Source organism: Hallella bergensis DSM 17361, assembly GCF_000160535.1.
GTDB lineage: Bacteria > Bacteroidota > Bacteroidia > Bacteroidales > Bacteroidaceae > Prevotella > Prevotella bergensis.
Genome location: NZ_GG704783.1, coordinates 89,486 through 147,156 on the forward strand (window position 1 = coordinate 89,486; position 57,671 = coordinate 147,156).

At 46.3% G+C, this 57,671-nt stretch carries 55 protein-coding genes and 3 tRNA genes (1 of these 58 cut by a window edge); 10 read left to right on the forward strand and 48 right to left on the reverse strand.

Going from position 1 to position 57,671, the window contains the following annotated elements:
• The 27 genes from HMPREF0645_RS13875 to HMPREF0645_RS10825 all read right to left on the reverse strand — a co-directional run.
• On the reverse strand, positions 1–1,749 hold a 1,749-nt coding region (locus HMPREF0645_RS13875; protein ID WP_007175025.1), incomplete at its 3' end, for a BspA family leucine-rich repeat surface protein.
• Between the two features lie 36 nt (positions 1,750–1,785).
• Complete coding sequence (locus tag HMPREF0645_RS10705; protein WP_245544027.1) at positions 1,786–6,588, reverse strand: coiled-coil domain-containing protein; 4,803 nt, start codon at positions 6,586–6,588, stop codon at positions 1,786–1,788.
• Between the two features lie 153 nt (positions 6,589–6,741).
• The gene (locus HMPREF0645_RS10710; RefSeq protein ID WP_007175027.1) at positions 6,742–7,161 is read right to left on the reverse strand and encodes a hypothetical protein; all 420 of its coding nucleotides are present in this window, start codon (positions 7,159–7,161) and stop codon (positions 6,742–6,744) included.
• Positions 7,158–11,834, reverse strand: a complete 4,677-nt coding sequence (locus HMPREF0645_RS10715) for a tape measure protein (protein ID WP_007175028.1) — start codon at positions 11,832–11,834, stop codon at positions 7,158–7,160. The genes HMPREF0645_RS10710 and HMPREF0645_RS10715 overlap by 4 nt, the downstream gene beginning before the upstream one ends.
• Positions 11,835–12,031: 197 nt before the next feature.
• On the reverse strand, positions 12,032–12,418 hold the full coding sequence (locus HMPREF0645_RS10720; protein ID WP_007175030.1) for a hypothetical protein: 387 nt from the start codon (positions 12,416–12,418) through the stop codon (positions 12,032–12,034).
• Positions 12,419–12,488: 70 nt separating this feature from the next.
• Positions 12,489–13,019: a hypothetical protein gene (locus HMPREF0645_RS10725; protein ID WP_007175031.1), complete on the reverse strand. Its 531-nt coding sequence runs from the start codon at positions 13,017–13,019 to the stop codon at positions 12,489–12,491.
• 2 nt (positions 13,020–13,021) lie between these two features.
• Positions 13,022–13,438, reverse strand: coding sequence for a hypothetical protein (locus tag HMPREF0645_RS10730; protein ID WP_007175032.1), 417 nt, complete (start codon positions 13,436–13,438; stop codon positions 13,022–13,024).
• The gene (locus HMPREF0645_RS10735) at positions 13,435–13,731 is read right to left on the reverse strand and encodes a hypothetical protein (protein ID WP_007175033.1); all 297 of its coding nucleotides are present in this window, start codon (positions 13,729–13,731) and stop codon (positions 13,435–13,437) included. The genes HMPREF0645_RS10730 and HMPREF0645_RS10735 overlap by 4 nt, the downstream gene beginning before the upstream one ends.
• The gene (locus tag HMPREF0645_RS10740) at positions 13,722–14,045 is read right to left on the reverse strand and encodes a hypothetical protein (RefSeq protein WP_007175034.1); all 324 of its coding nucleotides are present in this window, start codon (positions 14,043–14,045) and stop codon (positions 13,722–13,724) included. The genes HMPREF0645_RS10735 and HMPREF0645_RS10740 overlap by 10 nt, the downstream gene beginning before the upstream one ends.
• Positions 14,042–14,359, reverse strand: a complete 318-nt coding sequence (locus tag HMPREF0645_RS14375) for a DUF6706 family protein (RefSeq protein WP_007175035.1) — start codon at positions 14,357–14,359, stop codon at positions 14,042–14,044. The genes HMPREF0645_RS10740 and HMPREF0645_RS14375 overlap by 4 nt, the downstream gene beginning before the upstream one ends.
• Positions 14,359–15,480 carry a hypothetical protein gene (locus HMPREF0645_RS10750; protein ID WP_007175036.1) on the reverse strand — a complete coding sequence of 374 codons (1,122 nt, stop codon included), beginning with the start codon at positions 15,478–15,480 and terminating at the stop codon, positions 14,359–14,361. Before HMPREF0645_RS10750 ends, HMPREF0645_RS14375 begins: the two co-directional genes overlap by 1 nt.
• 15 nt (positions 15,481–15,495) lie before the next feature.
• Positions 15,496–16,089 carry a hypothetical protein gene (locus HMPREF0645_RS10755; protein WP_007175037.1) on the reverse strand — a complete coding sequence of 198 codons (594 nt, stop codon included), beginning with the start codon at positions 16,087–16,089 and terminating at the stop codon, positions 15,496–15,498.
• Between the two features lie 6 nt (positions 16,090–16,095).
• Positions 16,096–16,758, reverse strand: coding sequence for a hypothetical protein (locus tag HMPREF0645_RS10760; RefSeq protein ID WP_007175038.1), 663 nt, complete (start codon positions 16,756–16,758; stop codon positions 16,096–16,098).
• A gap of 171 nt (positions 16,759–16,929) precedes the next feature.
• Positions 16,930–18,447, reverse strand: coding sequence for a phage portal protein (locus HMPREF0645_RS10765; RefSeq protein WP_007175039.1), 1,518 nt, complete (start codon positions 18,445–18,447; stop codon positions 16,930–16,932).
• Positions 18,448–18,451: 4 nt separating this feature from the next.
• Positions 18,452–18,589, reverse strand: a complete 138-nt coding sequence (locus HMPREF0645_RS13690) for a hypothetical protein (protein ID WP_007175040.1) — start codon at positions 18,587–18,589, stop codon at positions 18,452–18,454.
• A gap of 146 nt (positions 18,590–18,735) precedes the next feature.
• Positions 18,736–18,885 (reverse strand): hypothetical protein, encoded by a 150-nt coding sequence (locus tag HMPREF0645_RS14000; protein ID WP_156777919.1) that lies wholly within the window; start codon positions 18,883–18,885, stop codon positions 18,736–18,738.
• A gap of 13 nt (positions 18,886–18,898) precedes the next feature.
• Entirely contained in the window at positions 18,899–20,170 is a 1,272-nt protein-coding gene (locus HMPREF0645_RS10770) for a PBSX family phage terminase large subunit (protein ID WP_007175042.1), read from the reverse strand.
• Positions 20,154–20,696, reverse strand: a complete 543-nt coding sequence (locus HMPREF0645_RS10775) for a hypothetical protein (protein ID WP_007175043.1) — start codon at positions 20,694–20,696, stop codon at positions 20,154–20,156. Before HMPREF0645_RS10775 ends, HMPREF0645_RS10770 begins: the two co-directional genes overlap by 17 nt.
• 192 nt (positions 20,697–20,888) lie before the next feature.
• Entirely contained in the window at positions 20,889–21,677 is a 789-nt protein-coding gene (locus tag HMPREF0645_RS10780; protein ID WP_007175044.1) for a ParB N-terminal domain-containing protein, read from the reverse strand.
• Positions 21,634–22,341, reverse strand: a complete 708-nt coding sequence (locus HMPREF0645_RS10785; RefSeq protein ID WP_007175045.1) for a phosphoadenosine phosphosulfate reductase domain-containing protein — start codon at positions 22,339–22,341, stop codon at positions 21,634–21,636. Before HMPREF0645_RS10785 ends, HMPREF0645_RS10780 begins: the two co-directional genes overlap by 44 nt.
• Before the next feature lie 178 nt (positions 22,342–22,519).
• On the reverse strand, positions 22,520–22,909 hold the full coding sequence (locus HMPREF0645_RS10790) for a hypothetical protein (RefSeq protein ID WP_007175046.1): 390 nt from the start codon (positions 22,907–22,909) through the stop codon (positions 22,520–22,522).
• 59 nt (positions 22,910–22,968) lie between these two features.
• A tRNA-Val gene (locus HMPREF0645_RS10795) sits at positions 22,969–23,041 on the reverse strand.
• 117 nt (positions 23,042–23,158) lie between these two features.
• Positions 23,159–23,410, reverse strand: a complete 252-nt coding sequence (locus HMPREF0645_RS10800; protein WP_007175047.1) for a hypothetical protein — start codon at positions 23,408–23,410, stop codon at positions 23,159–23,161.
• 39 nt (positions 23,411–23,449) lie between these two features.
• Positions 23,450–23,833, reverse strand: a complete 384-nt coding sequence (locus HMPREF0645_RS10805) for a hypothetical protein (protein WP_007175048.1) — start codon at positions 23,831–23,833, stop codon at positions 23,450–23,452.
• Positions 23,834–23,841: 8 nt separating this feature from the next.
• On the reverse strand, positions 23,842–24,651 hold the full coding sequence (locus tag HMPREF0645_RS13015; protein WP_007175049.1) for a phage antirepressor KilAC domain-containing protein: 810 nt from the start codon (positions 24,649–24,651) through the stop codon (positions 23,842–23,844).
• Between the two features lie 455 nt (positions 24,652–25,106).
• The gene (locus tag HMPREF0645_RS10820) at positions 25,107–25,439 is read right to left on the reverse strand and encodes an SH3 beta-barrel fold-containing protein (protein ID WP_007175050.1); all 333 of its coding nucleotides are present in this window, start codon (positions 25,437–25,439) and stop codon (positions 25,107–25,109) included.
• Between the two features lie 12 nt (positions 25,440–25,451).
• Positions 25,452–25,679, reverse strand: a complete 228-nt coding sequence (locus HMPREF0645_RS10825; RefSeq protein ID WP_156777921.1) for a hypothetical protein — start codon at positions 25,677–25,679, stop codon at positions 25,452–25,454.
• Positions 25,680–25,981: 302 nt separating this feature from the next.
• On the opposite strand from HMPREF0645_RS10825, the gene HMPREF0645_RS10830 reads away from it, so the two are divergent.
• The 3 genes from HMPREF0645_RS10830 to HMPREF0645_RS10840 all read left to right on the forward strand — a co-directional run bounded on the left by HMPREF0645_RS10830 (position 25,982) and on the right by HMPREF0645_RS10840 (position 27,897).
• The gene (locus HMPREF0645_RS10830; protein ID WP_007175052.1) at positions 25,982–26,299 is read left to right on the forward strand and encodes a helix-turn-helix domain-containing protein; all 318 of its coding nucleotides are present in this window, start codon (positions 25,982–25,984) and stop codon (positions 26,297–26,299) included.
• A gap of 62 nt (positions 26,300–26,361) precedes the next feature.
• On the forward strand, positions 26,362–27,063 hold the full coding sequence (locus tag HMPREF0645_RS10835) for a hypothetical protein (RefSeq protein ID WP_007175053.1): 702 nt from the start codon (positions 26,362–26,364) through the stop codon (positions 27,061–27,063).
• Positions 27,064–27,501: 438 nt separating this feature from the next.
• Positions 27,502–27,897, forward strand: a complete 396-nt coding sequence (locus HMPREF0645_RS10840; protein WP_245544028.1) for a hypothetical protein — start codon at positions 27,502–27,504, stop codon at positions 27,895–27,897.
• A gap of 51 nt (positions 27,898–27,948) precedes the next feature.
• On the opposite strand, the gene HMPREF0645_RS10845 is transcribed toward HMPREF0645_RS10840, so the two are convergent.
• The 5 genes from HMPREF0645_RS10845 to HMPREF0645_RS10865 all read right to left on the reverse strand — a co-directional run bounded on the left by HMPREF0645_RS10845 (position 27,949) and on the right by HMPREF0645_RS10865 (position 30,768).
• The gene (locus HMPREF0645_RS10845; RefSeq protein WP_007175056.1) at positions 27,949–28,353 is read right to left on the reverse strand and encodes a hypothetical protein; all 405 of its coding nucleotides are present in this window, start codon (positions 28,351–28,353) and stop codon (positions 27,949–27,951) included.
• A gap of 228 nt (positions 28,354–28,581) precedes the next feature.
• Positions 28,582–29,787 (reverse strand): tyrosine-type recombinase/integrase, encoded by a 1,206-nt coding sequence (locus tag HMPREF0645_RS10850; RefSeq protein ID WP_007175057.1) that lies wholly within the window; start codon positions 29,785–29,787, stop codon positions 28,582–28,584.
• Between the two features lie 236 nt (positions 29,788–30,023).
• Positions 30,024–30,097: transfer RNA gene (locus HMPREF0645_RS10855), tRNA-Ile, on the reverse strand.
• Positions 30,098–30,413: 316 nt separating this feature from the next.
• Complete coding sequence (gene rpsT / locus HMPREF0645_RS10860) at positions 30,414–30,668, reverse strand: 30S ribosomal protein S20 (RefSeq protein WP_044123610.1); 255 nt, start codon at positions 30,666–30,668, stop codon at positions 30,414–30,416.
• A gap of 28 nt (positions 30,669–30,696) precedes the next feature.
• Positions 30,697–30,768: transfer RNA gene (locus HMPREF0645_RS10865), tRNA-Glu, on the reverse strand.
• Between the two features lie 107 nt (positions 30,769–30,875).
• Between HMPREF0645_RS10865 and recO the strand changes: the two genes are divergently transcribed.
• Positions 30,876–31,598: a DNA repair protein RecO gene (gene recO, locus HMPREF0645_RS10870; protein WP_007175059.1), complete on the forward strand. Its 723-nt coding sequence runs from the start codon at positions 30,876–30,878 to the stop codon at positions 31,596–31,598.
• Between the two features lie 462 nt (positions 31,599–32,060).
• On the opposite strand, the gene HMPREF0645_RS10875 is transcribed toward recO, so the two are convergent.
• The 15 genes from HMPREF0645_RS10875 to HMPREF0645_RS10945 form a co-directional block, all read right to left on the reverse strand.
• Complete coding sequence (locus HMPREF0645_RS10875) at positions 32,061–32,240, reverse strand: hypothetical protein (RefSeq protein WP_007175060.1); 180 nt, start codon at positions 32,238–32,240, stop codon at positions 32,061–32,063.
• A 43-nt stretch (positions 32,241–32,283) separates the two neighbouring features.
• Positions 32,284–32,739: a GatB/YqeY domain-containing protein gene (locus HMPREF0645_RS10880; protein ID WP_007175061.1), complete on the reverse strand. Its 456-nt coding sequence runs from the start codon at positions 32,737–32,739 to the stop codon at positions 32,284–32,286.
• A 53-nt stretch (positions 32,740–32,792) separates the two neighbouring features.
• Positions 32,793–34,136, reverse strand: a complete 1,344-nt coding sequence (gene ftsZ / locus HMPREF0645_RS10885; RefSeq protein ID WP_044123586.1) for a cell division protein FtsZ — start codon at positions 34,134–34,136, stop codon at positions 32,793–32,795.
• Positions 34,137–34,160: 24 nt separating this feature from the next.
• Positions 34,161–35,603 carry a cell division protein FtsA gene (gene ftsA / locus HMPREF0645_RS10890; protein WP_007175063.1) on the reverse strand — a complete coding sequence of 481 codons (1,443 nt, stop codon included), beginning with the start codon at positions 35,601–35,603 and terminating at the stop codon, positions 34,161–34,163.
• Between the two features lie 17 nt (positions 35,604–35,620).
• On the reverse strand, positions 35,621–36,412 hold the full coding sequence (locus HMPREF0645_RS10895) for a cell division protein FtsQ/DivIB (protein ID WP_007175064.1): 792 nt from the start codon (positions 36,410–36,412) through the stop codon (positions 35,621–35,623).
• A 96-nt stretch (positions 36,413–36,508) separates the two neighbouring features.
• Positions 36,509–37,888 carry a UDP-N-acetylmuramate--L-alanine ligase gene (gene murC / locus HMPREF0645_RS10900; protein ID WP_007175065.1) on the reverse strand — a complete coding sequence of 460 codons (1,380 nt, stop codon included), beginning with the start codon at positions 37,886–37,888 and terminating at the stop codon, positions 36,509–36,511.
• A 16-nt stretch (positions 37,889–37,904) separates the two neighbouring features.
• A complete protein-coding gene (murG, locus tag HMPREF0645_RS10905) occupies positions 37,905–39,017 on the reverse strand; it encodes an undecaprenyldiphospho-muramoylpentapeptide beta-N-acetylglucosaminyltransferase (RefSeq protein WP_007175066.1) in 1,113 nt (370 codons plus the stop codon).
• A 107-nt stretch (positions 39,018–39,124) separates the two neighbouring features.
• On the reverse strand, positions 39,125–40,396 hold the full coding sequence (locus HMPREF0645_RS10910) for an FtsW/RodA/SpoVE family cell cycle protein (RefSeq protein WP_007175067.1): 1,272 nt from the start codon (positions 40,394–40,396) through the stop codon (positions 39,125–39,127).
• Positions 40,397–40,462: 66 nt separating this feature from the next.
• On the reverse strand, positions 40,463–41,794 hold the full coding sequence (murD, locus tag HMPREF0645_RS10915; protein ID WP_044123587.1) for a UDP-N-acetylmuramoyl-L-alanine--D-glutamate ligase: 1,332 nt from the start codon (positions 41,792–41,794) through the stop codon (positions 40,463–40,465).
• Positions 41,795–41,898: 104 nt separating this feature from the next.
• On the reverse strand, positions 41,899–43,167 hold the full coding sequence (locus HMPREF0645_RS10920; RefSeq protein ID WP_007175069.1) for a phospho-N-acetylmuramoyl-pentapeptide-transferase: 1,269 nt from the start codon (positions 43,165–43,167) through the stop codon (positions 41,899–41,901).
• A 24-nt stretch (positions 43,168–43,191) separates the two neighbouring features.
• Positions 43,192–44,646, reverse strand: a complete 1,455-nt coding sequence (locus tag HMPREF0645_RS10925; RefSeq protein WP_007175070.1) for a UDP-N-acetylmuramoyl-L-alanyl-D-glutamate--2,6-diaminopimelate ligase — start codon at positions 44,644–44,646, stop codon at positions 43,192–43,194.
• Positions 44,647–44,685: 39 nt separating this feature from the next.
• Positions 44,686–46,854: a penicillin-binding transpeptidase domain-containing protein gene (locus tag HMPREF0645_RS10930; RefSeq protein WP_007175071.1), complete on the reverse strand. Its 2,169-nt coding sequence runs from the start codon at positions 46,852–46,854 to the stop codon at positions 44,686–44,688.
• 6 nt (positions 46,855–46,860) lie between these two features.
• Positions 46,861–47,358 (reverse strand): FtsL-like putative cell division protein, encoded by a 498-nt coding sequence (locus tag HMPREF0645_RS10935; RefSeq protein WP_007175072.1) that lies wholly within the window; start codon positions 47,356–47,358, stop codon positions 46,861–46,863.
• Positions 47,355–48,281: a 16S rRNA (cytosine(1402)-N(4))-methyltransferase RsmH gene (gene rsmH, locus HMPREF0645_RS10940; RefSeq protein WP_044123611.1), complete on the reverse strand. Its 927-nt coding sequence runs from the start codon at positions 48,279–48,281 to the stop codon at positions 47,355–47,357. The genes HMPREF0645_RS10935 and rsmH overlap by 4 nt, the downstream gene beginning before the upstream one ends.
• An 83-nt stretch (positions 48,282–48,364) precedes the next feature.
• Positions 48,365–48,835 carry a division/cell wall cluster transcriptional repressor MraZ gene (locus tag HMPREF0645_RS10945; protein WP_007175074.1) on the reverse strand — a complete coding sequence of 157 codons (471 nt, stop codon included), beginning with the start codon at positions 48,833–48,835 and terminating at the stop codon, positions 48,365–48,367.
• An 860-nt stretch (positions 48,836–49,695) separates the two neighbouring features.
• Here HMPREF0645_RS10945 and HMPREF0645_RS10950 point away from each other — a divergent pair.
• The gene (locus HMPREF0645_RS10950) at positions 49,696–50,550 is read left to right on the forward strand and encodes a lyso-glycine lipid O-acyltransferase GlsA (RefSeq protein WP_007175075.1); all 855 of its coding nucleotides are present in this window, start codon (positions 49,696–49,698) and stop codon (positions 50,548–50,550) included.
• A gap of 18 nt (positions 50,551–50,568) precedes the next feature.
• Positions 50,569–51,549, forward strand: a complete 981-nt coding sequence (locus HMPREF0645_RS10955; protein WP_044123612.1) for a glycine N(alpha)-acyltransferase GlsB — start codon at positions 50,569–50,571, stop codon at positions 51,547–51,549.
• 24 nt (positions 51,550–51,573) lie between these two features.
• On the opposite strand, the gene dgt is transcribed toward HMPREF0645_RS10955, so the two are convergent.
• Positions 51,574–52,911: a dGTP triphosphohydrolase gene (dgt, locus tag HMPREF0645_RS10960; protein ID WP_007175077.1), complete on the reverse strand. Its 1,338-nt coding sequence runs from the start codon at positions 52,909–52,911 to the stop codon at positions 51,574–51,576.
• A gap of 141 nt (positions 52,912–53,052) precedes the next feature.
• On the opposite strand from dgt, the gene dut reads away from it, so the two are divergent.
• The 4 genes in view from dut to HMPREF0645_RS10980 are tightly spaced (at most 10 nt apart) and all read left to right on the forward strand, a layout consistent with a single transcriptional unit that may run on beyond the window.
• Positions 53,053–53,490 carry a dUTP diphosphatase gene (dut, locus tag HMPREF0645_RS10965; RefSeq protein ID WP_007175078.1) on the forward strand — a complete coding sequence of 146 codons (438 nt, stop codon included), beginning with the start codon at positions 53,053–53,055 and terminating at the stop codon, positions 53,488–53,490.
• 10 nt (positions 53,491–53,500) lie between these two features.
• Positions 53,501–55,291 carry a tetratricopeptide repeat protein gene (locus tag HMPREF0645_RS10970; RefSeq protein ID WP_007175079.1) on the forward strand — a complete coding sequence of 597 codons (1,791 nt, stop codon included), beginning with the start codon at positions 53,501–53,503 and terminating at the stop codon, positions 55,289–55,291.
• A complete protein-coding gene (gene lolB1 / locus HMPREF0645_RS10975) occupies positions 55,288–56,178 on the forward strand; it encodes a lipoprotein insertase outer membrane protein LolB1 (RefSeq protein ID WP_007175080.1) in 891 nt (296 codons plus the stop codon). The genes HMPREF0645_RS10970 and lolB1 overlap by 4 nt, the downstream gene beginning before the upstream one ends.
• Positions 56,175–57,671, forward strand: partial view of a murein hydrolase activator EnvC family protein gene (locus HMPREF0645_RS10980; RefSeq protein ID WP_007175081.1) — the 5' portion only. It continues 240 nt past the right edge of the window; the window shows 1,497 of its 1,737 coding nt (coding positions 1–1,497); its start codon is at positions 56,175–56,177; its stop codon lies off the right edge, out of view. Before lolB1 ends, HMPREF0645_RS10980 begins: the two co-directional genes overlap by 4 nt.

The following is a 57,671-nucleotide window of genomic DNA, read 5'->3' on the forward strand; positions in this document are numbered from 1 at the left end:
ACAGCTACCGAACATGTAAAAACCATTCGTCAGTGCCGACAAATTCCAGTTAGAGGTGTCAAGAGATACCAAGTTTGAATAGCCATTAAATTTTAGACTTGCGTCCGTGCATAGCGTCATATCCCAGTTCCTTACATCCAAGTGGCGAACATATTTATTTCCTGCCCAATCGTTCTCGCGTGTCGCCCCACTGAAATTGCCTTTGACAACACGCTTGCCAAGATAATAATAGGTAATGGCATTCTTTGTCAGATTTCCCTCTGCCGGGCCGCTCTTTATCTCACCGTCGGTAGCATCCAGCCACACATCCTGCGTTGGGTCTTTCGGTGCATTTTTAATCGCTTCGATCGCCCTTACCTCACGCTCGTACTCGTTTTCCTTGATGTACTTTTGTGCATTGACGTACTCAAGCGTGGACATGATTTCCTTGTCCGTCTCCACACGCTTTGTTTCGGCTTCTACTCTGAGCTGTTCTGCGCTTGCTCTCTTTGTTTCCGCTTCAACCCTTAGCTTTTCAGCATCTGTGCGTGACTGTTCACTAACCAACCTTTCGTTCTCCTTTTCAGACCGTGCATTCTCTGCCTGCACTCTTTCACGTTCAGCTTGCTGTCGTTTCGTCTCGCTGGCCGTCCGCAGCTGCTCATCCTTTACTCTTGCATCTTCCGCCTGCTGACGTGATGTTTCTTGCTGTACCCTTAGGCGTTCAGCCTCTTTCCGCTGCTCTTCCGTGGCATTCCGCTGCTGTTCGGCTTTTATTCTTGCATCTTCATTTCCTTTCCTTGCTTTTTCCGAATTAACCCTTTCAATCTCGGCTTTCTTGCGCTCTTCTTCGGCAGTCTGTCGCTGTGTTTCCGCCTGTGTGCGTCCCTCTTCCCATTTGAAACGCGCATTTTCTGAACCAAACCTTTCCCGCTCATTTTCTCTACGTTGGTTCTCAGCTGTCTGTCGTGCCTGTTCCGTGCTGTTGCGTCGCTGTTCAGCATTTAATCGTTCTACCTCTGCGCTCGCACGATAGTTTTCAGCGGTAAATCTATTCAATTCCGCCTGTTGACGTTTTTCCTCGCTATTCTGTCGCTGCTGCTCATTCTTCACCCGCTCATCCTCGGCAGTATTCACGCTGTCTTGTTTCCGCTGCCGTTCTGTTTCCGCCTTAGCTCTTTCTGTTTCAGCGTTAGCACGCAGTTTCTCAGCTTCCGTCATTTCATCCAGCGTTCCCTTAATATTCTCTTTCAGATGACCAATCTCCGTAAAGGTGGCGTAATACTCGTCAATCGTACCCTTGTAGCCGTGTGCCTTAGCCAACTGGTAGGCATCAACCAAAGCAACAGGGATATTTGCTTTCACCACCGCACCGTCAAAGCGTGTGTTGTCCTTCACTAATACCACCGTACCCTCGGCAATCGCCACGTTCAACCTTTTGCCGTCTGCATAGTTCGGGTCAGGCGTGTTCACCTTGACTTCCGCACGCAGTCCCCCCGGTGGCAAGCCATGTCCATCCATGAAGCACCTTATCTTGTTGCCGTCCACCGCACACCGCTCGCACACGCCTGCCGTGCGCCCAACCGTGTAGCGGCTCGCCATGACCATGAAGTCTATCCTGAAGTCCTCATCACCCAATTGGTACGGCTTATCTCCAGCCAGCAGCTCCACCACTAACTCGAAGTCCTCCTTGTAGTTGATTCTTACTATTCCTTTTGCGCTCGAGGTATTTTCCTCTGTTCCGCAGCCACACATTTCGTTTGAGTTCATATTTTTTAGTTTTTAGTTCACAAGTTGACGATTTTCTTATCTAATTGTCAAAAATCCTTTTACAACTCCTATATATTTAGCTCTCATGTCTCCAGACAGACTCGTCAGCTCCATTGGAACGAGCGGCACGAGCGCAACAAGTGTTGTCGTACCATTGTCTGTAGCCATTTCCACACCTTCAATTGGCACACCAATCGCCCTAAACATAGCTCCAGGCTCTATTTCCACACGGACATTTAACGTTTTGTTCGGATGTGTTGTTTTTCCTGCAGCAAGCGTTGAATAAAACCATATCGTTTCAGTGGTGTAATTGTAGATATTTAATACAGCACCGTTAAGTTCGGAAGCGAGAACATATCTACCATTGATATTATCGCCCTTAGTGATATACCACGACAGTGACGGACTTGTCATTAACAAGTCAAACGACTTCTGCTCCACAAACGGCTGCGCTATCTTCTGTGCGGTGATACTTTCAGCGGATATGAGTTTTGCGTTGATGTGTCCGTTCTCATCCAACAAGAACGTCCATTCGCCCTTGTTGTTCTGCACCATGAAGTTGTCGGTGGTAGCTATCATTTTCCTGTTCTTGATGTCCAAGCCACTCGCTAACAGTGCTTCTACCGTTCCGTCATACTCGCACCACGGTGTGGCCTTGTCACTCTCCTCCAGCTTGGGACGGCAGAGCCACATCAGGCTCTCGTCTGTGCCAGAGTGTGCAAATAGTACCGTAAGCAACGTTTTATCATTGGTTTTGAAAGTCCAGTGCCTGCGCTCCCATTGATTTATCTCGCCCAGATAATATTGGTTGTCGCTGCCCTCCATAAACGCTAATCCCTGTGAGCTTTCCGTCTCGATTACGCCGACATAAATCTGATTGACATCTTCTTTGTTAGGCTTAAACTTCACCCATGCACTCATCGTGTAGACCGTGTTTGGCTTTACCTTTATTTTCTCCCACTTAATATTTGTCCAACGAGCGACACCGTCTTTTGATTTGAACATCAGGGCATCAGAGCCAGCCACACCACCACCTTTGAGATGTTGGAAATATTCTTTACTATCCACCTTTATCTCTTCCATTTTTACGCCCAAATGCTTCTCGATGGCCACCTTGCACTCATTAACCCTATTCCTTGCAGTGTTTATCTCATTGTTGCAATCGTTTATCTGCTTCTGTAGGTCATTGCGCTTTGCCGTGTCATTGGTAGGAGTAGCATCCAACTGCCGTTGTAAATCTTCCTTTTTAGCTGTCTTTTGCTTAATAATATTACCATTGTCATAGGCAAGCTGTATCTTATTCTGCACCTCCGACAAATCAAGGTCGCTGCCCCACAGCAAGTTAGGACGTGTTCCATTATTCACGGTAAGACTAATTGCGTCTGACTTCATATTTAGCTGTGTGTACTGCTCATTCAGATCTCCAACCGTGGCTTTGGTCTGGTTGAGGTCCCGCTCAACAGAGTTTATTTTACCATTAGCAGCTTCAATCTGACTGGTAATTGTTCCATTCACCGTGTCAATATCGAACACCACGCTTGGCTTAAATGTGATAGGCACGATACGCTGGTCTACGATATTACTGCCTTTTGTCAGCGTGACAACGTATGTTTCGATGTTCTCCTCTTTGTATGGAATATTTTTTTTATCCAAGACATACGCACCGTCCGTTAACACGAATGTTTCAGTAATACCAACCACAGACAGCGTTATGCCCTCATCTCCGAGAGCTAATTCTTGAGTAACTTCACCAACAGTTTTCTGTACTTTATACTTTAACAGCAATCTTACAAGTTTGTCTCCATTCTCCGCCTTGTATGCCACGGCTGCTTCCTGTATCGGTATCAGCTTGTAGCTCACGGCATCCTTGCCGGGCTTCCCGTCCATCGCCTCCGCATAGATGGTGTCTTGCGCCAGCGTGACGTCGGAGTCATTCCTAACGACACGAGCCACAAGGTAACGCCTATAGCCATAGTTCGCCGTAAGGTAGTTCACACCGGGCTGCACACGAATCTCCATACCCATGTCGTCACTAAATAGCAGCAGGTCGGCACCGGCGGCAGAAAGGGCGGCACCATCTACCTCCTCGGCCTTGTCGCCCACGATGCGCACAACCTTCAGACTGAAAGTCTCACCTTGTTTTCCAGTGATATTGCGAATGGAAAACGATACGTTCCACATCTCCATGTTACTGTCAGATGCCAGCCCTTTCATGTAGTCCTCGATAGATTCCTCTCCTCCGTTATCACTCTGCACCTTGAAGTTGCCTGTCACCTGACTTCCATTTGCGGCAAACCAAGTGCGCTTGTACTTGGACAGTTCGTAGTTTTTCACACCCGTGTACTGCACCCAGTAGGGCGCCTCGAGGTCAGGGTCAAAGCTATTGTAGGCACACGTCATGATAACACTCTGCCTTTCCTTATTGTCAGGGTTTCCTATCTGAACGAGGTCGTCACCCACCTGTGGTATGTCAACGGTATTTTTGGAATGGTCAGTCTTGGACAGCACTATCTTCAGGCACTTTTCCTCCTTGCCGTTAATCGTGTGTGTCACCACCTCTTTGGGTGCATCCGTCACCTTGCGCCAATAGAAGTGATTACCTTTTCCACCCTTGAGGATATTCATGCCGTTGGAGCACATCATCTGGTCGGACACCTCGCACCTCTGCAACAGCTTCACACCGTCCTGCTCTGCTCGTTGGTAACACACATATCCGTCGGTGTCGGTTGCTTCCTCCACCGCATCTATATGGAAAGTACCAGCGGAGTGCACCGTCATACCACCTGCTGCCTTGGCCTTCTGAATCTCCAACTGGAAGAATGTGGCCTTTTCCGTTACCCTGAGGTTCCTCGTTACGATATCACCCGTGTTGATGATGTTGCCATTGTTCACGATGCCCTTGAAGTAGGAGACGGCTTGCGCCACCAAGCCCTTTAAGAACGTAATCAGACCCCGTGCGGTGTCGTCTTGCAGCTTGGAGAGGAAATGCTTGCCTGTGTAGTTGCGGATAATATCAGACACCTGCCTTTCATTCAGTCCACCGCCACTGAAATTGCCAGAAAGAATGTTTTTCACATCTTCCTTTAGCTGTGTGATGTTTCCCTTGACAGCTTGGTTACCCACGGTTATCTCCTGTATGATAGGATAGTCGAGCTTCGTGACCAATTTGATGACGCGGGTTGAAAGCTGATAGCCTTGCCCGTCGTCATAAGTCACTTGCTGCCCGATGTAGAGATTGGGATTCTTCTTCTCGAACTCCACGGCGTTGGACGGTGCGGTATAGTTGTTGTTATCCCGTGTCCTGCGTTCGATCTCCTTTATCGTCCGTGTGGCGAGCTCTTCCTGCGCAAGTGTTGTCTCGTACTCACCCATGACGATGTTGAACAGGATAACGATATTACAGGTAAGGTCGGGCAGTCTGTTTCCTCGTGGTATTAGTCCGTCCTCCTCGTTGGAGGGAATGATAACGTCCCCACTTTGATACTTGATAATCTCGTAGTCACCTTTTTGAACGGAGACACCACTGTCACCTGTTGTGCTGTTGGCAGGAATGTCTCGGCTTTTTTCATGATAGGCAAACTCAAATCCATCCTGACCGTTGGGCTGACCGACCAGAGCCTGCGTGAGCGCGTCGTATTGGTTGTTCGTCGTGTGCGTATTGACCTTGAACGTCCCCATGAGCGAGTGCCCCTGCAAGACTTGTTTCTTCGGGTCGAGTTCATAATCGTACCAGTAGTGCGTGACCGGCTTCCCCTGCTCATCCTTGTCGGTGGTCGTATTGACGGGTGTCCTGGTAGCGTCTTTCTCTGTCGTGCAGTAGGCAAGTCGCATATACCAAATTGTGAAAACCTTGTCTTTCATGTACTCTCCCGTATCGCCGTTCTTGACGTACTGCGTGCGCTTACGTATGTTGTAAGCGTAGAGGTTGATATGCGGATATACGTCATCAAAGGACAGGGCGAGGGTCTGCCTGACGGCATTGGAGGCATCAAAAGCTGGTTTGGGAATGATTTTACCGTCTGTGCCAATGTAGATGCAGCCATCTGGGTAATTATCCGTGTTCAGGCACAGTCGTGCGAGTGTAGCTACGTTCCCCGTTCCCACCTGAGCCTTGCTGGACATGTTCTTCGTTGAGCCTTGCGGATAGAAGCAGTTGTAGTAAGCCTCCTTGGAAGCCGTCACTGACGCAACCTGCAAGTTGCCATGCACCTTCAGCAGTGGCACGTCCTCGCCGAGATTGACAGATACCTGACCGAAGTATAGTGTGCGGTGCTCCCATGACAGGTGCCCCTCGCAGCTGTTTGACTTGCATGCCTGTGCGATGAGGGAAATAACAGATAGAATATCATTGGAGGACACGGAGAAGTTCACCGAGCCGTCCACTGTTCCGCAGAGGGTATAGGTGAATTTGTCAGTTTCTGTAGTGAACCCGAATGCTTCGTTGATAGCATCGCATACGTGCTGTAATGCCGTAGCGGTAAGTCCGTCAAACGACCAATCCTGCTGCTTGACAGGTGTCCCGCTCTGGTCTGTGGTTGAATAAAGGAACGGCACACGGGAGAGAATCATCAACGGGTGGTGGAACTCTGGCGCATACTTGAACTGCTTGCTGTCTTCTGATGGGGTGTAAGTATCAAGCAGGCGGTATTTCAGCCCGTCGTTAAACGGAATGATATATGCTCCTGCGGGGAGGGTGACTTTCTTGTCACTGTTCCATGACAGCCTGACAAGATTTGTCTTGCCAAGCTCTTCCTCGTGCTCACCTCCCTCTGTGAGGATGGCGTCGAGTAGTTTTGTGCCGTTGATGTTGTAGATGGTCATATCATCAAAGTTCGTCAATTTATAACATTGTATGAAGTTTATTTAAATCTGAAATGTGACAATAGGTGAAATGTCATAAAAAACCATGTACAGAAGGGTGTGGTCAAATTATGGAAACCATGCCTATTCTGAAAATAGAATTGACAGTCATTAATAGTTACCCTGTTCTTATTATTTTCTATTCCTTGGATTTGGCTCCATGAATTTCACGCCAACCTTGCAGAATGTCCGCTCCACGTTTTGTGCATACATGCCAGTAGTGTCTTTGAACTTAAGGTGGAAAACTTTTGCGCTGTTTTTTGGAACAGATAGAACTACGTCACCTTTGCTCAATTCTTCGTAAAACAAATCCTTTTTACTAATAAAGTCCGCTTGATTGTCACCCATGATTGTAAACGTGAGTGTCAACGTACGTTCGTTCATTTTAGGAATTGACTTACAATATTCTATACCGTCCTTCGTGCGGTCATTGTTTGTGATATAATCTTTCAGCCCAGCCTTATCGCCAAGGGCGTCCAGAAATTTATCTCCCATATTGACACCAAACTCTTTATAAGCATCTTTCCCGTTGATAAATAATTCTCCTATCATAGTTTATCCTTTATTAACCTGTTCATGCTGTTTATATTTTCATCTATCTGCGTGAGACACTTTGCCGAGACACCAGTATTTTCGTTTATCTCTTTTAATTCCATGTATGAGTTGGCAAGGATAGTCCTCGTCTCGTCGGCTATTGAAACAGTGTCTTTTCCTATCAAAGAGATACCAGAGAGTGACAAATCAATGGAGCTTAGCTTCTGCGACAGTAAAATATCCTTTATTTGGTCTCTTGATATGTTTCCTGCTGTGATAAGTGCAATAAGGTTTGTAGCCTGCTCGTAGGATATTTGCGACAATCCATTTGTGGTGGCTTTCTGGTCTATGGATACACCAGTATAGCCTACACTCTTGGCAATGTTGTCACGCATAACTGCGAGTTCGTCACGTTTGGCATTCCATTCCTCTGCATAGCTATTCCAATCCGTTTGAGACATAGTGCCACCCTTGACTTTGTTTGCCCACTTCTCCTGAAACTGTTTTAACCAACTGTCGAACTCGTCATTCAGTACGTTAGTGTTGATTAGGGATTTAAACAACATATTCTCAAACGCTTTGCTGAAATCACTTGCGTCGGAATCCATATCCATTAATGTATCAAGGAAACTATCCCTTAAACTACTGAATGATGTTTGCGTGAGGTTATTTTGTATCTGCTCTGTCAGTTCTGCGGCCTTTCCTGCTTGATCCACAACATCATCCCAATACTTGGACTTGTCATATTTACCAACAGTGGTAATGTAGTTCCACAGATCTGGAGCAAAGTCCTTAATAGCCTTGAGTTGTTCAGGGGTGAGATTGTAAATGGACTTCAAGCCGGATATGGTAGACATATCTACACCAGCTGCCTTAAATGCAAGTTGAGCGTCCCTGTTATAAGAAGCTATCTTCCTGTCGTCAGCATATTTAGCGTTAGAGTGATGGCTTCCGTGATATCCCATTTGCATCTTTAGAATCTCCATCTGATTCTTATTGATTTCCTCCTGCGCTTTCAACGCCGTATTGTAAGCATTTACAGCCTTGGCACCTGCCGAGCTGCCTATCATTTTGGAAAGGTTATCTATGCGAGAGGCAAGAACTTCGTTCGACTTAGTTAATCGTTCTGTAGTCTCAGCTACCCGTTTTCGGTTTCCCTCGCCGATACCCAATGCGGAGCCAAAGGATTTGATGGCAGAGACGCTATTAAGAACAGCGCCGACATAATTACCAGTTGCGAAGTCAGCAGCCGCTCCTGCTGCACTATTAACTCCGTCAAGCCCTTTTGCTATTTTATCGCCTGCCTTGCCAAGACCGACAGAATCTAATAAATCTGGTATTTGGTCAATACCTTTTTTATCAATGAACTCTTGTACACCGCTGAACCAGTCGGAAACCGCTTGGGCTTGCTTTCGCTTTGCAGCGTCTTCTGCCTGCTTAGCCTTGTTCGTTGCATTGGCCGTTTTCTTCCTTGCCTCTGTGAGTTTCCCCTCTGCAACTGCCAGCTTTTGCAGGAGCGGAACCAGGTCCTTAAACTTTTCGTCCGCGAGGTCAATCTTTCCGTTTAAGGAGGCGGTGGAAATATCTTTTATATCAAGATTTACGCCTTTTGATGCGAGTTCTTTTTGAACATTTGATTGAGCAGAAAATACATCAAGATTAGCCTTAACTTCCTCACTTCTTGCAATATTTAATCTTTCCTGTGCATCAGCTGCTTCTTTTAGCAATCTGTTGTGCTCACGAGTTCTTTCTCCGATGAAATCCCAAATACCCTGCTGCTTTCCAAGTTCATCGTCAATAGTATTTATTTTATCGGAGATAACCTGCATCTGGTCAATAGGAAGGTCTCCCGTGTTGAGCAAATCCTGTAATTGTTTACGCAAACCTTGTAGGTATTGCTTGGTATGCCCCTGTAAATCAGAAAATACGCCATTCCAGTCGATAGAACTTTGCAAGTCGTCATTCTTTATTTTTTCTATCTCCTTATCACGTTGCATTTCAAGAATAGCCTTTTCACCGACAGAACTTGCCTTTCGGATTCTGTCTTCATATTCCTGTGTAATAGCGAGTTTCTTTTCCTCAAACGTACCATACTCCTTCAGGTAGCCATTGAGGGATTCTGTCTGCTTCCTTTGGTACTCCTTATCTTCGTTGGCGTGCTTCTTGAGGGTGTCGGAACGCATCTTGTCGAATTTGTCCTGCTCATCCTGTGTCAGCGTTACAGATGATGCGTTGAACTTCTTCCCTTTGTTCTTTGGGTCTGCCTCGAATATCTGCTTGGCGTCACTGATTTTCTTTTGCAAGAAGTCACGTTTGTACTTTTCCAAGTCGTCAAGCTCTTTCTTATGGTTGAGTTCTCGCTGCTTCTTTTCTTTCTCATAACCATTTTGCAAGGAATCTATGTACGCCTGTGATGATTTATCAGCAAGTTCTCTCTCTGCGTCTGAACGCTCACGGGCGAGTTTGTCGTAGTCTATTTGTTTGGAAGTAACATTATTCTTATTGTTTTCTACTTTTCTTTTTGGGCTTTCAATTTTGTTTGTCGACTTAGTATTTCCCTCTATTAATTTATTGAATTTATCATCTGAAATCTCATATTTATCTTTGTAATCAGATATAACCTTATCGAATGCAGCTTTCGAGCTATATATATCCTCACGCAGGTCATCAACACTCGCTCTGAAATCAACAATTCCATCTTTTGCATTTTTCCCCCATCTTATATCCCAAAATGATGTTTTTTGAAGTTTACCTATATCACCAACACTTAAACTTCCTTTTTTCCCGAGAATTGTTTCCCTATAAAGATTGTGGTAAAGTCTTGAGCCTTCATCTTCGCCATATTTCTTTTTTAACGAAGAATAAGCTTTTTCAAGTTTTGAAGAAACGGTCTTGTCATAATTAGAAAGTTCTTGGTCATAAAAAGCTTTAAGTCCCCTTGCTCCAATAGAGCGTTTAATACTTTCCACTAATTGTTCATATACAGAAGAAAGATTACCAACCTTTTCGATTTCTGCGTCTATCCCATTAAAATACCGCCCGTATTGGTCTACAATCTCTTTTTTTACGGCTTTGTATTCAGCGCTCCCCTTTGTTGTTTCTTGAAGCCTTTTGTTAAGTTTGTCAAGTTTCTCAATTTCACTCAACACCTGGCCTTCATTAGATTTGATAGTTTTATTTAGTCTTTCTTGTGCTTTATCAAACTCATCACTTGCTGTTGAAGCCATATAAACAGCCCCTCCTAAAGCAACAATAGCGGCTGCGGCAAGTGCATAAGGGTTGGCAAGTATGGTAGCATAGAGAGACTTAAATTTTGTTTTCAGTACATCAACAGAAAATCCTGTAACGGTCATATTAGCGGCGTGTGCTTTTTCAGCAAGCATCGTTATTAAAACTGCTGTCTTGTAAGTTCCGTATGTTGCTACCAACCCTGCCAAAACTTTGCCTGTTTGCTCGTAATGTTCAACAAGGTAGGTTCCTGCCTTTACAGCATACATCACAACTCCTTCACCCTTTTGTCCAATCTCGTTGAACATCATATCAAAGCTCTCCTGAAGCATGGAAATCTGTCCGTTGAGAGTTTTCGCTCCCTCTTGTGACATACCAAAAAACTTACCACCTGCGCTCGTGGCGGAGATGAAAGCATCCTGAACCATCTTGGAAGAGATAGCACCCTTGGACATTTCCTCTTTGAGTTCTCCTATTGATTTACCTGTCTTACGTGCAATTTCCTCCAATGGGTTAAAGCCAGCATTGACCATTTGCATCAAATCCTGTCCCATTAACTTTCCAGCACTGCTCATCTGAGAGAACGCCAACGCAAGGGAATTGAATTTTCCTGTATCGCCCATTGAAATATCTCCAATGGCTTTAAGGAAGTCGATGGATTTCTCTGCTTCAATACCAAAAGAAGTCATCATCTGTACGGCACCGACCATATCCTTTGTATTCAGAGGAGAAGCAAGGGCATACTCTTTGATTTGCCCCATGATAGTGTTCAGTTTTTCTTGGCTGCCGCCCAAAAGGACTTTAAGCGATGTTTCCATACTCTCGAACTCGGATCGGACAGAGATAATCCTGCTTGCAAGCTCTTTCAAGCCAATACCACCAAAAACGGCAACCCCCATCTGCTTCATCTTTGAAGTAAGCAGGTTCATTGTTTCAGCTGTCCCACCGTCCTCTTTTCTTAGTGAGGCATACTCATCACGGAGTTTCTTCACTGATAAACGAGCATTCGCCTGTTCTTGAGTTATTCCGAATAATGCAGCTTTTTCCTCTTCCAACGTACGCTTGGCAGCTTTCCATTCGGCAAGTTTCCCGTCTGCTGACATCGGGCTATACCTCTTGGCTTCACGGTAAGATTCGCCAAGCCTCCTTACGTCAGCAGCAACATCTTTAACAACGGCTTTTTGCGCAATAATTTTTTCGGTGAACCCATTTACAGTTTGGGATGCTGCATAAATTTTCCGTCTGAAGTCTGTCTCCATTGTAGCGGAAGCCTGCGCAATCTTTCCCGTAACGCTGCTAAGCTCTTTTCCTGTTTGCTGCAACTTGCTGTTCAGTTTGTTGAACGCAGTAGGATTCTGAATAGCGTCAGTTTTTCCTATCTCCTGCTTCAACTTTGCTATTTCCTCTCTAAGTCGCTGAACTTTATCCCATTCTGCTTGAATCTTGAAACTAAGCTGTGCCATATTCTATTTTTTATTTCTACGTTTTGCCATATCCTTACCGCTGATGGTTTTCACCATATCTCCATACACCTCATGCTGTTTGTCTTTCTGCATAATGATAAGATTGCGATAAGGGATTTCATTAACTACTTCATCATACGTAAGATGCAAGCTATCCATGAATGATGTTATCTGCCCCAAAAGGGTACGGTTGCCGGCTATCTCGGACTTGCTGCCAGCAGGCTTGCGTTCCTCGTCAAACTGGCAGCTTTCAAGAAAGGGGTTACACCAACCAAGTCAAATGCCGACGAAAGCGCGTCTACAACCTCCTCGAACGTTCCTTTGGATAGTTCAGCACTCAACGACTGATTTCCCTTTATAAACCACGACAGAGCCTTTGCGTATGCTTTGCAATCTTTAGCGGAAAGCAACATATCCTTTAACGTCGCATTATCGCCTAAATCTAAATTGCTGATACATGATATTGATCCTGCAAGAGTTTTGATTGTAGGAGGATGTATCGTATAGGCCTTGCTATTCACATAGACAATAGAAAAGTCATTTCCTATGATGGCATCTGAAACTATTTTACTTGCTTTGCTCATATCAAAAACAAAAAGGGTGAGAGGTGGTCTAAGCCACTTCCCACCCTACGTTATACATTCGGTTACTTTATTAGCCTGCCTTTACAACAGAAGAATCAAACCAATATTCAGGAGCCACTCCATCTACTGTTGGTTCGAGCTCTGTTCCTACTACAGGCAATCCCACAGCCTTGTCCGTTGTTGCCTCACGAGCAACAATGTCGGCACGAGGAATGACGATATACTGGTCATCCTCTGTCAGTCCAACAAGGCACTTCTCGATGTTGACCTTTCCCGCAGCACGCTCCCATGATGTTTCTGTAGCTGTACCACCCAACATGTCCGCCTTGGTCTGATAATCGTACTCGCCAAGTGTGAAGTTCATGGCAACGTCGCCCATTTCCTTGTCGGAACGATACGTCTTTCCAGTGAGTTGATTCTTGTAATTAGTCTTGCTTGCCTCGGCCTCTTCCAGTGTCCATGTGTCCTGATGAACATTCTTTACTTCAGTGAGTTGCTTTAGCATTGCAAACAGCGTCTGTCCTGTAATCTTGGCTGTAATCTTTGATGTGTCGCCGTACCACAGTTTTTTTATATTGACGGCTGTAATAGTCTTTCCCATAATCAAATCGTATTTAAAACATTAAACAATAATCTACAATTAACAAAATGGCACTTCAAAGCTGTGTCCGCTTCAATAGAGATAGTATGTACCTCATAGTGATATGTTGTGTTTTTATACCTGCCAGTTACGCTTCTAAAGTCAGCTTTAGCCTTACGTTCAAGCTCTCTCAGCCGTATGAAATTGGCAACAGTGTCTATCACATTGCATGCGGTGCTGTCTGTCAGGTCAGGAACACATAAGTTGACTTCCACAAAGCATTTTTCCCAGTATTTTTCTGGCGTCTGCCCTTTGACATGGATAGCGATGCGCTCATCGGGCAGTTCCCCTGTGAGGGTTTTCCCGAAAGGCACAATCTTTATTCCAAAGCATTTGCAATCTCTGTAGAGAATATCAGCTATGTCGGTGGTTACTATCATTCAAATACCTCTTTCAGTTTCTTTTCCGCTCTTAACGCAGAACCGCTCAATACGTCAAATCCCTTTGCCTCTACATAAGAAGCATAGTCGGCAGTATTGCTTAGCGTGAGTCCATCCTTATCGGTTTCGTACTTATTGGAAGATTCGAGATTCTTCGTTCGGTTCTTGTAGGTGTGGTTTGCTTTGGCATCCTCAACGGCTTCTTCGCCAACATTAGCAATTGTACTTTCCACCTCTCGCTCGCCGTCCTCAAAGTATTTATCTACATCAGAAAAATCGCCGTCTATAACCATAATTCAGAATAATTGAAATAGTTGGTTTTCTTGGGGATATAGACCTTTCCCTCTCCACGCACGCAATTGCCTTCGAGACATCTTACCTCTGTTCCAGCTTTTATATTTACACGCATTTCGCATACTACATGATAATTCGGTCGGTACACTTCTCCATTGGCAGATTTGAACTCCTTTGTGGAGTTGTCATCACAACGACATTTGCACAACGTCTTCCAACTAACACCACCCGTATTAGGGATAGGATGCCCAAATTCATCCTCTTGAAGAGGTGTCACTACTTTTACCTGTAGAATGTGTGGAGCATACATCATAAGAATCGTATTTTAGGACTATTTGCATCAAGTTCGTTTCTCAATCCATATCGCTTGCACATTGCGTTATAGAAGCTCAAAAGCGCATCCTTGTCCCATGACATTGAGAACCCGCTTTCGCTGACTGACGACGGTCTGCTCATCAAGAAAGGAACATATTGCACCAAAGCAACAATGACATTCTCCAAGTTATCGAAACTTATGCAATCATCGAGTATCACATTGGCGCTGAATGATATATCTAACAAGTCAGCCTCCGACACCTGTATGCCGAAAGACTGAAACTTGTTTGATATATATTCCTTGATAGTCATTAACCCAGTTTTGAAAGGTCGGCGATAGCCATTTTGTTAGGAATGTTGATGTCAGGGATAGCCTCGAAACCATATTCCATAAAACGCCCCTCGTCAGTTCTCTTAGAGGAGATGAAGCCTCTTCCGCCTTCAATATCTTGATAAGCACGGCCGTCATTGACCTTGTCGGTCATTTCGTAAGGTTTCTTCCAGCGCATGTAGCCGAGCCGTGTTCTGTCGTTCATAAACGGCAGGAACGAAATCCTATCATCGGGGACGATATTCACGGACTCACTTTCGGAAACCTGTACATACTCATCCTTGATACGCACACGGAACGGCATGCCGACCGATTCGATAAGACGGTTCACCATATCCGGGGTAACAATACCTCCGGTGTTGAACTCCATGTCGCCAAACTTCATAGTGAACTTGCTTTGGAACTCCTTAGAAGCGGCAATGCGGGTGTTGAAAGTATGTCTGTTCATCTCTGCGGTGGCGAAAAGCATACCCTTTGTACGCACTTTGTCCACGAACTCCGTTTCAAGCCAAGAAAGAATGTTATCCTTGTCGGCAGAAGCGGCTGCCTTTGTGTAGATAGGCAATTTCATGTCGGAAACGGATACACCCTGCTTGTTAGCCTTGCCGTCTACCTTGGTAGCACCTTTGAAACGAAGCTCACCGAGCATGATGTCAAGGCGTTTCATTGGGGCAAGCATACACTGCCGCACATCGTCAGCCAAGAAGTCCACAATCTCGTCCATTTTGGCAGAGATTGCATCTCCATTGGTGGATTGGATATTCAGGGCGTTATACTCCTCAATAAGGACAGACAGACGCTCAAGACGGGTATTATCCATCTGATAGGCATCGCCCAAGCAAGCTACCTCGCCAAAACCTCTCGTGAGGGCATGACGCTTCCGAACAGGCTTTCCTGCGTATCGGTCGATAACAGTACCTGCGATGACACCGACCTGCGTCCCCATGTAGGTTTTGAAAGAACCGTCTGGGTTTGCTTTCTCGTAGACAAGATAGTCTTTCCAAAAAACCTTGTCAAGCTCGCCCATAGTAACAAGAGCACGGTCGATAACCGCCTTGATGAACTTCGGGCTGTTAAGTAATGAATCTATTGTGAATAACATATAACACTCCTTTCCTTAGATAAACATGAAACGTTCAGTGAGGGATGCCTTATCTTCCTCTGTGAAAGGAATGTAAAGGTTGTCCTCAATGATTGAATATGCACAACCAACCAACGCAACGGTATTCTCTTTTGCCAGGTTGCGCCAGCCGAAAGAAGCAAAGTTTGCCACATTCCTTGCTTTTGGGTCAGATGCGCCCTTTGCTTCCGGAAGCACCTTGCCGACCTCCAAGTCGGCTTTTGTTGCTGCCGTGGCGGTGATAACATCATAATCCTCGTTGGAAGTGTCCACAGACTTCACGGTAATAACATTCGTCCCGTCTGAGAGGAACATTCCTGCCTTGATGAAATCCAAGAACGGACACTTTGCTACTTTGATGGTCGTTGCGCCCGTGGTAGCTTTTTCTACCACCTTAACACGTAGACACACCGTTGCCTTGCGCTCTTTCTTGTCTCGGAAAAGAGGTGCAAGTTCGGGCAACCAACCCTTTGCGGGGAGATTACTCATATCCAAGTCCATACCACCGTCTGTGAGACGATAGACGGACTTCTCATCACATACCTCCCTTTCGATGGGAGGTGCTGATTCAAAATGAAATCCTGCTGCCATAATGATTTACTTTTTTTCGTTTTCTGTTTTGATAGCCTCGGTGCGCTTGTTGATGCCCTCCAATACACTATCCATTTCATCTTTGTGCCCACCGTTTCCCTCTTCGGGAGACTTGGCGAACTGGAAACCGCTGTTCTGCATCTCCTGTTTCAAGTCCGTGAAGTACTGGTTAAGATCTGCGTCTTCAGCGATTTGCTTGCCCTCATAGGCAAACTTAGGAATACCAAACGACTTCGCCACATTCTCAATCTGCTGACTACGGGTGTCCGCCTTTGTCTTAGCTTCCATGGCTGCCAACTTATCTCTCAAAGTATTATTGGAGTCAATAAGTCTCTGCGCCCATGCTGGCACTTCTTCTGCTGGCTTAGGTTGCGGAGTAGGTGCAGGCGTTTGTGATTGCTGTGGTTTGGTTTCCTCAATAGGCTTACCGTCCTTGATGTTGTGCTTCTTCTCGTAATTTGAAATTGCGGTCTTCTGCGCTCCATCAGCCCGATAGTCGCCATAACTGGTCAAAACGTCCTGAAAGGAGATACCCTCAACGATAGAGTTTACCTTGCTCTCGTCCGTTACTCCCTCCGACTTCTTGCTTGCAATCCGTTGGAGGGTGGCATCCTCAACCCCCTGGAACTTGGTTTTGAGACCTGCCAAAATTTGTTCGTAAATGTTCATACTTAAAGTGTTATCCTGAAACAATCTTTTGCTCAAAATTACACTTTATATCAAGGATTTTCGTGTTTCCAGAGTAGTTAAAAATGACAATTACTTTATTGTCATAAAATAGCACAAAAAATACCCCTGACACTAACGCATCAGGGGTTTCCGATTGATATTTTCAGACGGTTAAACTTCTTCTCCTTTTGGTTTTGATTCGGCAGGGCGTGTCTGTTGCCCCGTCTTTTGCCTTTGTTCTTCCTTGATTTGCTGAAGCTCGTCTTGCAACTCTCCATAGTTGGAACAGTAAGCAATTCCATGTTCAAGAGACCATACTCCACCGCTCACGGCAGCGGCTGCGGTGTTTACCTTGTCGCTCTCGCTGTCTATCATGAACGGCACAATCTCCGTCTCTATGTCAATGGTATGGCTGGCTTCTTCAAGCGATGCGTTCAATGCGCCAATGGCGGAAGTGAGGAAGTTCACACGTCGTTGGAAAAACGAGCCAAGCTCCTCCGCATGATTCTGCACTGCCATGTGTGCCGCCATGAAGACGTATCGAAACGCTGTTCCGCTCAATGCGTTGCCTACGCCTTTAAGCTGGTCGAAGGAGATGCGTGGCGTGTTGGTCAATCCGTATATCTGATTAAAGTATGTCTCAATCTCCACCTTGATAGGGTCGCTCGACTGGTTCCATGTGAGGTATTGAGCATTTGCACCATCCCCCGTGAGCTGCATCATGCGGTTTCTTGCATCGCCTGTAATGCTGTCGGGCTGCAAGTCACCAAAGAGCATAAGGAGTGGGAAAAAATGGTTGTCGATGCAGTCGGCATAACCGCTGAGACACTTTTCCAACCTCATGCGAAGCTGACGTACTTTTGCGCATAATGGCTCGGAGCGACTGGCATAGACGACTGGAAGTTTAGGCAGGTTGTGGGCAAATGAGCGTTCGGCATTTGCTTCCCACGTCTTGTCCAAGTTCCACTGATAAACCATCTTATCGGTGATAGTCATGAACACCTTGTGCTTGTTGCCATTGATGTCTGTCTTCTCATATTCACGGGAGAAAGCCACCATGTCGCCGCTGTTGTCAAAGAAAGGATAGAGTGTATCACCACGAAACGGAGACCACACCTGCGACTTCAAACGGTATTTCGGCAGCGTCTTGCCAAATAATCCTGCAACTTTTCGCTTGAGCTTCGCCCAAAAGCCATCGTCCTTAACGACAAACCAATATTCCGCCACATCCTGCTCTGCGAGCCACGAGCGTACAATCTTCCTATTTTGATATTTCAGCTTATTCTTCTTGAATACTTGTTTGATAGCTTCAAACACACCCTTTTCCTTATTATCCTCTGGCAGGCAGTCCAACGTAGGCTCTGTTCCGACAGTAAACGCAGTATGAATGTTTACGATATCCTGCTCGATGGGGAGTGCGATGCGGTTAGGCTCTTTCATCTCGTATTTGGCAGGAGTTTTAATTGACTTCCCTGTCTCGGGGTCAAACTTAACATCCTCCATTTTGACCAGCACCTTTATCTTCGGATAGAGTTCTGGCTTCATGATGTCATGGAGTTTTGGATTCCAGTCTGCGAGATTCTTGCCTGTGTCTGGCAGCGATGTGCGCCTGCCTTTCTTGAGATAGGCTATCTTTTGGTCGATGTCCTCAAGTGCGAGGATTTCATCTAATGTCTTTGGTGCTTCCATATCGTTATCCTAACTCTACTTTTGTAGTTTTTGCTAATTGTTTCGTATTCAAAGCTGCAATATCATCCATGCTAATAGCAACGGCTTTTAAAACATTGCCAACATTTTCTGCATATTTTAGTGCTAAAATATCCTGATCCATATCGTTATCCTTTCTTAATTATCCTGTATCGCTTACCATAGGTGTGTTCTAAATCTTTCATATACGAAAATGCTATATGTGGATGATTTGCTGAAAACTCATCACGGAAGCCAAATAAATCTTTGCTTTGAACTATATACATATCGTTATCCTGCTAATGTTACACTTTCAATACTATCAAAACGGTAATAAACTCTTACGGCTTGCCTTGCATCTTCTTCCGATTCGGCTTCAACTCTCGTTATCCTTTGCTTCCCATGTGCGGAAGACCAAGATTTCACTATATATTCCTTCATATCGTTACCCTGTTTATCTGGCGAACGCTGCTGCGATGTCGCCCTTTGGTTTTTGTATCTTACCTAAAAGTGTTGCTAAAACCCAGTAGCGAGTAGCATCAATTCCGTGATTCCATGCGTCTATCGGTTGGTTGATATAGTTTCCGTCCTTGTCTTTGTCCCAAACATAATTCAGAAACTCTTTTCTAAGATTGTACGACCTTTCGGTGACAAAGATATTAAGTGACTTCATTTTGTCTATTCCTGCGATGATTGAGCCTGCGCCCTTTTCAACAGGGTATATCTTTATACCTCCGTTATGTATTTCTTGCACAAGTCGTGGGTCTGCGCTGTCTGAAAAGACTTTCATCTCATATCTGTGCAAAGCCTTAATTAGGTCGGAAGAGAGCATACTTGTCCGATAAAACAACTCGTCAACATAAAGGTTGTCGTCTATCATTCCGCACATCATGGCAGCACTCACATCGTTCGTATAGCCAAAATCAAGACCGATTGCCACTTTTTTGCACCACTTCGGAAACTCCTTAACGACACCGATATGCTTGAATACTGCACCCTCTGCAACGTCTGCCCACCTACCCATGACGGTGTGAGCATACTTTTCGGGGTTGTTGGCTTTCATGTCTTCCACCTCGTTGATAAACTCCTGCGATAAATTCTCAAGGTTATCCAAGTAGGTGGTATGGATGTGCAACACATTAGGATGGGTGCTTATCTGGACAGGAACGCCGTCATACATCACCTCCTTATGCGTGTTTTCTATGAAACGTTTGTAAACCCAGTGGTTGTTGTCCGTTGGATTCATAACGATGATGATGCGGTTCTGTATTCCTTTTTGGCGTATGGAGAGCATAATGGTCTCGAATTCTTTCTCCGAAACCCATTCCTCTGCCTCGTCTACAACAAAGGTGGTAATTCCGTGAATGGACTTTAACTTTGCCGTCTGGTTGCCAGAACTTGTCTTGAGTCCTCGAAACATCACAGTACTGCCAGTCATTCGGTTGGTCACATCGGAACGGGTGGAACGGAAATACTTTTGTGTGCCGTCCAATTCAGCCTTTTCCAGGAATTCAGGGATAATGGAAATATTGGCGGAAACCATTGTGTAGCGGGTATAAAGAATCTGGTGCACGATCTTATCTATTGGTGTCATCTCAAACGTCAGGCGTTCAAGGAATGAAGACACAAAATGTGACTTACCACTGGCACGCCCACCTGTAATAAGGATGATGAACTTATCCTTGTTGGAGTATATAGGGTAGTAGACCTTATGCGTCTTTATCATCGCTCACCTCCTTTTCTATCCACTTGCCAATATCTATTCCATGGGTGATGTCCGTCGGAATATCGCTGTTTTCCTCCGCCTCCAGCTTCCCACTCTCTATACTTCGGTACATCTGCGAATGGTGTCTTAACCACATCTGCAAGGCATTGAGGTTGGGAGGGAGCTTGTGGACGGTTATCCTTTGCTCGTCCTGTATTTTGTCGCCTATCTTGTCAAAGGTGATGTCCTGTGCCTGTACTTTTCCAAGCCCCATTTCGAGTACCATCCTCCACACTTCAGGCTCTACACTCGCACGGGCGCGCGATAATACGTTGTTTATTTGTTCACTTCTTCTTTCGTTTTCCTCTTTCGACCATTGAGGGTAGCACCCACTTTTCATTGCGGAGAAAACGCTGGACTCCAAATCGATATCCTTTGCTATGACCTTATCCCAAATGATATGATTCTCCTGCATCTGCCTATCCGCACTCTCCCTGATGCGCTGGTAGAAGTAATCGCTGTCGTAATCATATTTTGGTTTTGCCATAACTTTTAACGTTTAATGTTTGTTATTATCGAATGTTTCGTTTATATTTGTAGTGTAAAATTCAGCATGGTAGAGACATGATAGTTTGGAACAGAGGAGGCGAAAGCCTTATGAGGGTGTCGATAGCCCCGCCATGCTGAGTTTTATACTTTTGAGTATTTTCTTAACTTAAATTCCTTTGCATCATATTTATTATTCTCCAAATTCTATTTTATGTGCGAACTCTTCTCCGTCCACATATTTATCTTCCTCCGTATATCCAAACTCTGCCATAAAACGTATTCTCGCTTCTGGAGTAGGGAAAGACAATACGACATAACTCAATGCTCCTCCATCTGAAGATTTCTGATTATTAATTCTGTCTTTAATCTTCTTTATTTCATTATGCCGCTTAATTTGGTTCTCTGGAGTGTCCTCGTAGAAGTTAACACTCCTGTCTGTCTTTCTATCCTCCTCCCCATCTTTTGAAGTGAATGCAAGATTTTGAAGATTGTTATTTTCTGCCGTTTCGGATTCATCCCAAGACAAGTCTGATATATCGGTTTCTTCAATGTCACCTACTCCAAGCATCTGCAAATCGAATTCATCAAGACCCGCGTTAGAGAAGTCAATATCCGACAACATTGTTTCCAGCATATCAGTATCAAATTCTCCCTGAACGCTACGGTTGTTCATGAAAATATTCTGTTCCTTTTCCGTCTTCTCGTCCAGTTCAACAACCTCAACCCTTATTTCATAGTCATTACGTCCGTCCTCATATTTGTTTACGTCATCCATGACAGACACACGCTGATGTCCACTGACAAGATTCCCAGTCGTCTTATTCCAAACAATTCCTCCAAGAAGTCCGATACGCTTTAAATTCGCTTTTAATTGCATCCTTGCTTCATTAGATATTTTTCTTGGATTGTAGTGAGCAAAGTTTATCTCGCTACGATTAATCGTTATTTGCTGCGGTTGTTTTATTTTGTTCTCTTTCATAATCAAATATCAGTTTTTCCGCAAATGGAAATTTCATTAACGTCTTTTTGTAGTCATTTGGATACTTCTTTTTCAACATAAGTAGCGTTGGCAGGTTTACACCAAACCCTTGGCTCACTTTCCCTTCTTCATATACAAATGGCATGATAAGATTTTTCCGATCAATATACCTTAGGACTTCTTTGTTAGTCCATAATGCAATAGGGTAAACCATTCCCTTGTCTGTGATATAGCCTGTTTTAGCGAACTTTTTAAGGCGCATACGCTTCATATAGCCGTCCACGCCTTTCATTCCGCTGAAACCATACTTTATTCCTGTTTGATCTCTCACATACTGCTCTACATCACCTACACTTCTTGTTTTAATATTTTCGTTAGGCTCACAGAAAAGCCCATATTTTTCAAAATAGTCGCTCTGATAGTGCTTTATCGTCCTAACTTCAACATTTTTATAGTGGACGTATGCCCAATGAATATAAGGGCGTATATGATCTAAGTTAGGTATGATGTACATATAATAGCATATCACCTTATTGAATTCATGTGCCAACATATCCAATAAAGCGATACCATCCTTGCCCCCAGCTGAATAGTATAATACGGCAGTGTCAGTTTCCTGCCTGACACGCCGTATTATCTCAATTGTCTGCAAGTACTTGTTCATTAGCCACCTGCACCAAAGGCAGCACGTAAATCTGTCCGTCTCATTTCACGGCTACCGAGTTGCGATCCTACGCCTCTACGGTTTGCCACAAGTCTTCCACCTAAACCTGCGCCATTCATATTACGGCGAGGTCCTGCGATTCTGTTAATTCTTGCTTTGACTCAGCTAAATATTTAAGTTAAACATTCTCAGTATCGAGTATTTTTCCAAGATGGTACCATACTTGACACCCTACATATTCAATCCCATTTTCTTCATATATTATATCATTGCCGTTTTCATCAGTAAAGATAATGAATTCGGCACGCTCTACCTCTACCGTAAGACGTGGCGCATCCTTACGTCTGCCGTTGATAAGATACAATGCGTCATACTCAATCGGCTGTACTTCAATATCCACCTCATCATCTGGTATGTCATCTTGTGAATCGTACACCTTGCCGTCGCATTTGAACTTCACATACTTCTTTTGATTACTTGGGTATACATAGCGATGTTCTACTTTCTGCTCACCTTTCATGATTGCCAGAAAGCTCTCTTTGTTGATTTGTAATGTCAGTTTTTTCATTTTCTTTTTCTGTAAAATTACTTAAAGTATTTGAGATTACCAACATCTTTGCATCTTAGTTGCGGGGGTGCGAATCGAACGCACGACCTTCGCCAAGTCAAAGCGACGAGCTTCCCACTGCTCTACCCCGCGATTTGATACAAAGATACGGTTTATAATACTGGTTAATAAACAATCCGCTTGTTGATATATGACAATAAGCGGATTGTCAGGTTTTTGTTTTATTAGAATGCTTGTATAGGCGGTTTGTCAAATAACCTTATACTGACTCTCGCTGAAGGTCATGTCGATACTTTCAGTCATAAGCTCATTTATAAGGTTTTTCATTATCACATAACCACTTGCGATCTTGTCATCGAATCCGCTTTCATAGCCAATGATATCTTCGTGTACCTTGGCAAGCTTGTCGTAACACTCATCAAGCATCTGCTTGCAGTTAAACAACTCTGCTGTTTCTTCGCTGAGTGCAATAGTTCTCGGGGTCATATCTTTTGTTGCCATAGATGTATAATTGTTAGTGTAAGTTTTTTGTGATAAATATTAGCCTCTCTTGTTAATCATGTCACTCATTTTATATGGGTCTCTCATTAAAGCGTGAGCATTCCATGTAATATTAAATCCCTCACTTGCCTCACTGAAGGCCTTAGAAGTGTCATTGTCACGAATAGCCAACATAGCATTATAGAATTTTTTGCCTATCTTGCATACTGTTCCCATTGAGACAACAACTGGCAGGTCTTTTAATCTAACCTCATAGTCTTCTATGTTGCTTTCTTTTGCTTTTTCTGTAGGTTTGCCGTATGCGTCCATCAAACCCTCATCAATCAGGCTTATTAACACTTCGTCTATCGTCATGTTGTTTTCTTGCGAGAGCTGCGGTATAGACAACACCACGCCTTTTTTGGCATTTATGTTTATTTTCATAGTTTATTTTATTTGATAGTTACTAATTGTGGTTCTGTCATGCGACCGCCGAACAAGTGGTTTATGTAGGCAAGCCCTTTCTGTGTTACAAGAACCTTTGCAACAACCTTTATAAGCTCGCCGTTATTATCGTATATGGGGTGTTCGGTCATCTCGAAATACTTGGCATCTACAAATCTCTGTTTTGGCTCGTTCTTCGATGCAAAGAATACCCCCGTCTCACGCAGGTTCTTGAATAAGGTGTTTCTGCCAAATCCAAGATTGAGAATTTTTGCAGCCATGCCGACATCCACCTTGTCTTTCATGTCAAACGCTTTTTCTGCAAAGGCGGCTTTTGGTTGCAGTTTCTTGATCTGATTGTCCTTTTGCTTGCTTTCAGCTTCAAGCCGTGCTTTTTCCGCACGCTCTTGTTTGAGCTGTGTAGCCATTCTGATAACAAGGCCTGGGTTATCCAGCATTTCGTCAAGCGTTGGCTGCGTGGCTGTCATACCGTATTTCAACAACTCTTTGATGCGGTCGTTGCACCATATTGCAAATGCAGGGCTAAGCCAGCGGGCAAATTCTAAGGCAACATCTTCGTGCATCCAAGTGCCACCACCACCATTGATACCACCCTTTTCAGTCTGAATTAGAGCGAAGTCCGATTTTCGGACATCGGTTAAAGTGGATAAAAACTCTTTTGTAGATGGCAGTTCTAACCACTTTGCAGGGCGTTTATCGAATGATTTTGCCATTTCAGTTGCATTTACCATTACATTCTTTCCGTTGGCAAAAGAAATCTTACTACCTTTGTAATCGTAAACAATTGGTGTATTCATATTTGAATATTTTGTTTATATTTGGGTGGTGTGGTCAGGCACCACCCTTTCTTTTTATAAAACAGGGGCAAAAACTAAGAAGTCTTGTTGTGGTATTCAGACCTCGAAGTTAATGCCCCTTTAAATTTCTTCTCTCTACCGCCGAATACCACTAAGGCGGGTTGTTTATTGCAAAATTAGCCTTTGCCCTAACAGGTGCCAAATTTCACTTAGATAAACGTTGCGTTAAATATTCTTAATTCGCTTTGGTTTCTTACTCTTCTTCTCTGTTTCGATTGCGTGGTCTACTATCTTATCCACCCACGCTGCTGTTTTTTCTAAATTCTTATCCATGTTATTTCATTTTAGTTTGTTACCTTTGTCGTGATTATTGTGCGTACGCTGTAGTGCGCCATAGTCGTATGAAAAATTGTTTATACGGTGGGCAGTGCGTGAGCATCGCCCACCATTTTATATCATGCCAGCCTTAAAAGGTTTGCAATTTTGAAACACCGCCATTCGTCCTTTTCTGTATCAAAGTACACCTGTACGCTATCGTTGCGCTTGCGGTTGTCAGTGCCTGCAACAGGCGGGATCTTATCACTTGCGAGCGTGCCGTATGCCTCTCTTATCTCACCGTTTACCTTGGTGAAGTAAAACTTGACGATACGCTTGCCCAGCTCTTTCTTTAACTTGGCATTGAGCCATGCCTGTTTCAAACCCTCGCTCATGGTGAATCCATACTTGCGAACAAATATCCACGCCATTCGCATGATGTTGCTTAACTGATTTTTGAATGTTGTTGCCATGGTTGTATAATTTTAAAGGTTCATGTTTAGCTTTTCAATATCTCTTGCGAGCCTGTCGGCTCTCTGCTGTTCATTGTCGGCAAATTCATCATTACCTATGCTTCTATAATAGTCTGCGTTTGCCGTTGCGTTTTCAAATGCTTTCTCTTTCTCTGTTATCATATGTGCGATAGCTTCTTTTCTGCTGCTTTTGATAACTTCTGTGAGCATGTCTGACTTTACAAGTTTTATTGTTGCCATAATAGTATGTATTAAATGTTTGACTTTGTTTCTTGCTCTTTCAGTCGTTTTTCTTTTAAGTGAGAAAGGCTCAAAGGCTTGCACGAAAATCTGTAACTCACTTGTGAACTAATCACATTGCAAATATATATCATAATTTTGATATAAACAAGTAAATTGCAAATAAATGTATCAATTTTTAGATACATTAAGAATATGACTAAGATCTGATAGTTAAATTAAATGTTGTTAATAAATATATCTTATATATGATACATTCTAAAACCTTTGCTATCTTTGCAACAAATCTAATATATTAGAATATGGATATATACATTAAAGATGTCATTAAAGCTAAAGGATTGCAATTACAACAAGTTGCGGAAAGGATTGGATATAAATCCTTACCCTCATTTTATAGGCAAATCAATTCTCCAGAAAGCATATCAATGAAGACGTTACTCAAAATTGCAGATTCTGTTGGATGTAAGGTTAATGATTTCTTCTTCCCGCCATCGGAGAAAATAGTAAATCGTAATAATTTCCTTGCCATTGTCAAGTACAACGGCGAGCTAAAGGAGGTTACTTCGGTGGAGGAGCTGGAAAAAATTGTCGGGGATCTGAAAAAAGAGGAGAAATAGTTGCACTTATGGAGCATAATCCTTACATTTGCGGAGTAAACGATTAACTAAAACCTTAAGTTATGTGTTATCTCTTATTATTTGTATTCTTTATTGCAATATGTTTTATTGTAGGATGGAATACATTAGGATGGGCTCTTGTTGCTGGCACTGTTGGAACGGTTCTCCTTATGATTATATTTGCTGTCCAGGACTCGGATAAGAAGAAAAAAGAGCAGGAGGAATTAAAGAAGCGGAATGCAGAACTTGCCAAACAAAAAGAACTGAAAAGACAAGAATATGAACAATTAAAGTCCGAACTTGTTGGAAAATATGGGCAGATAGACAAAGAAATAATCTTATCAGAATATAATTCAGACAATGCTATTTTAGCTTTTTCTAAGGGTTCAAGAATATGGCTCGCAGGAAATGATTTACCAATGAACAGCATTTTAAGTTGCAATCTCTCTGACAATAGCAAAACAATAAAAGGAAAGACTACAATACAATCTAAGACCAATACTGGTAATATGGCAAAAAGAGCTGTTGTAGGTGGAGTTTTATTAGGTGGGGCAGGAGCTTTGGCTGGTGGCGTAACAGCAAAAAAAGACGGAACTATCGTAAGTGAAGATGACAAAGTTTTTCACGATTATACAGTATTAGTTAATATCGATGACTTTTCAACCCCGATAGTTCGCCTGCATTGTGGCCAAAATGGGACACTTGCAAATGATATTATAGGATTACTAAATGTCATTATAAATCGAAACAGGAGCAGTCACTAAGACTACCCTTTGCTATTCCTCAATCTTTTCCGCATCTCGCAAAATTACTTATCTAATTCGCTTATCTAAGCGGTTTACGTTAAATTATGGTTAATTCCACGCCCATTTATAGTTAAATATATGATAAAATATATTATTTGATTTATTATATCGTATATTTGCGACATCAAATAAATTATCATAAGTTATGGGCAACCTTATATTAAAGCAGCAAAAAGATGCCAAAGGGGATAAAAACACCTTTGTATTGTCTGACGTGTCTAAGGATGAACTTAACAAGAGAAGAATATCCGTCTATCAATACTTGTTGTGAATATCCTCCCTGATTCTTATCCGTTCTGTCATATAAAAAATGAGAATATCAACAGGAATGGACATATACGAGACCTTTTGTATCACTTCAAATCAACTAAATCGAATTTAATGTATATCGTGCTTGTGGAACAATACAAGTATGATGTTTTTGCAGTGAAGTTTTATCCAAAGAAATGGAGAAACTCAAAAAACAAATACAGGCTATTAACAAAAACTTATGAGCCAAGGAGAATTATAAATACTTGTATTAACATTATGTTGAGTATTTATGATAAGAACAAAAATGCTTCATTCGGATTTGTTGGTGCTAACAGAATCGGCGAAAGTATTAAGGAAACGAAGAGATACAAAGTATATTCCACCATTATTGCCACATATTTCAGCGATCAGCTTTTTTACCATAAGGAAAACAAGGATAAAAGTGCATATTTGCTTATAAATAACAACTCGCTATCCAAGAATCCGTCACTGATAAGAGACATAGAGGAGTTTTTCATAGATCAATATAATTTTGACTAAAATATTGTAGGTTAAAATTTTTAATGAGTACTAAAATATAAGGCTGCCTTTTTACTTTCCCAACCTCTCCATCACCTCGTTCAGCAATGTATCCACATTGTGCCTAAAATCATCATAGGTTGTGTAAAGAATGAGCAGCTCTGTGCAGTTGTTCGATATAGAGGTTACAGAATACACTCCAGTTGTCTTTGCTATGGCATTACGTAGTCCTTTTGGCATCTTTCCCCCAAAAAACTTATTGGGGGAATACAGATAAATAGCCACAAATATAAACTCCTTGCGGTCATTCACCGTAATATCATCTCCCTTGATCCCCTTAAATATCTCATAAATCTTTGGTATTAAAGCCAAGTCTTTCAGTCGTGGAGATGTTGCCAATTCATTGTCTACAATAGCCTGACGAAGTGCTGTGCGTGCCTTTTCAATTCTCTTAATGGTCTCGATTATTTGTTCCATAGATTGCGGTTTTCCACAAAAATATGGCAAACAATCAATACTGCAAAATTTCACTTAGATAAATCTTGCATTATTCTATTGAAATACAATAACAAAAATTGAGCAATAAGGTGTGTTATCTACTGTGTTACCTGCTGTGTTACCTTTTTAATTTAATCTCTGCAACTATCTTGTTTCTATATAATTATAAATGTGCTTACTGTGTTAACTGCTGTGTTAGTTGCTGTGTTAACTCGTTTTTAATACATAGTCTAAAACTTTTATATTTGCTTCATTGATAGCCTTAAAGTCCTTTTTGATATACAGCTCTGTCACTCTTAAGGCTGGGTCGGTGTGGTTGAGCATATCATTGACAATATACTTGCTTATCCCCACGTCATTCACTGCTATGGTTGCGAGCGAATGTCTTGCAGCATAGAATTGCAGGTTATCTACTCCTACTTCACGGCCAACTTCCTTTAGTCCAATATTAACAGCTTTATTGAATGATTTCATGTCGTAATACCGCTTGTGGAACTCAAAGATACGTTCGTCATCACGATATTTATTAACTATGTGCATTATGCAGGGCGGTACATCTACCTGTATTTCAGCTTGGTCACTTCTCCTGTCCTTTGTCTTTGTACGGTTATATATAATGGTCTTTCCATCAAAATTCGTGGCGTTATAAAGGTCTGCAGTGTTGATTCCCAACAGACAAAATGATAATTTAAAGCAATCGAGTGCCAAGTCACGCCTGTTATATATTCTTTTTACACCCTTGCATTCATAGGAAAGTGCAAATATACGTCTTATAGTGTCCACGTCCAGCGCTCTTTTCTTGGCTACGCTCTGACGGACAGGCTTATATCTGTTCAGAGAGTGTTTGATACGTATGATACCATTGTCCTCGTCGTTATAATACTCTCTTGCGGCATTGAATATCACTTTGATATATAAGGGATAAGAGGATTGTGCTCTTGGGCGGTCTTTAAGGCTGCTCTCAAAGGATTTCATGGACTTCGTTGTAACTTCTTGGCATAGGATATCTTCACGTCCACAGAAAGCCTTAAATGCGTTTAATGCTGTCTTGTAATTCAATATTCCTTTCTTGTCCGAGTGGGTATCCATCCAAATTTCTGCGAAATCAGTAAAAGAGATATCACCAACTTCCCTCTTTTTCAACATATAATCGATAATCGTATCAATGTCAATATCATTAAATTCGAGGTTAAGCTCATTTACCCGTTCTCTGAATACTTTAATTATTTCATTGCACTTATCAAGGATAACAGCATTTTTTATTTTATAAGATGCTGTCATATCTTTTTTGGTCACATACATTGTCGTAGGTATAAACCTAACTTTCCCACTATGTGTGAAGCGAATAACAACGTTCCATGTGCCGTCTGCACGTTTGTTTCCTCTTTTTATAACAGCTTTTAGTGTTGCCATATCTATTCAGTTAATTTTAAGTCAATATTCAGTCAATATTTTTAATCTACTTGTGTGTTTTAAAACCTACTTGTACAGTTCATGATAATAACATTAGGAGAATATAAGCTTATGTTTTTTTGCTTCTTGCGTATCATTTTATATAAAAAAAAGAGACGGAAATCCTTTATTATTAAGAACTTCCGCCTCTTGTGTATCATCATGGACTCTAACTGTGAATACCATGATTTTCAGTGTGGACCAGCCTGGGCTTGAACCAGGGACCTCCAGATTATGAGTCTGTTGCTCTAACCAACTGAGCTACAAGTCCAAATTTCTAATAATGCGCAGTCAATAGTTGATGACTGACCAGTTTAGTGGTGCAAAGGTATTGTTTTTTAACTGAAAAGCCAAACTTTTTTGCTAAAAAGTAGCTAAATAAGATTTAAGGACGACAGAATGTCGAAAGTGTGTCATTAACAGGTCGGATTCATCTGAGCGATTCCATTAACGAAAAAGGGTAGGAGAATCGTAACCAAACGATATTTGGATAATTATCTTTCATATCAGGTGTGCGAAAATAACTTAAGGTCGCATGTCCAGAGGACATACGACCTTGTATAGTGTAACCAGCAAGAAGCTAGAGTTTATCCGAGTTTGCTGATGTGGAGAGACAGGCTTGATTTCAGGTTGGAAGCCTTGTTGGCATGGATTACATTGGTCTTGGCCAACTTGTCCAACATCTTCTGAACAGCCGGGAACAGCTTGGCAGCCTCGTCCTTGTCTGTGGTTGCGCGAAGCTTGCGCACGGCATTACGCATGGTCTTTGCATAGTATTTATTGTGCAAAGTTCTCGTCTTAGTCTGACGAATTCTCTTTACTGATGATTTGTGATTTGCCATCTTAAATTTTTTCTTTTTATTTCTGTTGTAGTCGGTACGGGACTCGAACCCGTGTGGCAAGAATGAAAATCTTGAATCCTAACCTCTAGATGAACCGACCGTTGGGGTTTATTAAGCGGGTGCAAAGTTAAGGCTTTTTGTTCATTTTGCCAAACTTTTTTCAATATATTTTCTCTAAATGCCTGACTTTTCGTAATTTTGCCCTGTATGGAAGTCAAAACCAGAGCTTTGGTGCTTCATGCACTCAAATTTGGGGATTCGCAGATGATCGTTGATCTGCTTACCCGGGAACAAGGGCGTGTGTCGTTTATTTGTTACATCCCCAAAACGGGCAGGGGCAAGGTGAAGAAGCAGTTTTTCCAGCCACTTACCTTGCTAAACCTTGTATATACCTACAAGCCGAATCATAGCTTGCAACGCTTTTCTGAGATTAGTATCTCGCAACCCTATGGTTCGTTGCCGTTTGATGCCTACAAGCTTTCGATAACGCTTTTCATATCAGAGTTTCTTACCTATGCCACACGTGGCGAACAGGAAAACACGCATTTGTATGACTATATAGAGAGTAGCATGATGTGGCTTGACAATGTGTCGCGGTCGTTTGCAAACTTCCATTTGGTGTTCATGATGCATCTTTCCCGTTTCATTGGGTTTTTCCCCAATCTTTCGGACAATGTGCGCGGGGCGTGGTTCGACCTTCGCGATGGCAGCTTTTCGCTTGTTTGCCCTTCTCACGGCGACTACCTCAGCCCAAAGGAGGCTTCCGTTATCGGACTGCTCATGCGCATGAACTATGACAACATGCACCTTTTCCGTATGTCGCAGGCCGAGCGCAACCGTTGTGTTGAAATTATATTGTATTATTATCGGTTGCATGTCCCTAACTTTCCGGAATTAAAGTCGTTTGAAGTGCTCAGGACTTTGTTTTAATAGTTGGTTATGGGTGTACATCCCTGAATAATTTATTTTTGTCACATTAACCAATTATTTTTATTCGATTTGACGACAAATGATTTGTCACGGGTGTTTCATATGCTAATCATTTGCAGATAGATGCTTTATTCCATAAATGCTAATGTCCTGCAAATCTTGCATGCGCGGTTGCCTTTCTAAGCTTATTTTATAGTGTATTGCGTTCGAAGTACAAGTGGCGTGCGTCCGAAGAACAAGCGTATCGCGTTCGGAATACAAGTGTATTGCGTTCGATATACGCTGGCATTTTAAGAAGCAATATATTCAAACAGAGGCCATCCATTTGGGTTATGCCCGTTAATGGATGGCCTCTGTTTGTGATTGTGTTCATTTTACCCGCATGTTTTATGATGAGCGGGTGTCGCTCCGTGGTTCTATATGGCAAGGATCGACTTGGAAAGTAGGGCTTGCTCAATAGACCTATTCGGCCGGAGCCCACTTGCAACGCACGGGAGAAACGATGGCGTTCTCCTTTTTCAGCTGAGTGAAGGCCTTGTCTACTTCCTTGCGGTCAATACCTGATGTTTTGGCCACTTCGCCGGCTGACATCGGCTTGCCGGCCTCACGCATAACTTGTAATACTTGTTCTTTTGTTTCCACAATTATTGAATAACTACAAGATAATTGTTTTTTACTGGCACGACTATGCCAATAATTTCCGAACGATAGCGGATATGGTTTTGCCGTCAGCCTTGCCCGCCATTAGTTTGGTGGCCATGCCCATGACCTGACCCATCTGCTTCATGTCGGTGGCACCTATCTTGGTAATAATGTCCTTGATTTGTGTCTCTATTTCCTCTTCCGAAAGTGGCTGGGGGAGATATTCCTTGATGACGGCTACTTGCGCCAACTCGGCATCGGCAAGGTCTTGCCTGCCGGCACTGGCGTAGGTGGCTGCACTGTCTTCTCCTTGCTTGGCCAGCTTCTGAAGAATTTTTAGGGCGGCGCTGTCTTCTAAGGTGTCGTTGGCACCGGGGGCAGTTTTGGCCTCTATAAAATATTTTTTGATGTTGCGTAAGGCTTCCGTGCGCACTTTGTCGCGTGCCTTCATTGCCGTGCGGATGCCGCTGCTGACTTGGTCGAAGAGTAGGGTAGACATATTTTTTTGTTCTAAGGGTTATCAAATTAAAGGAGAGGGATGACGAATTCTGCCTATACAAAGCTTATCACTCCCTGTACGGTGTCTTGTCCGGATTCGCTTTCCGGCTTGACGTTGTTGCCGCTTGCCTGGTCACGAATTTCGTTGAGCATCTGGCGTGTACGCTTGTAGGTTGGCGAATTGTCCACGGCCAGTATCACGTCTTCATTGTCAAGGTCGTCCTGACTGAAAATGTAGATATGCGGACGGCGCTTGTATTGAGTGGTGCCGGTGTCGCTGCCATAGTATCGGTTGCGGCGCTCTTGGCGCTCGGCTGCCTTTTCCTCTTCCTCGGCAATGCGGTTGGCTTCTTCCTGCGAGTGGCGCCCACGGCATTCGATGGGTTCCACATCTTCGACGCCGAAGCCGGTGGCAAGGATGGTCACCTTCACTTTCTTCCCAAGTTCCGGGTCGGTGGCTACACCCCATTTTATTTCAAAGTCGTCGCCAAACTTAGCCATGAAGTCGTTCACGTCGTTCATCTCCTCCATCATAAGACCTTGCTTGTCTTGCTTCTCATCACAGAAGTTGATGGAAAGCAGGATTTTCTTGGAGTTGAACACGTTGTTGTCGTTGAGTAGCGGCGAGTTGAGCGCATCCTCAATAGCTTTGCGCACCCGGCCGTCACCTTCGCCAAATCCGGTGCTCATGATGGCCACGCCGCCGTCTTTCAACACTGTCTTCACATCGTTGAAGTCGAGGTTGATGAGTCCATGAATGGTGATAATTTCAGCAATGCTCTTGGCTGCCACGCTCAGAGTGTCGTCGGCCTTGCCAAAGGCATCAATAAGGGTGAGGTCGGGATAGATTTCGCGCAGTCGTTCATTGTTGATAACGAGTAGCGCGTCTACATGCTTGGACATTTCCTCTACGCCGTCGAGAGCCTGGTCTATTTTCTTCGGCCCTTCGAAACGGAACGGTATGGTCACGATTCCAACGGTCAGAATATCCATTTCCTTGCTGACCTGGGCAATGATCGGGGCGGCGCCCGTACCTGTGCCACCGCCCATTCCGGCGGTGATGAAAGTCATTTTCGTCCCGTCGCTGAGCATTCTTCGGATATCGTCTATGCTGTCGAGTGCAGCTTCACGCGCACGTGCCGGCCGGTTTCCTGCCCCCAGTCCTTCCTTGCCCAACTGCAGATGGACGGGCACAGGAGAGTCGTTGAGAGCCTGGGCGTCGGTGTTGCACAGCACGAACGATACGTCGTGGATGCCCTCGCGATACATGTGGTTCACGGCGTTGCCGCCACCCCCGCCTACACCAATAACCTTGATAATACTGTTTTCTTTTTCCGGGTCACCAAAATCAAGGATTGACGGCTTTTTATTCTCGGTGTTATTGTTATTGTCTGGCATAGTTTCTATCATATTCTTTGTTCTTTATTTGTCATCTTCCTCATCGTCTACCATTTTCTTGAAGAAGCTCTTGAGTCCCTTCAATGATTTGTTGACGATGGAGTTCTCACGTTTGGCCTGGCGTATGGCCTCTTCCTCGGCTTCCCGCTGTTGCTCCCTTTCGCGTTCTTCTGCCTGTTTCTGCTTGCGTTCCTCTTCAGCAGCTTTCTCTGCTTCGGTCTGCACAATGCCCTTGCCGGATATCTCGCTCAGTGAGCGTGGTTCCTTGGAGGTCTCGGGTTGTGCTGGTTTGGTATCTCCGCCAAATAGGTCTTTGCTGAACTCGTCGCCTGCACAGTTCATGTCTCCTTTGATTAACAGTCCCATCACGGTGCACAAGGTGCTATTCTTAGCGGTGATGGCAGGGTTGTTGGAGTTCACGGTGTGGTTTACAAAGTTTGCGTTTCTGATTTTCTCAATACGTGTGTAGTTGCGGAAAGCCTGCTCGATATTGTGCAGGTTTGAGCCACCGCCGGTGAGGATGATACCTCCAAGCAGCTTGTCGTAGTATTCGTTGGGCACTTGATGCCACACGTTTTCGATAATCTCCTGCACGCGGCTCTCCACGATATCGACGAAGGTGCTCATGTCTACATTGCGTTCTGCATCGATGGAGTAGGTTTTGTTCTTGTCTATGTCGTTGGCATCGGTGTATGCGCTTCCATATTTCAGCTTCATCTTCTCGGCATCGCGGTCCTCCATTTGCAGGGAAGAGATGTCCTTGGTGATGTTGTTGCCCCCAAGGGGAATGACGGCGAGATGGCGCAAAATATTCTTGTAATACACGCAAACGGTTGTGGTGTCGGCCCCCAAATCTACCAACACCGACCCACCGCGCCGCTCGGCATCGGTTAGCACGGCATCGGCAAGGGCGAGGGGCGAGAGATACATTTCAGCAATGGCTATGCCTGCATTGTCGAAGCATTTGTTGATATTGCGGTAAAAAGTCTTGCGCCAGAGAATGTTCAGGAAGTTGCCTTCAAGGCGCGAGCATTGTATGCCTACGGGGTCGGTTTGATACTGGTTGTCGAGTTTGTACTCTTGTGTGATGGCATCGAGAATCTCTTGGTCGGGATACTGCATGCTGCGGTTGGCATCCATCAGTTCGTTCACCATGTCCTGGGTCACGATAGTGTCTTGTGGCAGTTCCTTGACGTTTGTGTTTCTGATGCTTCGGATCGACTGTCCGCCAACACCAACATATACGAGTGCAATCTTCGCTTTGAGCGTTGTTTCCAGCTTTTTCACGATGTTGGTGAGCTTCTGAACGGTCTTGTCGATGTTGTAGACTACACCTTTGCGTATGCAGGTGGAGGAGTCCTCCTTCACAACGGCAAGCACGCTGATGCTTCCGTCGAGGTTTTTCCTGCCTGCAATGCCGGTCATCTTGGATGAGCCTAATTCAATTGCTACTATAAATTCTGCCATGGGTATATAATAATTATCTATTCAATGTGTTTCTTACAAATGATTTGGTTGTCGAACTCGATGTTGATATACTTATATTTGTTCCACCCGGCTTGTGAGAGTCCATATTTGTAGAACTTCTCCAAGCGATCCATTTTCTTGTTTACATAGTCGGCGATGAGTTTCTGCCGCATGTTCACATATTTGGTTTCGGGCAGCTGGCCGATGTACACGATATGGTTTCCTATGCGCGGAACAAGTTCCACACCCCTGTCGGGCAGTACGTTTATTTGTACGATCTGGTTTTTCCACAATTCGTTCGACATCAGACATTCGGCCAGATATGAAATATAGTGACGTGCATACCACTTGCTGATATAACCCGTTGTGATGATCAGGTCGCTCGTATAGTTCGAGTTAGGCATCACGCTGTGTTTGTCGTCGATGTAATAGTCTTCACCGTTAATAGCTTTGATGCGCAGTATGGGCATGCGCTGCGTCAGTGAGATGACCACGTGCCCATCCTCTGTCTTGTAGCACTCTGCATTTTTTACGAATGGACTTTGCTCAAGGGTCTCCTCAATGACTCGGGTATTAACGTCTTGCATGAGTTTCGACAGTGGGTAGAGTCGATTCTTCTCGAGTCGGTTCTTGATTTCTGCAGCACTGATAAACCCGTTGGTGGCCTCATCCTGGATGTTGATATTCACCTTGGTGCATACCCGCTGAACCACATTCGGCTTGCCGAAGGCGGAAAAGGCAACGATGAGATAGCCTCCCAGGATAATATCGGCTGTGACGATGAAGGTTTTTTTCCAGTTGATATGCATGGTTTGTATTGAGGATGGGGTTTGTGCATTGGGTAAGTTGCGAGGTGGGGCATTTGTTCGAATCCCTGACTATCCTAACTTTTTGTTCCCTAAGCCTTATTTCCTTTTTTCTATAATCTGTGCGATTTGTGTCGCATAGTTCTCCAAGTCTCCGGCTCCCAGTATGACGAGCACATCGAAATCTCGGTTCTTCACGAAGTCGGGGAAATCTTCCTTGCGAATCATTTGTTTCTCCACGCCCGGTTTGATGTTGTCGAATATGATTTTCGATGTGATGCCGGGGATGGGCTGTTCGCGTGCTGGGTAGATATCGGTGAGTATCACTTCGTCGAAATGGCTGAGCGAATTGGCAAAGTCCTGGTAGAAGTCTCGGGTACGGGTGTAGAGGTGGGGTTGAAAAATTGCAGTAATCTTTCGGTTGCCATACAGTTCTTTCAGGCTTTTGGCGCTTTGCAGAATTTCCTTCGGGTGGTGTGCGTAGTCAGTGAGGAACACGTGTTTGTCATTGCGAACCTTGAAGTCGAAACGACGATCCACGCCACGATAGGTCTCCATGCCGTATTTAAGTTCGTTGGCTGTACAGCCGTTGAGTTGTGCCATAGCCATGGCTGCCACACCGTTCTCGATGTTGATGGGTATGGGATGTCCGGGTTTTATGCCCGTGATATTTTCAATGGGGGATACGAAGTCGAACGTAATCTCTCCGTCCTCAATCACGATATTCTCTGCGTGAAAGTCTCCCTTGTCGCGACTGTAGGTGTATGTCTTTACCCCGTCCTGCACGTTGGCCTTCATCTCCAGATCTGTATGGATAATGAGTGCGCCGCCCGGTCTGATCAGTTCTGTGTAGTGTCTGAAACTTTCTAAGTAGGCCTCTTTGGTGCCATAGATGTCGAGGTGGTCGGGGTCGGTGGACGTAATGACCGTCATCCAGGGTGAGAGCCAGTGGAACGAACGGTCGAACTCATCCGCCTCAATGACCACGAAGTCGCTCGAGTCTGAGAGAATATAGTTGGTGCCGTAGTTTTTGGAAATTCCGCCCAGAAATGCATTGCATTCCACGTGGCTCTGGTGCATGATGTGCGCACACATGGTCGACGTGGAAGTCTTGCCGTGTGTGCCAGCCACGCACAGCCCCTTGTGGGTGCGCGTGAGTGTGCCCAGCACTTGGGCGCGTTTCTGAACCTCAAACCCATTGTTGCGGAAATAGAGTAGTTCCTTGTGGTTGTCAGAGACAGCCGGGGTGTAGACAACCAGACAAGTCTCCTTGTTTCGGCAGGCGTGAGGGATGTCGTCCACGTTTTCTTCATAGTGAATGAGCATGCCTTCATTTTCCAGTTGGCGTGTCAGGGCAGAGGAAGTCCTGTCATATCCGGCAACGACCATACCCTTGCGGATGAAGTATCTGGCGATGGCACTCATGCCGATGCCACCGGCTCCTATGAAATAAACGGCTTTGATATCTTTAATTTCCATTGTCTTTGTTTGCAAATTATTCCGCCCAGGCAAGCTTCACCACCTCGTCGGCTATGATAGCAGCCGAATCCTTCAGCCCCAGCTTCTTGATGTTTTGGCTTAGAGACTCGAGCTTGGCGTCGTCTGTCACGATGTTGAGAGCTGTCTGCAACAGGGTGTCGGGAGCATCGGTATCCTTAACATAGACTGCTGCATCTTTGTTGACCAGAGCCATGGCGTTCTTCGTTTGGTGGTCTTCGGCCACATTGGGACTGGGAACGAGAATCACGGGTGTGCCCAACAGGCAGAACTCGCTGATTGAACTGGCTCCCGCACGACTGATAACCAGGTCGGCTGCCTTGTATGCTGCTCCCATCTCACTGATAAAGTCCAAGACCTTGAGGTTAGGAATCGCACCGAAGTTGCTCACGGCCTTGTTCACCTCCTCGTTGTAATATTTACCCGTTTGCCAGATAAACTGCACGTCAGAAGCTTTCACTTGGGCAAGGTGTCGCCGTATGCTTTCGTTCAGGGTACGTGCACCAAGGCTTCCTCCCACTAAGAGTATCGTCTTCTTGTCGGGTTCAAGGCCGAACGATTGTCGTGCCTCCTCCCGGCTCATGTTGCATTCCAGGACATTTTGTCTCACCGGATTACCGGTCATGATAATCTTGTCGGCTGGGAAGAATCGGTCCATACCCTCGTAGGCCACGCATATTTTGTTGGCCTTTTTAGCCAGCAACCGATTGGTCACGCCGGCATAACTGTTCTGCTCCTGAATCAGGCAGGGAATGCCTTTCGATTCGCACACGTTGAGCATGGGGCCACTGGCATATCCGCCAACTCCTACTGCAACCATCGGTTTGAAGTCGCGGATAATGGCTTTGGCCATGTGCTGACTCTTGCGGATTCTGAACAACACAGCAATATTCTTGAAAAGATGCTTGCGGTCGAAACCGGAGATGGGAAGTCCCTTTATTTCGTATCCGGCTGCCGGCACGCGTTGCATTTCCATACGCCCGAGGGCTCCGACAAACAGAATCTTGGCATCAGGGTATTTGTCCTTGATGGCATTGGCTATTGAGACGGCCGGAAAAATATGGCCACCTGTTCCACCTCCGCTGATGATGATTCTTAATTCCTTGTTCATGTGAACGATATTATCTTTGGCAAAATTAATCAAAAAAAATCGCTTTAGGCCATATTCTCACCACTTTATTTGTGTCTTTGTCGTGTCAAGCCGTACTCCTTCCAACCCTATTCGCCAGCTATTGCCGGTATCGGTTTGTCGTTGGGTTCGATATTCTTTTTGGCCGTGCGGCTCACGCTCAGTATCACTCCGATGTAAACACAGTTGATGATAGACGATGTTCCGCCCTTGCTGATGAGGGGCAGTGGCTGACCGGTAACGGGAGCTAAGCCAACAGCTACGCACATGTTGAACAGAGCTTGGGTCACGAGCAGCAATGCCAGTCCCATGGCCAGGAAGGCCGGAAAGTTGTTCTCGCACCGATTGGCTATCCTGCCTGTACGAAACAGCAGGATAATATAGAGCATGGCGACAAAAAAAGCCCCTGCTATACCCAGTTCCTCAATGATGATGGCATAGATGAAGTCGGAAAAGGCCTGCGAGAGGAAGTCGCGTTCCACCGAGTTCCCAGGTCCCTTCCCGATGATGTTCGATGAAACGATGGCAATATTGGCATGAGCCACCTGCGCATCTTTGTCGAGATCCACCTCATTGGGTTCAACCTCCTTGCTGTTGAGAAACTTGTCGATACGCGATTTCCACGTGTCAAAGCGGTGCAGAACACCTCCGCTCCGGGTACTTCCTTCTTTTTCCCCGGCCAAGACCACTTGTTCCGTAAGATTGTTTTTATTGTTCTCCGACTGTTGGTCTTTTCCCAACACCATGACCAGGGTTACTACGCCCACGATGAATATAGTCACCACGCCCATGAGTTTGCCTAACTGTTGAGCCGGCACACGCCCCACGACCATCATCAGGAAAATCACGGCACACAGCAACGCTGCCGTAGAGAGGTTTTCGGCACCAATCAGTGGGATTATCACGGCACACACGATGAGGATGAACTTCATGGCATGTTTGTCTGCACCGTTGTCGGTTTGCATCGCACTGAGAATCTGGGCTGTGGCCAATACCATGGTGCCCTTGGCTATCTCGGAAGGTTGAAACTGTATGCCGAGAATCGTAATCCAGCGCTGGGCGTCGTTGGTGGAATGCCCGACAAAATACACCCAAATCAGTGCCGCGACCGAAATGATGAGCAGTATGGGCGTGGCAATTTTGAAATACTTGCACTTGATGTTCAGTGTCACGACCATAAAGAATACGCCGACGGCCAGAATCAGGATATGTTTGATGATAGGTGCCAGATAGTTACCCCCTTTGTAGGTCAGCCCGGACGAAGCAGAGAACACCTCTACGATGCTGATCAGGCAAAGGAAGAAGAATACCATCCAAATGACTTTGTCGCCTTTGAAAATATTTCCGAGTTTTTTATTCATTCATTCGTTTCCTATTTAAGGTTTGCAGAGGTTGAGAAGTCGATTCTTGTGCCCACCCCAAACTTGTTACAGGTTGCGCACCAATGCCTTGAATTGGTCTCCCCGATCCTCCATGTTGTTGAAGAGATCGAAGCTGGCGCAGCATGGTGAAAGCAGCACGGTGTCTCCGGTCTTGGCCATTTTGTAGCAGGCCTCTACACAGTCTTTCATTGAATGGGTGTCGGCCACGGGAATCCCCAGGTCGTCGAAGTTGTCGTGCAGTTTCTTGTTGTCGGCTCCGAGATAGACCAGTCCCACGCATTTCTGCTTCACCAGCTCTTTGATGGCATCATAGTTGTTACCCTTGTCCCTGCCTCCAATGATCAATATTGTGGGTGTGGTCATGCTTTCGAGGGCATACCAGCAGGCATCGACGTTGGTTGCCTTGGAGTCGTTAATATAGTGCACCCCGGCTACATCGCACACCTTTTCGAGTCGGTGTTCCACGCCGGGGAAGTCGCTGAGGCTCTTGCGTATCTGCTCTTTCCTGATGCCGCTGATGTTGGAGGCCAGTCCGGCAGCCAACGAGTTGTAAATGTTGTGCTTGCCGGTGAGCGACAGGCGTTCCTGCTCCATGTTGAAGGGCACGGGATATTCGAGTTTGTATTGACCCTCTTCGATATATCCGATGCTCCCTTTTTCCTTGAGTTCGGAGAACGGGCACTGCACGGCATGGATGTCGTATTTCTCCAGCTCCTTCTTCACCACAGGATCATCGTTCCAATAGATAAAGCTATCCTCCTCGGTCTGATTCCTGATAATGCGCATCTTGGCATCGACATAGTTCTGGAACTTATAGTCGTAGCGATCGAGATGGTCGGGAGTGATGTTGAGCAAGATGGCAATGTTGGCACGGAAGTCATACATATTGTCGAGCTGAAACGAGCTTAGCTCAATGATGTAGTAGGCGTGCGGGTCCTCTGCCACTTGCAGGGCCAGACTTCGGCCGATATTTCCTGCCAGTCCCACGTCATAACCAGCATTCTTGAAAATATGATATATTAGTGATGTGGTTGTGGTCTTGCCATTACTTCCGGTGACGCAAATCATCTTGGAATGGGTATACCGCCCGGCAAACTCTATTTCACTGATGATGCGTGTACCCTGTGCAATGAGCTTCTGAACCATAGGCGCCTGGTCGGGGATGCCGGGACTCTTGATCACTTCGTCGGCATTGAGAATTTTGGCTTCGGTATGTCCGCCTTCCTCCCATGCAATGCCATGATCGTCAAGTATCTGCTTATAGTGTTCCTTGATTTGGACGGAGTCGGAAACGAAGACGTCGAAGCCATCCTTCCTTGCGAGTACGGCGGCTCCGGCTCCGCTTTCTCCTGCTCCCAAAACTACGATTCTTTTCATATCTTTTCCAATTTTTTTCTTGTTGTTGTGTGAGGTGCGGGTGAGGATGGATTGCAGCTCCAGACATTCCCGGGCTTTTTCTCCCCTCGCTCCTTGTTCTCCTTTTATCTTATCTTCAGCGTGATGATGGTCATTGCGGCGAGGATTATCGTGATGATCCAAAAGCGGATGGTAATTTTTGCCTCGTGCTTAGCCGAATGTGGAGCCTTGATGAGATAAGTGCAGTCGCTGTCGAGCTGATCATCGGTTACGCGGAAATTGTCGTGTATGGGGGTACGTTTGAAGATGCGCTGCTTAACGCCCTTGCGCTTGCCCAACTTGAAATACCACACCTGCATGATGACGCTGAGGCTCTCGACGAAAAATATGCCGCAAAGGATGGGCAGCAGCAGCTCCTTGTGGATGATGATGGCACATACGGCAATAATGCCGCCGATAGTGAGCGACCCGGTGTCGCCCATGAACACCTGCGCGGGGTAGGCGTTATACCATAGAAATCCGATGAGAGCACCCACGAAAGCCGACATAAATACCACCAGCTCCTGAGACCCGGGAATGTACATGATGTTAAGATAGGCGGCAAATTCCATGTGCGAGCTGACGTATGCCAGTATGCCCAAGACTATCCCGATAATGGCGGAGTTTCCCGCCGCCATGCCATCCATGCCATCGTTGAGGTTGGCTCCATTACTCACAGCCGTCACAACAATAATGGTCATGATAACAAAGAGTATCCACCCTGCCGCCACTTTGTGCTTGCCACAGAACGACATGATATAGGAGTAGTCAAGGTTATGCCCCTTGACAAAGGGGATTGTAGTCTTGAGCGTCTTCCTGGCATCTGCCCTGTGCTTCACCACAACCTCCTGTCCTTGGCGTTCGAGCACGATATTCTCGTTCGATTTCACATCGGGCGATGCCCATAGCACCAACCCGACGATAAGTCCAATGCTCAGTTGTCCCACAATCTTATACTTGCCTTTCAATCCCTCCTTGTTGCGGCGGAATATCTTGATAAAGTCGTCCATACCACCCAGAAAGCCCAACCACAGGGTTGTGATGATCATCAGGATGAGGTAAATGTTTCTCAGGCGACCAAGAAGGAGCACCGGAACCAGAATCGAAACGATGATGATGATGCCTCCCATGGATGGCACGCCGATCTTCTTGATGCCGAAGGGGTCGATTTTCTCATCACGCTGGGTCTCCGTAATCTGTTTTTTCTTCAGATACTTGATGAATCTCTCGCCAAACCATGCGGATATGGCGAGCGACAATATCAGTGCCAGCAGGGCGCGGAACGATATGTATCCCCATATACGTGCGCCTGAAATGCCAAACTGTTCTAAGAATCTAAAAAGATAATACAGCATGTTTATAAATTTCTATAGTTCCCTTTATTGGGCGATACCGAATATTTCGCGGATCACTTCTCGGTCGTCAAAGTGATGCTTCACGCCCTTGATTTCCTGATAGTTCTCGTGTCCTTTCCCGGCCACGAGAACCACGTCACCCTTCTTGGCCAGCATACAGGCCGTTTTGATGGCCTCGCGTCGGTCGGCAATGCTGACAACCTTTTTCATCTGTTGGGTGTTCAGTCCGGCGAGCATGTCGTCGATGATATCCTGCGGCTCCTCAAACCGGGGATTGTCGCTGGTGATGATCACACGGTCGCTTTGCTTCACCGCCTCCTGCGCCATCAACGGTCGCTTGCCCTTGTCACGGTTTCCGCCTGCACCGCAGACGGTGATGATTTGTCCCGTTTTATCAACTTCGCGAATGGCATTGAGCACATTGGCCAGGGCATCGGGGGTGTGGGCATAGTCCACAATGGCCGTTACGCCTTCCGACGACTGTATCGGCTCCAATCGTCCACTCACGCTGTGGAGTGTGCTCAGGGTCACCAAGATATCCTCCGGCTGTTTACCCAGCATTCGGGCAGCCCCGTAAACAGCCAGCAGGTTGCTCACGTTGAACTTGCCTATAAACTGCACCCCCACGTCGTTGCCGTCCACGTTGAGATACATGCCTGCAAAGTGCATCTCGATGATGCGTGCACGGAAGTCGGCCATGCGCTCCATCGAGTAAGTCTTGATGGTAGCCTTGGTGTTCTGCACCATAAACATTCCGTTCTTATCATCGGCATTGGTGATGGCAAAGGCCGACTTGGGCAGATCGTCGAAAAACATCTTCTTCGCATTGCGATAGTTCTCGAAGGTGCCGTGATAATCGAGATGGTCGCGCGTGAGGTTGGTAAACAGCGCACCGGTAAATGTCAGTCCGCCAATGCGCCTTTGGGCTATGGCATGGCTCGAACACTCCATGAAGACATATTCGCAGCCGGCATCCACCATTTTGGCCAGCAGTTCGTTCAGTTCGATGGCATCGGGCGTGGTATGGTCGGCGGGTAGAACCTCGTCCTCGATGTAGTTGCACACGGTGGACAGAAGTCCGCACCGGTGTCCCATTTTGCGGAACATGTTATATAATAAGGTGGCAATGGTGGTTTTTCCATTTGTGCCCGTCACCCCCACCAGTTTCAGTTTCTTCGACGGATAGCCATAGAAGGCCGTGGCCAACTTGCCCACTGCCTCTGCCGTCGACGCCACCTGCACATAGGTCACACCATCCGTTCGGTCTTCGGGCATGTCTTCACAGAGTATGGCTTTTGCGCCCAGTTCTATGGCTTTGGGTATGAATTGGTGTCCATCAACCTGTGTTCCCTTCATGGCAACAAAGGCATGGCCGTTGCTAATTTTGCGTGAGTCGATGTTCACGCCTGTAATGTCAACATCGGTATCGCCGATGATGGCAAGAGATTTGATGCTTTTCAGCAGCTCTTGTAAATTCATATGATTATTGTTTATTATTTTTCACTCATGAAGTCTTCCTTATTCCAAGGTCAGCATGCACACATCTCCTTTTTGGATACAATGGCCGGCCGGGAGACTTTGTCCAACCACTTTGCCGCGGCCCCTCACACGGCATCGCACCCCGCGTTTCTCTATCAGGTAGACGGCATCGCGCGCACCCATGCCTGTCACGTCGGGAATAAACTTGTTGCCCAGCTCTTTCTTCCTAACTAATGTAATGTGGTTGGCATTTTTCTCCACGGTGCCCCAAACCGGCTTCTTCATAGGAGCCTGACTTCTGAAGTCGGCATTCGTCCGGATGCCCAGATGAGACAGCACATAGTCTGCCGAGAGGATGTTTCCACCCTTCACGTCGGGCACAAAAATGGAGGTGGAGTCTCTCGCATCGCTCACGTCGAGGCGAATGTCCTTGGCCATGATGCCCTCGGCAATATGGTGGAACACCACTCCGCTCATTCCGCCGCCCGAAGCCGGCAGTCCTGACTTCTGAATGCATACGATGCAACTGTATCGTGGAGCATCGGCTGGGAAGAAGCCTGCAAACGACAGCAGATAGTTCATGCGGCCGCTTTTGTAGCCGGCAGCACCTTGCGAAATCTGTGCCGTCCCGGTTTTTCCGGCCACGGCAAACGATCGGGAGCCTGCTTTCCTGCCCAGCCCCTCGCTCACCACCTTGGTCAGCATTTCCTGCATCCATTTGATAACCTTGGGCGACGCTATTTGCTCATGTCCGGCAACCACCTGTGGAGGAAATTCCTCGATGACTTGTCCGTTTTTGATCGCCGCTTTGACAAAGCGTGGCTGCATCATTTTCCCATCATTGGCAATGGCATTGTAGAAGGCAAGGGTAGAGATGGGCGGAATCTGGGTTTCATAGCCGATGCTCATCCAAGGCAGGGCTGTGTTGCTCCAGTTGATCCATTCTCCCCGTTTGTTCTTTTTAGGCATGCGGACAATACCTGAGGCTGCCCCCACGATGGGGATGTGCAGGTCGGCGGTGATGCCCGAGCGACGAACACCCTCCACAAACTTTTCAGGATTGGCGTGATAATACTCGTCGACAATCCGACTGACACCGATGTTGGAGCTCACCTTCAGGGTCTTGGGCAGGTTCATCATGCCATATCCGCCCCGCCTCCAGTTGTGGTCCTTCATCTGTCTGCCGTACATCGGCCATATGCCGCCTCCGGTATCCACAGTCTTGGTGGTGTCGCACATGCCGTCTTCCAGCACGGTCATGATCGATATGGGCTTAAACACGGAGCCTGGCTCGAGCAGGTCGCTCACGGCATGGTTCTTGATTTCTCGATACTCGCCGTCGATACATTTTTCCATGTTCACGATGGCCTTGATGTCTCCGGTCTTCACCTCCATGACGATGGCCACACCCACATTGCCGTTGATTTCCCTCAGCTCGTCGATCACGGCGCGCTCGGCCAGGTCTTGCATTTCCACGTCGATGGTGGTTACAATGTCAGATCCGGCTATGGGCGGCGTGTCCATGATGTCGAGAAACTTGTTGAGCACTTTGCGGCGATGTTTGATGCCCGTGGTGCCCCGGAGCAGGGAGTCGTACGACAGCTCCAAGCCGCAACGCGGTGTGCGACCGCCGTCCATGGCCGCATACATATCGCCTACGGTTCGTCCGGCGAGTGTTCCATAGGGTCGTTCGCGCGAGTTGAGCTCGTCCCAGTGGAATCCGCTCTTGAATTTTGAGAGGCAGAACACGGGCAGCTGCTTCACCCGCGAATAGGTGTTGTAATCGATGCGCTTGGGCCATATAGGCCAGTGGCGCTTCATCTCCCTGCGCCCCTGTTCCAGGTTGGCCTTGAATGCCGCGGCGCTACGCTCGGGGAAGATGTGGCTCAGTCCCATGCAGATACTGTCGACCTTCTCGTCCCACAGGCTGTCGGTCTGGGCAATGTGAAGCTGTTTAAAGTCCATATAGACCTTGAACTCAGGCAGCGATGAGGCCAGCAGCTGACCGTCGCAGCTCAGAATGTTGCCGCGCGTGGGTATCACCTCCACGCTGTCCTTTTTCACGCGGTTGGCCACCTTGAGCCAATAGTCGCGCTTGGCGGTCATGATATAGCTTGCCTTGGCCACCACAGCCAGTGCAATCAGTGTCATCAATACGGCGATGGCACTGTATCTCGGCATAATTTTGTTATAATCGAACTTGCTCATTACTGTTTATTCCGGAACGCTGATGATATAGGGTGGTTGATTGGCCATTTTCAGCACGCTGTCACCACTGTTTTTCAAGAGATTCAACACATTGCTCTGCCGACTCTTCTCGGTGAGCTGACTGGTACTCGAGAGGGCTCTGTACTTGGCATCCTGCAGTTCGGCCTGGAGCCGGTCTATCTCGATGATATCCTGCTGGCAACTGTATCGGTTGGAGATATAGAGTATCAGGAAGAACACGATAAGCACAAACAGCCATATTTGCCGGCGTATGGCGGCCGTGTTCAGGATGTCGCCACCGAGAACCTTGCGCAGGGAGAGGTAGCGCGACTGTGGCGCTTCGCCTTCGATGGCCTGCTCCTGAATGACCGCTTTCAGCGAGAGCCCTTCGTCGTCATTTTCCGTATCAGGACTTTGGGTGCCCTTTTCGGGTTCGGTCTCGGACGGGGTGTTAACGACCTGTTGCTTGGGATCCTGGATGTTTTTGTTGTTGTCTTCGTTCATTTCTTTTCGGCTATTCTGAGTTTTGCACTTCGGCTTCTTGGGTTTCTCGCCAGTTCCTCGTCGCTTGGAACAATGACTTTGTTGTTCACTAACCTGAAGGGGCATTCCACCCTTCCAAAGAAGTCCTGCCGGAGCTTTCCCTCTGCATTTCCGGTTTTCATCATGTTTTTCACCATCCGGTCCTCCAGCGAGTGGTAGGTGATGACGCTCAGTCTTCCTCCCGGAGCCAGCAGGTCGGTGGCTGCGGTGAGCATTTCCCGGAGTGCAGCCATCTCCTGATTCACCTCGATGCGGAGTGCCTGAAACAGTTTGGCCATGTCTTTCTTCTCGCGCCCCCGCCTGAAGAGAGGTTGCACGGCATTGACGAAATCCTGGGTGGTGAGAATCTTTCCTTGATTTCTTTCTTTCACCAGTACGGACGCGATGCGCCGTGAGGATTTCAGTTCGCCGTAGAGATAGAAAATATCGGCCAGCTGCTCCTCTTCGTAGTTGTTCACCACGTCGGCAGCCGTTTGCCCACCACGCTTGTTCATGCGCATGTCTAACGGGGCATCGAAGCGGAACGAGAATCCGCGGGCCTCATCGTCAAAATGATGACTCGACACGCCGAGGTCAGCCAGAAGTCCGTCGATATGCTCCACCCCGTAATAGCGCATCCAGTTCTTCAGGTATCGAAAATTGGAGCGCACAAAGGTGAAGTTGTCTAAAGTCTCCCCGCTGCCCGACAGGTTTTGTTCGGCATCCGCGTCCTGGTCGAAGCTGTAGAGATGGCCGTCCTGATGGAGTCGTGAGAGAATTTCGCGCGAATGGCCGCCCCCGCCGAAGGTGACGTCCACATAGGTGCCGTCGGGTTTGATGTCAAGCCCGTCTACACTCTCTTTCAGTAATACCGGAACGTGGTATTTCTCTGCTTTAATAACCATTCTTGCTTTTTCAAAATTTCTCAAACTGTCATCAGCGTTTTGCGTCATGCTTGCTTCTGCCTGCCGAAACGGCTTGTGCTCATTCATTCAGTGGCGTTGGCATCGTGGTTTGGACTCATCAGTTTTTCCAGAGCCGACCCAAACTCTTCTTTGTCCATCAGGGGTAGAGCCTCTTGGGGCTTGTTGGGCCATATTTCGATGGTGTCGCCCATGCCCACGAAGCGCAGCGACTGGGTGATGCCTGCTGCTTGCAGGAAATCCCGGGGAATGAGAATGCGTCCGTTGGCGTCCATCGTTATGCTGGTCACACCGCTCACGAAGGTGCGGAAAACCATCTGTTGCTGGCGATCCCAGCGCGACAGCCGGGCACGCATCTCGTCCATGAGCGAGTTCCACACCGATTCGGGATAGATGATCAGCGTGTCTTCGAAGATGTCCTGACGCAACACAAGTCCGCTCTCGCCAGGTGCCATAAGCATCTTGCGAAATTGTGCGGGGAGGAAAGCCCTGCCTTTCGAATCGATTTTTGCCTCAATATTACCTAAAAAGCGCATGCGAACATCTTTATTGTAAATTTGCCTTCAAAGATACACAAAATTCCCCACTTTCCACCACTTTTCCCCACTAAATTTTAATTTCACCCTTGATTTGATGATATTGTGGCTTTTTGGCACTTTTTTGCGCGTACGGGTCAACGAACAGATTTGGTCTGGCAGATGCCCAATGACGCCGTGGGAAGCGGAAGTATGAGCGTTCTCGTAAGGTTGAAAATTACTTGTATAAAAGTTTACAAAGTTGTTCAAATTCTGCGTCTATTCATAAATGGATTTTGCTTTTTTCTAAATTTGCTCAAATAAATGAGTTTTCTACAAACTATTGATTGATGGGGTGTTGTATTTATTTTAGAATTATCGTCTCCGTAAAGTTTCCCAAGTGCCTTGCGATAAGGGCTTAAACGCAGGATGAAAAGGCTTCGGTCGCGTGATGTTCAGGCTGCAATCGCACGGCGAAAGAGGCTTTGTCGCAGGGTCATCAGGACTTGATCGCAGCATTCCGACGGCATAAAAGGACTGCTTTTGATTCTTTGTTTACAAATCGAGATGATTTTCATGCTGGAAGAGATGGCGTGCCAGGCCTGTTTTTTGGGATATATATTTTACAGGTTGATGACTCCCTGCACCGATTCATGAGCGGGTGCGCATGCATGACGGCAGTTACAGATAGGTAGCGACGGACAGGAAAGAGCGGTGGGGGAACGTGGGATGGTTTCTGTCGGAGACGGCATAGAACGCATGGGATGATGTTTTGTTTCGTTTAGATTTCATTTCATGCAAATGCCAAACTTTTTCGCACTAAATTTGAGTATTTAGAAAAAGATGTGTTATTTTTGCAATTGCTTACTATATTGCGAACGATGAGTGAAAGCATGGAAAAAACAATTGACATTGACCAGATATTGAGGAGCAAGATGGGCAGCAAGGCGAAGTATTTGCCGGGATTTGTTGTCAATTGGCTGAAACGGTTGGTTCACGAGGACGAAGTGAATAAGTTCTTGTGGGAGAGCCGTGGCAAGCAGGGTACGGAATGGCTCGAGGAGTGTGTGAAGTATCTCGACATGCATGTCACCATCGAAGGAAAGGAAAACCTGCCCGACAAGAACGACGGTAAACTCTACACGTTTGTGTCCAACCACCCCTTGGGAGGGCAGGATGGCGTTTGTCTGGGTGCCATCATCGGCAAGCATTATGACGGCAAATTCCGCTACCTTGTCAACGATTTACTGATGTTTCTTCCCGGTTTGAAGCCCGTGAGCATTGGTATTAACAAAACCGGAAGGCAGGGGCGAAACTTTCCCCGAATGGTGGAGGAAGGTTTCAATAGCGACAACCATATATTGATGTTCCCGGCAGGATTGAACTCTCGCGATATCGACGGCGTTATCCGAGATTTGCCTTGGAAGAAAACATTCATCACCAAAAGTGTGGAACACCATCGTGACGTGGTGCCCATCTATTTCAGCGGGCGCAATTCCAAGCGATTTTACCGACTGGCCAAATGGCAGAAGAAGCTGGGGCTGAAGGTGAATATAGCCATGCTCTTCTTAGTTGACGAAATGTATAGGAACGTCCACAAGAATTATCGTATTGTCATTGGAAAGCCTATTCCATGGCAGACGTTTGATGAGAGCAAAACACCGATGGAATGGGCACAATTTGTACAAGATAGGGTTTACGACCAAGCCGGACCGGCCGGCTTGCGTGCGGAGTAGCCCCAACCAATAATGATTATGCAAGAAGAAATTATCAAACCGATAAGCAAGGATTTACTGAAGAGTGAGCTGCCCCCCGATCGTTTGCTCCGCACGACCAATAAGAGTCACAACGACATATATATCGTCAGTGCTCACACGGCACCCCATGTGATGCAGGAAATCGGACGTCTGCGCGAGATTGCTTTCCGCACGGCAGGCGGAGGAACGGGCAAGTCGGTGGATATCGATGAGTTTGACACGATGGAAAACGGATGCATGCAACTCATTGTGTGGAATCCGGAGGCCGAGGAAATCATAGGTGGTTATCGCTACTTGTTCGGCGACAGGTGGCGGCTGGATGCCGATGGACAGCCTAATTTAGCCATGAATCACATGTTCAGGTTTTCCGAGAAGTTTATGAAGGAGTATGCTCCCTATACGGTAGAACTTGGACGCTCGTTTGTCTCGCTGGAATATCAGAATGTAAGAAAGAATACCAAGTCCATCTTTGCTTTGGACAATCTGTGGGATGGATTGGGGGCGCTGACTGTCATCAATCCCGACTGTAAGTATTTTCTTGGCAAGATGACGATGTATCCGTCGTTCGTGCGTCGTGGCCGGGATATGATTCTATACTTCCTTAACAAGCATTTTGGCGACGACGAACAGCTTGTTGTCCCGATAGAACCGCTGAAAACAGAGTCTTCCCGGGAGGAGTTCGAACATTTGTTATGTGAGGATGATTTCAGGAAAGATTACCGAATCCTGAATCGTGAGGTGCGTAACTTGGGGTTTAATATTCCTCCGCTTATCAATGTCTACATGAATCTAAGCCCCACCATGAAGTTTTTTGGCACGGCCATCAACTATGAGTTTGGCGATGTGGAGGAGAGCGGAATCCTGATAGCCATGGACGAAATATTCGAAGAGAAGCGCATTCGTCATGTCAACAGTTTCGTCAAGGAGCACCCCGAAGCCCTCAAGCTGCCGGGAAGACCCAACAACGTGATGTTCTAGGGTTTGCCTGCAAGTCGCAGCCCGCTACACAATCGGTAGCGACAGACCGTTTATTTTCTGATAGATGTCGAGTGCATAGACATCTGTCATGCCACTGATGTAGTCGAGAACAGCCATAATTCGTGTTTCAAGGTTCTCGCTTTGGATTTCATATTGACTACTGAATCGCTCGATAAGTTGCTTGCTGTGAAACTGGTCGGGTTTTACGGCGGCTTCGATGAGCCGCTGCATCAACGTTTCCATAATTTTGTAACCGCTCAGTTCCACGTCGAGTACGGGTTTACTGCGATAAATTCTCTTGTAGGCAAGCTCGGCACAACGTTTGTAAGCCATGCGCTGTGGGTAGGCGATGTTCTCGATGAGACTGCCCCGGAACGTGCCGTTTAGGATTTCCTCTTCGTGTTCCAGAAATGTTTTCACACACTCGTTTTGCAAGATACCCACGGCGCAGGCGCGCATGTAGACAATCTGTTCGTTGATATCGCTGACGCCTTCTTCATCCAAACGTTTGCGTATGGAGGTTTGCGTAGGCTGATCGAAGAAGCTCAGGAGCAGATCCGCAGTTTCTCCATGTGACAGGATCTTGAGCTTGTGGGAGTCTTCAATGTCCATGATTTGGTAACAGATGTCGTCAGCGGCCTCCATCAAATAGACCAGCGGATGGCGCACGTAGGCAGGTGGTTCGCCGGGCTTGGAGGTGCGAATAATGCCCAATTCATCGGCTATTTTTTGATAAATGTCGGCTTCCGATGAGAAGAATCCGAACTTGCCGTGCTTGCCTGCGGCACCGCTTGCGAACGGATATTTCACGATAGACGCCAGTGTGGAGTAGGTCATGACAAAGCCGCCGGCCCTGCGACCCCTGAAACGATGGGTCAATAGTCGGAAGGCATTGGCATTTCCCTCGAAGTGTGTGATGTCTTCCCAAAACTCCGGCGACACCTTGTCCTGAAGGAACATTCCCTCGCCTTCGGTGAAATAGGTCTGTATGGCTTTCTCGCCGGAATGGCCAAACGGTGGATTGCCCATGTCGTGAGCCAAGCCTGCGGTGTGAACGATGGTGCCGATTTCCTCAAAGAGTGTACCTCGAAGTTCCGGGTATTTTTTGACAAGGCGGCTTGCTACGTCATCACCTAATGATTTGCCGAGTGATGAAACCTCGAGGGAGTGGGTGAGTCGGTTGTGTACAAACACGCTTCCGGGGAGCGGGAAAACCTGAGTCTTGTTTTGTAGGCGGCGGAACGGAGCCGAATAGATGAGACGGTCGCCGTCTCGCTTGAATTCAGAGCGGTCGTCAAGACGTGTGGGGTGCCGGTCTTCCTGTCCAAATCTTTTGTTGGAGATGAGTTGTTTCCAGTTCATAACACTAATGTTGGTATGTGTGGTGTCTTTATTGTCGATAGGGGTATCTGTTACAAAGTTACCGCTTATTCTCCTATTTTCTTTCTTTTTAATAATTAAAATGTAGTAATGTGCCCATAATTCATTACTTTTGCATTCTATATGGTAAAGATAAAAGTTGTAAACAAAGGGCATCAGCCACTTCCGGCGTATGCTACTGCGCAAAGTGCGGGCATGGATCTGCGTGCGAGTCTCGACGAGTCGGTTGTGCTGAAACCGATGGAACGTCGCCTGATTCCCACGGGCTTGCACATCGCTTTGCCCGAGGGATTTGAGGCGCAGGTACGCCCGAGAAGCGGACTGGCGCTGAAACGAGGCATCACGGTGTTGAATTCGCCCGGAACAATCGATGCTGATTACAGGGGCGAGGTGATGGTGTTGCTCGTCAATTTCTCGCAGGAAGACTTTACAGTCAACGATGGCGAGCGCATTGCACAGATGGTGATTGCTCGTTATGAGCAGGCTGAAATGGAAGTTGTCGAAGTGCTCGATGAAACGGAGAGAGGCACGGGAGGATACGGTCACACGGGTGTGAAATGATAATGGGAATATGAGAAAACTGCGTAGACATCTGGCTTTTGTTCTCTTGGCCATGCTGGTGCTGACTGGCGTGGTTCGGCCTGCCACAGCCTTGGCTGTGAAAGGTGGGGCGTCATCGGGTTTGAAAGATGCCAAAGTCGATATGACGGGTTATACGGGTTATACGGATCGTATGCGGTATAACTACTTTTTCCTGGAGGCGGTGCGTTGTCAGAATGCCGGACAATATGCAGCAGCATTCGATTTGCTGAACCATTGCTTAGAAATCAATCCCGGAGCGGCGGAAGCTTACTATATGCGTGCTCGCTATTTCTCCCAGCTTCGTAAAGACAGCCTGGCTTTAAACGATCTGGAAACAGCCGCCCAACTGAGGCCGAACAATGACACCTATCAGGAAAAGGTGGCTCAGTTCTATATCGGCATGGGCAACTATGACAAGGCCGTTGAGACATACGAGCGGTTGTATGCGGTGCAACGCGACCGCAGCGATGTGTTGAATATCCTCGTCCAACTCTACAAACAGCAGAAGGAATATGACAAAATGCTCCATACCATCGATCGGTTGGAGCGCATAGAGGGGGAGAATGAGCAGTTTGCTTTGGCCAGAATGAGTGTTTATGAACTCAAGGGAGATACCAAAAACGCATACAAAACCCTCAAGAAGTTGGCCGATACTCATCCCAATGACTTGACATACAGTATTATGTTGGGCAATTGGCTCATGCACAACAAAAAGAAAAAAGAGGCATATCGGCTTTTCAGCAAGGCCTTGGAAGCTGAGCCTGAGAACACGTATGCACAAAGTTCGATGTACGACTACTATCGTGCGGCAGGACAAGACGAGCAGGCTAATGAGATGATGGAGCGTATATTGTTGGGCAAGGACACTCCTGCTGACAGTCGGATGCAGTTTATTCGTCAGGCCATTCGGGAAAATGAGCAGCAGGGCGGTGACTCCCTGAAGATGATCGGGCTCTTCGATCGTATGCAGCAGGCACTACCGAAAGATGCTGCCGTGGCCGAAATGAAAGTGGCTTACTATACGCTCAAAAAGATGCCTGAGGATGAAATCAACCAAGCCCTGACCGATTTGCTGGAGCTTGCACCGGATAATGGCGGGGCGCGATTCCAGTTGATACAGAATAAATGGGCCAAGCAAAACTGGAAGGAAGTGGCCGAACTGAGCGAGCCGGGAATGCTGTATAATCCCGATGAAATGGCCTTTTATTACTTCACAGGACTTGCCCGTTATTATCAAAAGGATGATGCGGGAGCACTTGATGCCCTGCAGCGGGGGACAGCGGAAATCAATTCCAAGAGCGATCCATCCATTGTGAGCGACTTCTATGCCATCATGGGAGATATATACCACAGCCGTGGAGAAAAAGAAAAAGCCTATGCGGCCTTTGACAGTTGCCTGCAATGGAAGCCTGACCATATCATGACGCTCAACAACTATGCCTACTACCTCTCGATAGAAGGTGGTGACTTGAAGCGGGCGGAGGAAATGAGTGCCAAGGCGGTGAAGGCAGAGCCAAAGAACCCAACCTATCTCGACACATACGCTTGGGTACTTTATTGCCAGAAGCGATATGAAGAAGCCCGGATTTATATTGACCAGGCATTGAAATACAGCGAGGATTCGACGTTCAGCGCCGATGTTCTGGAACATGCCGGAGATATTTATATCAAGACGGGACACACCGAAGAGGCATTGCAAATGTGGCAAAAGGCCATCGACGCCGGGGGAAATGCAACGGTGTTGAATGAAAAAAGAAAACGTTATACCAAGAGCAAATGAAGATAACGAGCAGAATACTATTGATGTGTGTGGCCTTGCTGATGGCTTCTTGCGGTGCCAAGAAGGCCATGGTCAAAGATTCCTCCGTTGGGGAAGCGGGTGTGGCAACCAAGGGCACGTCTGCCATTTCGCGTGAATTGGCCTTTGTTCAGAAGGTGAGCGACCAGAAGATATATGCCAAGAACATAGTTGCCGACATGAGATTTACTGCCCAAATGGGAAGTCGCAACATTTCTGTGCCGGGTGCTCTCCGTATGCGAAAAGATGAGGTGATACGGTTGCAACTGTTTATTCCGCTGCTTGGCAGTGAGGTGGGAAGACTGGAATTCACACCCGACTATGTGCTTGTGATAGACAGAATACATAAGCAATACGTTAAGGGAGACTACAATCAGATTGATTTTTTAAAAGCTAACGGACTGAACTTCTATTCATTACAGGCTTTGTTTTGGAACCAATTGCTGTTGCCAGGAGTTGCACAAGTGCGTGAAGGTGACTTGAGAAAATTCAAGGTCGAACTCCAAGAAGCGGGGCAGGAAGTGCCTGTGAGCCTGCAGAATGGTAACATGAACTATGTGTGGAAAGCCAATCGCGAGAGTGGGCTCATCAATGAAGCAATGGTGAGCTACAACAGTGCACGTCACGGCAAATCGGATTTGCTGTGGAAATATGCAGACTTTCTGCCGATAGGGTCGAAGAAATTCCCCGGAAATCAGGAGTTTTCGTTTGAGACGACATCAACTGATAAACTGCAGAAGATGACTGTGAAGCTGGAAATGGATAAACTGAGGACCTCGGATGACTGGGAAACCCGTAGCACGGTTTCCACCAGATATAAGGAGATGGATGCCAAGCAGATCCTTGGCAAACTACTTGATATGCAATGAGAAGAATACTGACTATACTTTTAGCCTTGTCACTTGTCGCAGCCACGGGAGCCCAAACCCGTAAGCGGACGACAAGAAAAGCTGTATCCACAACAAAGACGAATAAGAGTACGCCGCAAAGAAAAAACACTCGGAAGACGACTACATATAGCAATTCGTCTATTCGGGGATTGCAAAACCAACGTTCGGCCATTCAGAAAAAAATACGGGAGCAGGAACGCGCGCTGAAATCCAACAAGGCCGACGTGGAGAAACGATTGCGCAATTTGATGATACTGAATAGGGAAATTGACCAGCGGCAGAAGAATATAGAAGGAATACAAAGTGATATTCAGTATATTGAGGGGAACATAGGAATACTGAATACGCAACTTCAGACCTTGGAACAGCAACTCAAGGATCGTCAGGCCAAGTATATCAAGTCTATGAAATACATGGCGCGGCATCGCTCCGTGCAGAACAAGCTGATGTTTATCTTCTCTGCAAAAAACCTCTATCAGATGTATCGGCGCCTTCGTTTTGTGCGTGAATATGCACAGTATCAACGGGCGCAAGGTGAAGCTGTGAGAGCCAAGCAGGCCGAGGTGAACAACAAGCATCGCCAATTGCAAAATGTCAGAGGACAAAAGAATAATCTGCTTTCCAAGGGACAGCAGGAAAAGCAGAAGTTAGAGACCAACAAGACCGAGCAGCAACAAATGGTGCAGGGGTTGCAGAAACAGCAGAAAACCATCCAGTCTGTCATTGCCGACCAGCACAAGAGAGATGCCGCGCTTAATGCACAGATAGACCGCTTGGTTGAAATAGAAATTCAGAAAGCCCGCGCCCGTGCAGAGGCTGAAGCCAAACGCAAGGCAGCTGCGGCCGAGGCAGCCAAGCGACGTGCGGCCGAGTTGGCTCGTAAGAAGGCCGAAGCCGAAGCTGCTGCCCGGGAAAATGCCCGCCGGATAGCCGAAGCCAAGGCTCGCGAGGAAAAGTTGAAAGAAGAGGCGCGTCGGGCAGCTGCGACCGAGGCTGCTGCCCGGAAAGCCCGTGCTGAAGCTGCCGAGGCAGCACGCAAGAAGGCTGCCGAACAAGCGATGGAAAATGAACGAGCTGCCCAGCAGGCCGCAGCCCGTGAACTTGCCGAGAAGGCTGCACGCGCCGCAGAAGTACAGCGTGCTGCAGAAGCCCGAAAGGCGGCTGCAGACCAAGCGGCACGCGAAGCCGAGTCGATGCGCCGCGCTGCTGAGCGTAAAGAAGTTGCCGATGCCGCACGGGCCAAGCAGGAAATAGCAGAGGCAAGGCAGGACGTGGAGGAGGTCAAGAAATTCTCCACGGTAGACCGAATGATGAACAACGGATTCGAGGCCAACCGTGGCCGTTTGCCCATGCCAATCACCGGTAGTTATAAAATTGTGAGTCACTTTGGACAATATAATGTGGAGGGCCTGAGAGGTGTGACGCTTGACAACAAGGGTATCAACATCATGGGAAACAACGGTTGTCAGGCA

Excerpts from the sequence above, each read along its gene's own strand:
- HMPREF0645_RS10920 (WP_007175069.1), bottom strand. The coding sequence starts at position 43,167 with ATGCTGTATTATCTTTTTAGATTCTTAGAACAGTTTGGCATTTCAGGC.
- dgt (WP_007175077.1), bottom strand. The coding sequence starts at position 52,911 with ATGAACTGGAAACAACTCATCTCCAACAAAAGATTTGGACAGGAAGAC.
- HMPREF0645_RS10935 (WP_007175072.1), bottom strand. The coding sequence starts at position 47,358 with ATGAACGAAGACAACAACAAAAACATCCAGGATCCCAAGCAACAGGTC.
- HMPREF0645_RS13015 (WP_007175049.1), bottom strand. The coding sequence starts at position 24,651 with ATGAATACACCAATTGTTTACGATTACAAAGGTAGTAAGATTTCTTTT.
- HMPREF0645_RS10710 (WP_007175027.1), bottom strand. The coding sequence starts at position 7,161 with ATGATAGGAGAATTATTTATCAACGGGAAAGATGCTTATAAAGAGTTT.
- HMPREF0645_RS10850 (WP_007175057.1), bottom strand. The coding sequence starts at position 29,787 with ATGGCAACACTAAAAGCTGTTATAAAAAGAGGAAACAAACGTGCAGAC.
- HMPREF0645_RS10715 (WP_007175028.1), bottom strand. The coding sequence starts at position 11,834 with ATGGCACAGCTTAGTTTCAAGATTCAAGCAGAATGGGATAAAGTTCAG.
- HMPREF0645_RS10830 (WP_007175052.1), top strand. The coding sequence starts at position 25,982 with ATGGATATATACATTAAAGATGTCATTAAAGCTAAAGGATTGCAATTA.
- HMPREF0645_RS10835 (WP_007175053.1), top strand. The coding sequence starts at position 26,362 with ATGTGTTATCTCTTATTATTTGTATTCTTTATTGCAATATGTTTTATT.
- HMPREF0645_RS10775 (WP_007175043.1), bottom strand. The coding sequence starts at position 20,696 with ATGGCAAAACCAAAATATGATTACGACAGCGATTACTTCTACCAGCGC.
- HMPREF0645_RS10825 (WP_156777921.1), bottom strand. The coding sequence starts at position 25,679 with ATGGCAACAATAAAACTTGTAAAGTCAGACATGCTCACAGAAGTTATC.
- ftsZ (WP_044123586.1), bottom strand. The coding sequence starts at position 34,136 with ATGCCAGACAATAACAATAACACCGAGAATAAAAAGCCGTCAATCCTT.
- HMPREF0645_RS10725 (WP_007175031.1), bottom strand. The coding sequence starts at position 13,019 with ATGGGAAAGACTATTACAGCCGTCAATATAAAAAAACTGTGGTACGGC.
- HMPREF0645_RS10930 (WP_007175071.1), bottom strand. The coding sequence starts at position 46,854 with ATGAGCAAGTTCGATTATAACAAAATTATGCCGAGATACAGTGCCATC.
- HMPREF0645_RS10770 (WP_007175042.1), bottom strand. The coding sequence starts at position 20,170 with ATGATAAAGACGCATAAGGTCTACTACCCTATATACTCCAACAAGGAT.
- rsmH (WP_044123611.1), bottom strand. The coding sequence starts at position 48,281 with ATGGTTATTAAAGCAGAGAAATACCACGTTCCGGTATTACTGAAAGAG.
- dut (WP_007175078.1), top strand. The coding sequence starts at position 53,053 with ATGGTAAAGATAAAAGTTGTAAACAAAGGGCATCAGCCACTTCCGGCG.
- HMPREF0645_RS10910 (WP_007175067.1), bottom strand. The coding sequence starts at position 40,396 with ATGAATAAAAAACTCGGAAATATTTTCAAAGGCGACAAAGTCATTTGG.
- murG (WP_007175066.1), bottom strand. The coding sequence starts at position 39,017 with ATGAACAAGGAATTAAGAATCATCATCAGCGGAGGTGGAACAGGTGGC.
- HMPREF0645_RS10800 (WP_007175047.1), bottom strand. The coding sequence starts at position 23,410 with ATGGCAACAAAAGATATGACCCCGAGAACTATTGCACTCAGCGAAGAA.
- HMPREF0645_RS10730 (WP_007175032.1), bottom strand. The coding sequence starts at position 13,438 with ATGATAGTAACCACCGACATAGCTGATATTCTCTACAGAGATTGCAAA.
- HMPREF0645_RS10790 (WP_007175046.1), bottom strand. The coding sequence starts at position 22,909 with ATGAAAAAACTGACATTACAAATCAACAAAGAGAGCTTTCTGGCAATC.
- HMPREF0645_RS10735 (WP_007175033.1), bottom strand. The coding sequence starts at position 13,731 with ATGGTTATAGACGGCGATTTTTCTGATGTAGATAAATACTTTGAGGAC.
- murD (WP_044123587.1), bottom strand. The coding sequence starts at position 41,794 with ATGAAAAGAATCGTAGTTTTGGGAGCAGGAGAAAGCGGAGCCGGAGCC.
- HMPREF0645_RS13690 (WP_007175040.1), bottom strand. The coding sequence starts at position 18,589 with ATGGATCAGGATATTTTAGCACTAAAATATGCAGAAAATGTTGGCAAT.
- HMPREF0645_RS10750 (WP_007175036.1), bottom strand. The coding sequence starts at position 15,480 with ATGTTATTCACAATAGATTCATTACTTAACAGCCCGAAGTTCATCAAG.
- lolB1 (WP_007175080.1), top strand. The coding sequence starts at position 55,288 with ATGAAGATAACGAGCAGAATACTATTGATGTGTGTGGCCTTGCTGATG.
- HMPREF0645_RS10805 (WP_007175048.1), bottom strand. The coding sequence starts at position 23,833 with ATGAAAATAAACATAAATGCCAAAAAAGGCGTGGTGTTGTCTATACCG.
- HMPREF0645_RS10785 (WP_007175045.1), bottom strand. The coding sequence starts at position 22,341 with ATGAACAAGTACTTGCAGACAATTGAGATAATACGGCGTGTCAGGCAG.
- HMPREF0645_RS10925 (WP_007175070.1), bottom strand. The coding sequence starts at position 44,646 with ATGAATTTACAAGAGCTGCTGAAAAGCATCAAATCTCTTGCCATCATC.
- murC (WP_007175065.1), bottom strand. The coding sequence starts at position 37,888 with ATGGAAATTAAAGATATCAAAGCCGTTTATTTCATAGGAGCCGGTGGC.
- HMPREF0645_RS10765 (WP_007175039.1), bottom strand. The coding sequence starts at position 18,447 with ATGGAAGCACCAAAGACATTAGATGAAATCCTCGCACTTGAGGACATC.
- HMPREF0645_RS14375 (WP_007175035.1), bottom strand. The coding sequence starts at position 14,359 with ATGACTATCAAGGAATATATATCAAACAAGTTTCAGTCTTTCGGCATA.
- HMPREF0645_RS10845 (WP_007175056.1), bottom strand. The coding sequence starts at position 28,353 with ATGGAACAAATAATCGAGACCATTAAGAGAATTGAAAAGGCACGCACA.
- HMPREF0645_RS10955 (WP_044123612.1), top strand. The coding sequence starts at position 50,569 with ATGCAAGAAGAAATTATCAAACCGATAAGCAAGGATTTACTGAAGAGT.
- HMPREF0645_RS10740 (WP_007175034.1), bottom strand. The coding sequence starts at position 14,045 with ATGATGTATGCTCCACACATTCTACAGGTAAAAGTAGTGACACCTCTT.
- HMPREF0645_RS10950 (WP_007175075.1), top strand. The coding sequence starts at position 49,696 with ATGAGTGAAAGCATGGAAAAAACAATTGACATTGACCAGATATTGAGG.
- HMPREF0645_RS10820 (WP_007175050.1), bottom strand. The coding sequence starts at position 25,439 with ATGGCAACAACATTCAAAAATCAGTTAAGCAACATCATGCGAATGGCG.
- HMPREF0645_RS10720 (WP_007175030.1), bottom strand. The coding sequence starts at position 12,418 with ATGAGCAAAGCAAGTAAAATAGTTTCAGATGCCATCATAGGAAATGAC.
- rpsT (WP_044123610.1), bottom strand. The coding sequence starts at position 30,668 with ATGGCAAATCACAAATCATCAGTAAAGAGAATTCGTCAGACTAAGACG.
- HMPREF0645_RS10760 (WP_007175038.1), bottom strand. The coding sequence starts at position 16,758 with ATGAACATTTACGAACAAATTTTGGCAGGTCTCAAAACCAAGTTCCAG.
- HMPREF0645_RS10880 (WP_007175061.1), bottom strand. The coding sequence starts at position 32,739 with ATGTCTACCCTACTCTTCGACCAAGTCAGCAGCGGCATCCGCACGGCA.
- HMPREF0645_RS10945 (WP_007175074.1), bottom strand. The coding sequence starts at position 48,835 with ATGCGCTTTTTAGGTAATATTGAGGCAAAAATCGATTCGAAAGGCAGG.
- HMPREF0645_RS10970 (WP_007175079.1), top strand. The coding sequence starts at position 53,501 with ATGAGAAAACTGCGTAGACATCTGGCTTTTGTTCTCTTGGCCATGCTG.
- HMPREF0645_RS10755 (WP_007175037.1), bottom strand. The coding sequence starts at position 16,089 with ATGGCAGCAGGATTTCATTTTGAATCAGCACCTCCCATCGAAAGGGAG.
- ftsA (WP_007175063.1), bottom strand. The coding sequence starts at position 35,603 with ATGGCAGAATTTATAGTAGCAATTGAATTAGGCTCATCCAAGATGACC.
- HMPREF0645_RS10895 (WP_007175064.1), bottom strand. The coding sequence starts at position 36,412 with ATGCATATCAACTGGAAAAAAACCTTCATCGTCACAGCCGATATTATC.
- recO (WP_007175059.1), top strand. The coding sequence starts at position 30,876 with ATGGAAGTCAAAACCAGAGCTTTGGTGCTTCATGCACTCAAATTTGGG.
- HMPREF0645_RS10780 (WP_007175044.1), bottom strand. The coding sequence starts at position 21,677 with ATGAAAGAGAACAAAATAAAACAACCGCAGCAAATAACGATTAATCGT.
- HMPREF0645_RS14000 (WP_156777919.1), bottom strand. The coding sequence starts at position 18,885 with ATGAAGGAATATATAGTGAAATCTTGGTCTTCCGCACATGGGAAGCAA.